At 44.5% G+C, this 57279-nt stretch carries 57 protein-coding genes (1 of these 57 only partly in view); 34 read left to right on the forward strand and 23 right to left on the reverse strand.

Going from position 1 to position 57279, the window contains the following annotated elements:
- Positions 1 to 96: 96 nt before the first annotated feature.
- The 5 genes from ACED53_RS09940 to tsaA all read right to left on the reverse strand — a co-directional run bounded on the left by ACED53_RS09940 (position 97) and on the right by tsaA (position 4090).
- On the reverse strand, positions 97 to 288 hold the full coding sequence (locus ACED53_RS09940; protein ID WP_009847437.1) for a DUF4250 domain-containing protein: 192 nt from the start codon (positions 286 to 288) through the stop codon (positions 97 to 99).
- Between the two features lies 1 nt (position 289).
- A complete protein-coding gene (locus ACED53_RS09945) occupies positions 290 to 493 on the reverse strand; it encodes a YaeP family protein (protein ID WP_009847436.1) in 204 nt (67 codons plus the stop codon).
- Between the two features lie 206 nt (positions 494 to 699).
- Positions 700 to 1389, reverse strand: coding sequence for a tellurite resistance TerB family protein (locus ACED53_RS09950; protein ID WP_017100778.1), 690 nt, complete (start codon positions 1387 to 1389; stop codon positions 700 to 702).
- Positions 1390 to 1577: 188 nt separating this feature from the next.
- On the reverse strand, positions 1578 to 3293 hold the full coding sequence (locus ACED53_RS09955) for a proline--tRNA ligase (protein ID WP_017100779.1): 1716 nt from the start codon (positions 3291 to 3293) through the stop codon (positions 1578 to 1580).
- A 101-nt stretch (positions 3294 to 3394) separates the two neighbouring features.
- Entirely contained in the window at positions 3395 to 4090 is a 696-nt protein-coding gene (gene tsaA / locus ACED53_RS09960; RefSeq protein WP_017100780.1) for a tRNA (N6-threonylcarbamoyladenosine(37)-N6)-methyltransferase TrmO, read from the reverse strand.
- 124 nt (positions 4091 to 4214) lie between these two features.
- Here tsaA and ACED53_RS09965 point away from each other — a divergent pair, with 124 nt between their 5' ends.
- From ACED53_RS09965 to ACED53_RS09975, 3 genes are all read left to right on the forward strand, one after another.
- Positions 4215 to 4475: a type B 50S ribosomal protein L31 gene (locus ACED53_RS09965; RefSeq protein ID WP_009847432.1), complete on the forward strand. Its 261-nt coding sequence runs from the start codon at positions 4215 to 4217 to the stop codon at positions 4473 to 4475.
- A 1-nt stretch (position 4476) separates the two neighbouring features.
- On the forward strand, positions 4477 to 4602 hold the full coding sequence (ykgO, locus tag ACED53_RS09970; protein ID WP_009847431.1) for a type B 50S ribosomal protein L36: 126 nt from the start codon (positions 4477 to 4479) through the stop codon (positions 4600 to 4602).
- A gap of 387 nt (positions 4603 to 4989) precedes the next feature.
- Entirely contained in the window at positions 4990 to 6576 is a 1587-nt protein-coding gene (locus ACED53_RS09975; protein WP_009847430.1) for an AbgT family transporter, read from the forward strand.
- A gap of 277 nt (positions 6577 to 6853) precedes the next feature.
- Here the strand turns inward: ACED53_RS09975 and ACED53_RS09980 are convergent, their stop codons facing one another.
- On the reverse strand, positions 6854 to 7297 hold the full coding sequence (locus tag ACED53_RS09980) for a YaiI/YqxD family protein (RefSeq protein WP_009847429.1): 444 nt from the start codon (positions 7295 to 7297) through the stop codon (positions 6854 to 6856).
- 86 nt (positions 7298 to 7383) lie between these two features.
- Positions 7384 to 7671: a hypothetical protein gene (locus tag ACED53_RS09985; RefSeq protein WP_069591668.1), complete on the reverse strand. Its 288-nt coding sequence runs from the start codon at positions 7669 to 7671 to the stop codon at positions 7384 to 7386.
- A 768-nt stretch (positions 7672 to 8439) separates the two neighbouring features.
- On the opposite strand from ACED53_RS09985, the gene ACED53_RS09990 reads away from it, so the two are divergent.
- Positions 8440 to 8958, forward strand: coding sequence for a GNAT family N-acetyltransferase (locus ACED53_RS09990; protein WP_017100782.1), 519 nt, complete (start codon positions 8440 to 8442; stop codon positions 8956 to 8958).
- Here ACED53_RS09990 and ACED53_RS09995 read toward each other — a convergent pair.
- Positions 8924 to 9232, reverse strand: a complete 309-nt coding sequence (locus tag ACED53_RS09995; protein ID WP_017100783.1) for a DUF3301 domain-containing protein — start codon at positions 9230 to 9232, stop codon at positions 8924 to 8926. The genes ACED53_RS09990 and ACED53_RS09995 overlap by 35 nt on opposite strands.
- Before the next feature lie 113 nt (positions 9233 to 9345).
- Positions 9346 to 10386, reverse strand: a complete 1041-nt coding sequence (locus ACED53_RS10000) for a DUF3549 family protein (RefSeq protein ID WP_017100784.1) — start codon at positions 10384 to 10386, stop codon at positions 9346 to 9348.
- Positions 10387 to 10473: 87 nt separating this feature from the next.
- Between ACED53_RS10000 and ACED53_RS10005 the strand changes: the two genes are divergently transcribed.
- Together ACED53_RS10005 and truC are read left to right on the forward strand one after the other, a co-directional pair.
- Positions 10474 to 10788 carry a YqcC family protein gene (locus ACED53_RS10005; RefSeq protein ID WP_017100785.1) on the forward strand — a complete coding sequence of 105 codons (315 nt, stop codon included), beginning with the start codon at positions 10474 to 10476 and terminating at the stop codon, positions 10786 to 10788.
- Positions 10788 to 11537 (forward strand): tRNA pseudouridine(65) synthase TruC, encoded by a 750-nt coding sequence (gene truC / locus ACED53_RS10010; protein WP_029225463.1) that lies wholly within the window; start codon positions 10788 to 10790, stop codon positions 11535 to 11537. The genes ACED53_RS10005 and truC overlap by 1 nt, the downstream gene beginning before the upstream one ends.
- 161 nt (positions 11538 to 11698) lie before the next feature.
- Here truC and ACED53_RS10015 read toward each other — a convergent pair whose 3' ends face one another.
- The 3 genes from ACED53_RS10015 to map all read right to left on the reverse strand — a co-directional run bounded on the left by ACED53_RS10015 (position 11699) and on the right by map (position 15940).
- Complete coding sequence (locus ACED53_RS10015; RefSeq protein ID WP_004734354.1) at positions 11699 to 12082, reverse strand: DUF3461 family protein; 384 nt, start codon at positions 12080 to 12082, stop codon at positions 11699 to 11701.
- A 218-nt stretch (positions 12083 to 12300) separates the two neighbouring features.
- Positions 12301 to 14922, reverse strand: coding sequence for a bifunctional uridylyltransferase/uridylyl-removing protein GlnD (gene glnD / locus ACED53_RS10020; RefSeq protein WP_017100787.1), 2622 nt, complete (start codon positions 14920 to 14922; stop codon positions 12301 to 12303).
- A gap of 139 nt (positions 14923 to 15061) precedes the next feature.
- The gene (gene map, locus ACED53_RS10025; protein WP_017100788.1) at positions 15062 to 15940 is read right to left on the reverse strand and encodes a type I methionyl aminopeptidase; all 879 of its coding nucleotides are present in this window, start codon (positions 15938 to 15940) and stop codon (positions 15062 to 15064) included.
- A gap of 457 nt (positions 15941 to 16397) precedes the next feature.
- Between map and rpsB the strand changes: the two genes are divergently transcribed.
- The 21 genes from rpsB (at position 16398) to ACED53_RS10130 (ending at position 39148) form a co-directional block, all read left to right on the forward strand.
- A complete protein-coding gene (rpsB, locus tag ACED53_RS10030; protein ID WP_009847420.1) occupies positions 16398 to 17129 on the forward strand; it encodes a 30S ribosomal protein S2 in 732 nt (243 codons plus the stop codon).
- Positions 17130 to 17266: 137 nt separating this feature from the next.
- Positions 17267 to 18112, forward strand: a complete 846-nt coding sequence (tsf, locus tag ACED53_RS10035; RefSeq protein WP_009847419.1) for a translation elongation factor Ts — start codon at positions 17267 to 17269, stop codon at positions 18110 to 18112.
- Between the two features lie 156 nt (positions 18113 to 18268).
- A complete protein-coding gene (gene pyrH, locus ACED53_RS10040; protein ID WP_009847418.1) occupies positions 18269 to 19000 on the forward strand; it encodes a UMP kinase in 732 nt (243 codons plus the stop codon).
- 98 nt (positions 19001 to 19098) lie between these two features.
- The gene (gene frr / locus ACED53_RS10045; RefSeq protein WP_009847417.1) at positions 19099 to 19656 is read left to right on the forward strand and encodes a ribosome recycling factor; all 558 of its coding nucleotides are present in this window, start codon (positions 19099 to 19101) and stop codon (positions 19654 to 19656) included.
- A 97-nt stretch (positions 19657 to 19753) separates the two neighbouring features.
- Positions 19754 to 20506, forward strand: a complete 753-nt coding sequence (locus ACED53_RS10050) for an isoprenyl transferase (protein WP_009847415.1) — start codon at positions 19754 to 19756, stop codon at positions 20504 to 20506.
- A 16-nt stretch (positions 20507 to 20522) separates the two neighbouring features.
- Positions 20523 to 21365 carry a phosphatidate cytidylyltransferase gene (locus ACED53_RS10055; protein ID WP_017100789.1) on the forward strand — a complete coding sequence of 281 codons (843 nt, stop codon included), beginning with the start codon at positions 20523 to 20525 and terminating at the stop codon, positions 21363 to 21365.
- A 51-nt stretch (positions 21366 to 21416) separates the two neighbouring features.
- Positions 21417 to 22625: a 1-deoxy-D-xylulose-5-phosphate reductoisomerase gene (gene ispC / locus ACED53_RS10060; protein ID WP_017100790.1), complete on the forward strand. Its 1209-nt coding sequence runs from the start codon at positions 21417 to 21419 to the stop codon at positions 22623 to 22625.
- Positions 22622 to 23980, forward strand: coding sequence for a sigma E protease regulator RseP (gene rseP, locus ACED53_RS10065; RefSeq protein ID WP_017100791.1), 1359 nt, complete (start codon positions 22622 to 22624; stop codon positions 23978 to 23980). The genes ispC and rseP overlap by 4 nt, the downstream gene beginning before the upstream one ends.
- 48 nt (positions 23981 to 24028) lie before the next feature.
- A complete protein-coding gene (bamA, locus tag ACED53_RS10070; protein ID WP_012604598.1) occupies positions 24029 to 26434 on the forward strand; it encodes an outer membrane protein assembly factor BamA in 2406 nt (801 codons plus the stop codon).
- Between the two features lie 27 nt (positions 26435 to 26461).
- Positions 26462 to 26962, forward strand: coding sequence for an OmpH family outer membrane protein (locus tag ACED53_RS10075; protein WP_009847410.1), 501 nt, complete (start codon positions 26462 to 26464; stop codon positions 26960 to 26962).
- Positions 26963 to 26967: 5 nt separating this feature from the next.
- Positions 26968 to 27999: a UDP-3-O-(3-hydroxymyristoyl)glucosamine N-acyltransferase gene (gene lpxD, locus ACED53_RS10080; RefSeq protein ID WP_017100792.1), complete on the forward strand. Its 1032-nt coding sequence runs from the start codon at positions 26968 to 26970 to the stop codon at positions 27997 to 27999.
- Positions 28000 to 28092: 93 nt separating this feature from the next.
- Positions 28093 to 28545, forward strand: a complete 453-nt coding sequence (gene fabZ / locus ACED53_RS10085) for a 3-hydroxyacyl-ACP dehydratase FabZ (RefSeq protein ID WP_009847408.1) — start codon at positions 28093 to 28095, stop codon at positions 28543 to 28545.
- A gap of 1 nt (position 28546) precedes the next feature.
- A complete protein-coding gene (gene lpxA / locus ACED53_RS10090) occupies positions 28547 to 29335 on the forward strand; it encodes an acyl-ACP--UDP-N-acetylglucosamine O-acyltransferase (protein WP_009847407.1) in 789 nt (262 codons plus the stop codon).
- A 129-nt stretch (positions 29336 to 29464) separates the two neighbouring features.
- The gene (gene lpxB / locus ACED53_RS10095; RefSeq protein ID WP_017100793.1) at positions 29465 to 30661 is read left to right on the forward strand and encodes a lipid-A-disaccharide synthase; all 1197 of its coding nucleotides are present in this window, start codon (positions 29465 to 29467) and stop codon (positions 30659 to 30661) included.
- A 48-nt stretch (positions 30662 to 30709) separates the two neighbouring features.
- A complete protein-coding gene (gene rnhB, locus ACED53_RS10100) occupies positions 30710 to 31330 on the forward strand; it encodes a ribonuclease HII (protein WP_012604594.1) in 621 nt (206 codons plus the stop codon).
- A 113-nt stretch (positions 31331 to 31443) separates the two neighbouring features.
- Positions 31444 to 34923, forward strand: a complete 3480-nt coding sequence (gene dnaE, locus ACED53_RS10105) for a DNA polymerase III subunit alpha (protein ID WP_009847404.1) — start codon at positions 31444 to 31446, stop codon at positions 34921 to 34923.
- A 45-nt stretch (positions 34924 to 34968) separates the two neighbouring features.
- Positions 34969 to 35928: an acetyl-CoA carboxylase carboxyl transferase subunit alpha gene (gene accA / locus ACED53_RS10110; RefSeq protein ID WP_009847403.1), complete on the forward strand. Its 960-nt coding sequence runs from the start codon at positions 34969 to 34971 to the stop codon at positions 35926 to 35928.
- Positions 35929 to 36059: 131 nt separating this feature from the next.
- On the forward strand, positions 36060 to 37406 hold the full coding sequence (tilS, locus tag ACED53_RS10115; protein ID WP_017100794.1) for a tRNA lysidine(34) synthetase TilS: 1347 nt from the start codon (positions 36060 to 36062) through the stop codon (positions 37404 to 37406).
- 46 nt (positions 37407 to 37452) lie between these two features.
- Positions 37453 to 37776 carry a cytochrome c gene (locus ACED53_RS10120; protein ID WP_012604592.1) on the forward strand — a complete coding sequence of 108 codons (324 nt, stop codon included), beginning with the start codon at positions 37453 to 37455 and terminating at the stop codon, positions 37774 to 37776.
- Between the two features lie 130 nt (positions 37777 to 37906).
- Entirely contained in the window at positions 37907 to 38245 is a 339-nt protein-coding gene (glnB, locus tag ACED53_RS10125; RefSeq protein WP_017063373.1) for a nitrogen regulatory protein P-II, read from the forward strand.
- A gap of 60 nt (positions 38246 to 38305) precedes the next feature.
- On the forward strand, positions 38306 to 39148 hold the full coding sequence (locus tag ACED53_RS10130; RefSeq protein ID WP_029225464.1) for an endonuclease/exonuclease/phosphatase family protein: 843 nt from the start codon (positions 38306 to 38308) through the stop codon (positions 39146 to 39148).
- Between the two features lie 130 nt (positions 39149 to 39278).
- Here ACED53_RS10130 and ACED53_RS10135 read toward each other — a convergent pair whose 3' ends face one another.
- From ACED53_RS10135 to gloB, 3 genes are all read right to left on the reverse strand, one after another.
- Positions 39279 to 39965 (reverse strand): YIP1 family protein, encoded by a 687-nt coding sequence (locus tag ACED53_RS10135; protein WP_012604590.1) that lies wholly within the window; start codon positions 39963 to 39965, stop codon positions 39279 to 39281.
- A complete protein-coding gene (locus tag ACED53_RS10140; RefSeq protein WP_017100795.1) occupies positions 39962 to 41533 on the reverse strand; it encodes a LysM peptidoglycan-binding domain-containing protein in 1572 nt (523 codons plus the stop codon). Before ACED53_RS10140 ends, ACED53_RS10135 begins: the two co-directional genes overlap by 4 nt.
- Positions 41534 to 41603: 70 nt before the next feature.
- On the reverse strand, positions 41604 to 42362 hold the full coding sequence (gene gloB / locus ACED53_RS10145; RefSeq protein WP_012604588.1) for a hydroxyacylglutathione hydrolase: 759 nt from the start codon (positions 42360 to 42362) through the stop codon (positions 41604 to 41606).
- Positions 42363 to 42415: 53 nt separating this feature from the next.
- Between gloB and ACED53_RS10150 the strand changes: the two genes are divergently transcribed.
- Positions 42416 to 43201: a class I SAM-dependent methyltransferase gene (locus tag ACED53_RS10150; RefSeq protein ID WP_029225465.1), complete on the forward strand. Its 786-nt coding sequence runs from the start codon at positions 42416 to 42418 to the stop codon at positions 43199 to 43201.
- Between the two features lie 76 nt (positions 43202 to 43277).
- On the opposite strand, the gene rnhA is transcribed toward ACED53_RS10150, so the two are convergent.
- Entirely contained in the window at positions 43278 to 43742 is a 465-nt protein-coding gene (rnhA, locus tag ACED53_RS10155) for a ribonuclease HI (RefSeq protein WP_017100797.1), read from the reverse strand.
- Positions 43743 to 43798: 56 nt separating this feature from the next.
- Here rnhA and dnaQ point away from each other — a divergent pair, with 56 nt between their 5' ends.
- The gene (dnaQ, locus tag ACED53_RS10160) at positions 43799 to 44566 is read left to right on the forward strand and encodes a DNA polymerase III subunit epsilon (protein ID WP_017100798.1); all 768 of its coding nucleotides are present in this window, start codon (positions 43799 to 43801) and stop codon (positions 44564 to 44566) included.
- Between the two features lie 9 nt (positions 44567 to 44575).
- The gene (locus ACED53_RS10165; RefSeq protein ID WP_017100799.1) at positions 44576 to 45823 is read left to right on the forward strand and encodes a TIGR03503 family protein; all 1248 of its coding nucleotides are present in this window, start codon (positions 44576 to 44578) and stop codon (positions 45821 to 45823) included.
- A 189-nt stretch (positions 45824 to 46012) separates the two neighbouring features.
- On the opposite strand, the gene fadE is transcribed toward ACED53_RS10165, so the two are convergent.
- Entirely contained in the window at positions 46013 to 48478 is a 2466-nt protein-coding gene (gene fadE / locus ACED53_RS10170; RefSeq protein WP_017100800.1) for an acyl-CoA dehydrogenase FadE, read from the reverse strand.
- Positions 48479 to 48806: 328 nt separating this feature from the next.
- Between fadE and lpcA the strand changes: the two genes are divergently transcribed.
- The gene (gene lpcA / locus ACED53_RS10175) at positions 48807 to 49382 is read left to right on the forward strand and encodes a D-sedoheptulose 7-phosphate isomerase (protein WP_009847390.1); all 576 of its coding nucleotides are present in this window, start codon (positions 48807 to 48809) and stop codon (positions 49380 to 49382) included.
- Between the two features lie 67 nt (positions 49383 to 49449).
- On the forward strand, positions 49450 to 50295 hold the full coding sequence (locus ACED53_RS10180; RefSeq protein WP_009847389.1) for a class II glutamine amidotransferase: 846 nt from the start codon (positions 49450 to 49452) through the stop codon (positions 50293 to 50295).
- 135 nt (positions 50296 to 50430) lie between these two features.
- Here the strand turns inward: ACED53_RS10180 and purN are convergent, their stop codons facing one another.
- Both purN and purM read right to left on the reverse strand, forming a co-directional pair.
- On the reverse strand, positions 50431 to 51105 hold the full coding sequence (gene purN, locus ACED53_RS10185; RefSeq protein WP_017100801.1) for a phosphoribosylglycinamide formyltransferase: 675 nt from the start codon (positions 51103 to 51105) through the stop codon (positions 50431 to 50433).
- Between the two features lie 132 nt (positions 51106 to 51237).
- Positions 51238 to 52278, reverse strand: coding sequence for a phosphoribosylformylglycinamidine cyclo-ligase (gene purM / locus ACED53_RS10190; protein WP_008222945.1), 1041 nt, complete (start codon positions 52276 to 52278; stop codon positions 51238 to 51240).
- Positions 52279 to 52447: 169 nt separating this feature from the next.
- On the opposite strand from purM, the gene upp reads away from it, so the two are divergent.
- Entirely contained in the window at positions 52448 to 53074 is a 627-nt protein-coding gene (gene upp / locus ACED53_RS10195; RefSeq protein ID WP_009847387.1) for a uracil phosphoribosyltransferase, read from the forward strand.
- 160 nt (positions 53075 to 53234) lie between these two features.
- Here the strand turns inward: upp and ACED53_RS10200 are convergent, their stop codons facing one another.
- On the reverse strand, positions 53235 to 54473 hold the full coding sequence (locus ACED53_RS10200; protein WP_017100802.1) for a uracil-xanthine permease family protein: 1239 nt from the start codon (positions 54471 to 54473) through the stop codon (positions 53235 to 53237).
- Between the two features lie 277 nt (positions 54474 to 54750).
- Between ACED53_RS10200 and ACED53_RS10205 the strand changes: the two genes are divergently transcribed.
- The gene (locus tag ACED53_RS10205; RefSeq protein WP_029225466.1) at positions 54751 to 56010 is read left to right on the forward strand and encodes a DUF2066 domain-containing protein; all 1260 of its coding nucleotides are present in this window, start codon (positions 54751 to 54753) and stop codon (positions 56008 to 56010) included.
- Between the two features lie 115 nt (positions 56011 to 56125).
- Here the strand turns inward: ACED53_RS10205 and ACED53_RS10210 are convergent, their stop codons facing one another.
- The 3 genes in view from ACED53_RS10210 to arsC are tightly spaced (at most 6 nt apart) and all read right to left on the reverse strand, a layout consistent with a single transcriptional unit that may run on beyond the window.
- On the reverse strand, positions 56126 to 56563 hold the full coding sequence (locus tag ACED53_RS10210) for a DUF2069 domain-containing protein (protein WP_009847385.1): 438 nt from the start codon (positions 56561 to 56563) through the stop codon (positions 56126 to 56128).
- Positions 56560 to 57153, reverse strand: coding sequence for an NAD(P)H:quinone oxidoreductase (wrbA, locus tag ACED53_RS10215; RefSeq protein WP_009847384.1), 594 nt, complete (start codon positions 57151 to 57153; stop codon positions 56560 to 56562). The genes ACED53_RS10210 and wrbA overlap by 4 nt, the downstream gene beginning before the upstream one ends.
- Before the next feature lie 6 nt (positions 57154 to 57159).
- Positions 57160 to 57279: the end of an arsenate reductase (glutaredoxin) gene (arsC, locus tag ACED53_RS10220; RefSeq protein WP_009847383.1), read on the reverse strand. 231 nt of this gene lie beyond the right edge of the window; 120 of the gene's 351 nt are visible here — the last part of the coding sequence; its start codon lies off the right edge, out of view; its stop codon occupies positions 57160 to 57162.

Below are 57279 nucleotides of genomic sequence, written 5' to 3' on the forward strand. Positions count from 1 at the left end.
CAGCTCGGAAGGATCCTTCAACCGATCACTTTGGCTTTAACTGATCGGCATTAAACACAGAGGTTGGTCTTTAAAATTTAAGTTTATTCTAAATGATTATCGAAACTGTTTTGCTTCCGGAAGAAACTCAAAACCGGCAGACGCAAGTTTTGCAGTCAATGCCGCTTTGTCGATTTCGTAGAAGTTGACCACTCGATCTAAATCACCGCCGAAGTCGTCACGCAGCTTCATGTTGACGATGCTCATCAACATCACAGGATCCATCTTTTCAAAGTTAGCGAGGTTCATATTAGTCCTCGAAATCTGAGATCAGTAGATTCGCTGCGGCAAATGCAGCACGATCTCTTGCTTCTTTAGGAAGAGATTCATCTGCAGCAAGGTCGTTCAATGTTTTTACCGCGCAGGTGATCGCTTTAGGGATATAGCCTTGGTCGCCACTGCCAATTTGAGAATACAGTTCACGCACCAAATCACAACAATCGTATACTTTCATTTTTATACCTAACCAAATGATAACTGATCTCAATATACACATAGAGATAAGCAAAAACAAAGTGGATCTGACTAAGTTCAGAGTTAGTTTGTTCTTGCTCAATATCTCATTCTGTTGATGCTCAATGTATCACTTTGCTAACTTGTTACTTAGCGTGATACTTGCGGTTTAGCGTGATATTTACTGATGCGCCTGATAATTACCGCTTAACTAGAGATCTGCTGTTCAAGCTGATGAGTGACTTCATCAGCTAAGTTGAGCTGCTTTGCTAACTCTTTGAGGTAAGCCTTCTCCATAAAGTTCTGCTCATCCGCTACAATCAAAGAGGCTAAGTAGATCTCACTCGCTTGTTGAGGTGACGTTGCTAATTGAGCAATTTCGCTTGGGTCGAGTGGCTTGTGCAATTCTTCAGACACCAATTTAGTCAGCTGATAATCTGCGCCCATGTTCTCGACGGCTTGTTCAATCTTAGCCATCTCTTCTTCATCAACATGCCCGTCAGCTTTGGACGCAGCAATCATCGATCTTAGAATCAGCACACTATGGTTTGAGTCGTTCTCATCAAATTGAGCTTGTTCGGAATTCGGTGCTTGGCCTTGTTTCGACTGATAGTCGTTATAGACCTTGTAAGCGAGTGCGCCAAGTGCCGCAGCGCCACCAATACCAGCGGCTTTCTTACCCATTTTATTGGTTTTCTTAGAGCCCATTAACGCACCTAAGAGTCCGCCGCCCACTGCGCCAGCGCCGAAGGCTCCGAGCGTGCTTTTGTTGATATTCTTACCACTGCCGCCTTGAGTTAGGCCACTTAAACTTGAAGAGCCTTGGGAAAGCTTCTGAGTACCTTGTTTAACGAGATCTGACTTAAGTGCTTGGTTAAGTAAGCTTTTGATATCCATCGATACCTCCAATGTAATCGTGTCTAAAGAGTTGATGAACCAATATACGGATTTAAAGATGAACAGGGGATTAACTTACGTTATTTACTCTACTGATAAATAGAAGGGTGTTTGAAGGGAAACGACAGGCACAAAAAAGGCCACCTGATGGCAGCCTTTCAATGTTTATCTAGTCAGTAATCGGATTACTAAGCTAGTTGAGCCTTAAGGTGCTCGATAACCGTGTCCATTGCGATAGCTTCTTTATCACCAGTACGACGGTTTTTGTATTCGAAGTTACCTTCGTCCATACTGCGATCGCCGATAACGATAGTGTGAGGGATACCCACTAGCTCGATATCTTTAAACATAACACCTGGGCGCTCTTTACGGTCATCAAATAGTACTTCGATTCCCATAGCCGTTAATTCAGCGTATAGCTTCTCAGCGGCTTCTTTAACGCGCTCAGATTTGTGCATGTTCATTGGTACGATAGCAACTTGGAATGGTGCTAGTGCGTCTGGCCAAGTGATACCGAATTTATCGTGGTTTTGCTCGATAGCAGATGCAACAACACGTGAAACACCGATACCGTAACAACCCATTTCTAGGATTACGCTCTTACCATCAGGACCAAGCACGTTACAGTTCATTGCTTTAGAGTAAGTATTACCTAGTTGGAAGATGTGACCAACTTCGATACCGCGCTTAAGTTGGATGGTACCTTGACCACATGGGCTTAGGTCGCCTTCAACTACGTTACGTAGGTCTTCAACTTGAGCAAGCTCAACGTCACGACCCCAGTTAATACCGAAGTAGTGCTTACCGTCTACGTTTGCACCAGCACCGAAGTCGCTCATTACAGCAACAGAGCGGTCAACGATGAATGGTAGCTCTAGACCAACAGGGCCAAGTGAACCAGGACCTGCACCAACAAGTGCACGGATTTCTTCTTCAGAAGCCATCTCTAGTGGAGCAGCAACCTGTGGAAGGTTCTCTGCTTTCACTTCGTTAAGCTCGTGGTCGCCACGGATGATTAGCGCGATGATGTCTGCATTTACTTCATCAGAAGCTTTAACGAATAGAGTCTTAACGGTCTTCTCGATTGCTAGACCGTGTTGCTCTACAAGTTCTGCGATTGTTTTTGCGTTTGGCGTATCAACCAGTTCCATCTCTTGAGTTGGCGCTGCCGCTTCAGTCGTTGGAGCTAGTGCTTCTGCTTTCTCGATGTTCGCTGCGTAATCAGATTCTGAAGAGAATGCGATTAGGTCTTCGCCGCTTTCAGCAAGAACGTGGAACTCTTGAGAGCCGCTGCCACCGATTGCGCCAGAGTCTGCTAATACTGGACGGTACTCAAGGCCCATGCGGTCAAATGCTTTACAGTAAGCATCGTGCATCGCTTGGTAAGACTTTTCTAAGCCTTCTTTATCGATATCAAAGCTGTACGCATCCATCATAGAGAATTCACGAGCACGCATTACGCCAAAACGAGGGCGGCGTTCATCACGGAATTTAGTCTGGATTTGGTACAGGTTTAGAGGTAGCTGTTTGTAAGAGCTGATCTCGTTACGTACTAGGCTCGTTACCACTTCTTCTGCTGTTGGGCTAAGAACAAATGGACGAGAATGACGGTCTGTGAAACGAAGTAGCTCAGGACCCATCTTTTCAGAACGGCCAGTCTCTTCCCAAAGCTCAAACGGTTGAACTACGGGCATCAAGATTTCAACGGCACCTGCATTATCGATCTCTTGGCGAACGATATTTTCGACTTTACGCAGTACACGTAGACCAGTAGGTAGCCAAGTATATAAACCTGAAGCTAGCTTACGGATCATACCTGCACGTAGCATCAGCTGGTGGCTGATAACTTCTGCGTCGTTTGGAGTCTCTTTCAGAGTAGAAAGAAGGTAGTTACTGGTACGCATTCTATGGTATCCGTTTCATCATTGATAAAAGAAAACTTGCTGTCGTTCGTAACCACAGCAAATCTGATATAGCCGCATATAATATCAGCCTATTTGGGATCTCAAAAGCGTTCAATGTCAGTTACATTGATGAAAAGCGTTTCAACCACGAATTTCACGTTAAGATCGAACAAATTTACCGCATATTCCTTGTTGTCAGGCTTACCTTTCTTATAGGCAGGGCGAGGATCTTGGCCTAATACTTCTTTGATCACCTGAATGATATGGCGTGCTTGTGGGTGGCTTGCGAGCTTACTTTGCGCTTGTTGCGAGAAGTTCACATCTAGCACTTCAGGTTCATCGGCGGCAAACCCCCCTAGTGCATCGGGAATTGAATCCGAGTAGGGGATATAAGGTTTGATGTCGATGATCGGTGTGCCGTCAACGAGATCAACACTGCCCAAGTCCAACCAAGTTTGTCCCTTTTCTTGAGATACCCCTTTGAGTTCAACTGCAGACATGCCTATTCCATTCGGTCTGAATGTGGCACGAGACGCGAATACACCAATACGTTCGTTCCCGCCAAGGCGAGGTGGCCTCACGGTTGGTTTCCATCCTGCTTCAAGGTTCTTATCGAACAAAAACAACAACCACACATGGCTAAATTGTTCAATATCACGAACAGACTCAAGGCAGTTCGCTGCTTCAACTAGCCTGACTCTTGAGGTAGAAGTGGGTACTAACCTAGGCTGTCTTGGCACAGCGAACTTCTCTTTATAAGGAGACTCAATAAAGCCAACAGGTTCAATGGTGTACATAGCAAGGTGTTCTCTGGTTTCAGTTAAGACGGAAAAATATCATAAAATCACTTGTTTTTCTTTTGATAATAATTATCATTTGATGTGTTATAACATATCAAATTAGTTGTTTAAGGGAAATACAATGAAACCGAATATCCACCCTGATTACCGCCCCGTGGTTTTTCATGACACCAGTGTCGATGAGTACTTCTTAATCGGATCAACATTGAAAACAGATCGCACTATCGAATGGGAAGACGGAAATACTTATCCTTACTTCACGATTGAGGTGTCGTCAAAGTCGCATCCTTTCTATACGGGTAAACAGCGAGTGCTACATAAAGAGGGACGCGTTGCGAACTTCACTCGTCGTTTTGGTCAATTAGGTAAGGGAGCGAAATAGAATGAAAGTTGTGAAATCACTGAAAAGTGCGAAAAGCCGTCACCCAGATTGCCAAATAGTAAAGCGTAGAGGCCGTCTCTATGTCATCTGTAAATCCAACCCGAGATTCAAAGCGGTTCAAAAATAGTCAGTCAATTTGATGTGACATGAGTGTAAAAACGAGGGGAAAGTCAAACTTCATTCATTTGTCTGTTTTTCTTTTCCTTCGAGAGGAACTTTGTAGGAGAATATGTGCTCACTTAGCGTACGTTGTTTCTTATTTGTCACTTTATCAATAGCTTACAAGCGCAAGCATAAACCGAATGAATGCATCCGTACCAATTATAAACCTAACTTTCATACTTTAATTGGAGTTATTTGCTAATTTTTTGTTTTTATTAAGTTAAAAAGAATGGTTTGTTACACACTTTGTAACATTTGCGATTTCTAATTGACCCTTTTGTCGAGTAATCTGCGCGGGCAATTTAAACATCTTTGTCACAATTGCACAGGAATCACTACAAGGAGGGAACTGATGAGTTCATCAGCTTCAATAAAAAACAATTCGCCTAAAAAACCTATTTTTACTCGCTTTTTAGATGGCGTTGAATATTTGGGGAACCTATTACCCCACCCAATCACTCTTTTCGCAATCTTCTGCTTAGCAATCCTCGTTACTTCAGGTATTGCTGGTTACTTCGAAGTGTCTGTTATGGACCCTCGACCAGAAGGTGCTAAAGGTCGTGCTGCTGACGGCATGATCCACGTTGTAAGTCTGCTTAACGCAGAAGGTCTACAACTTATTGTGACTAACTTAGTTAAGAACTTTGTTGGTTTTGCTCCACTAGGTACTGTACTTGTTGCTATGCTTGGTGTAGCGATTGCTGAACACTCAGGTCTACTATCTGCTGCAATGCGTGGCATGGTAATGGGTGCTTCTAAGCGTATGGTTACAGTAACGGTTGTGTTTGCAGGTATTATCTCTAACACAGCATCAGAGCTTGGCTATGTGGTACTTATTCCACTAGCAGCAATGCTTTTCCATTCTTTAGGTCGTCACCCTCTTGCTGGTCTTGCTGCGGCATTCGCTGGTGTGTCAGGTGGTTACTCTGCAAACCTACTTATCGGTACGGTTGACCCACTGCTTTCTGGTATTACAGAAACAGCGGCACAGATGATTGACCCGTCTTACACGGTTGGTCCTGAGTCAAACTGGTACTTCATGTTTGTTTCTACTTTCTTCATCGCGATTACAGGTGCATTTGTAACTGAGAAGATTGTTGAACCTAAGTTGGGTAAATACAACGACGAAGAAGCTTCTGAAGATTTATCAAATGATTCGATGGGCAGACTGACGGATGTTGAGAAGAAAGGTCTAAAACTAGCAGGTATTGCTGTATTGGCTGTTTCTGCACTTCTAGCGTGGACTATCGTTCCAGCTGACGGTGTTCTACGTTCAGCGTCTGGTACGGTTTCGGGTTCTCCATTCCTGAAGAGTATTGTTGCGTTTATCTTTGTATTCTTCGCTATTCCTGGTTTTGTTTACGGTAAAGTTACCGGTTCAATGAAGAACGATCGTGACGTGATCAATGCGATGGCAACGTCTATGTCTTCAATGGGCATGTACATTGTTCTTGTATTCTTTGCTGCACAGTTTGTTGCTTTCTTTAAGTGGACTAACTTTGGTCAAGTAATCGCTGTTGGTGGCGCTAGCTTCTTACAAGATATCGGTCTTACTGGCCCAATGTTGTTCTTTGCATTTATCCTAATGTGTGGCTTCATTAACCTAATGATCGGTTCGGCTTCTGCTCAGTGGGCAGTAACAGCACCTATCTTTGTACCTATGCTAATGCTTGTTGGTTACGCACCAGAAACGATTCAAGCAGCTTACCGTATCGGTGATTCAACGACGAACATCATTACACCAATGATGAGCTACTTCGGTCTTATTCTTGCTGTAGCGACGCGTTACATGAAGAACCTTGGTATCGGTACTCTGATTGCTACAATGCTTCCATACTCAATCTGCTTTATGTTCGGTTGGAGTATCTTGTTCTACCTATGGGTGTTCGTATTTGGTCTTCCAGTAGGCCCAGGTGCAGCAACGTTCTACACGCCGTAGTAACGTTAGTACAAGTCATATTGTTAGATTTTAAAGCCTGCCTCGTGCAGGTTTTTTTTGATCGAAAGTATGGTGTACCAATCACGGAAAGTGATCTGAAAGAGTGTAGAAAATTGGGATGATTTAAAAAGAAGAGATGGTGACAAGATGGATCATCAATACTCCGTTAAAGTAGCACTTAGTATCAAGTGTTAAGTAACAAGAACGGAGTATGTCGACAAACATATCTACAGGTTCACGGTTATGGCTATGAACGAATATCAATGTTTCTTAATGATTAGCGCTTTGCTAGCAGGCGATCAAGGTGATTCGCGAACTCACGACGATCGGTCTGTGAGAGGGCGCTTGGTCCACCCGTTTGGATGCCGCTTGAACGCATGGTATCCATAAAGTCACGAATGTTCAGGCGCGCTTTGATGGTTTCTTTGGTGTAGAGCTCGCCACGAGAGCTAAGTGCTTGACCACCTTTGGTGATCACTTCATCGGCGAGAGGGATATCGGATGTAATCACGAGATCACCGGGTTCAGTGCGTTTTACGATTTCATCATCTGCAATATCAAATCCGCTTGGGACTTGAATTGAGTGAATGTTATTACGCTTGGGAACGGGAACCAAATGGTTCGCGACAAAGGTACATTCGACCCCTGTGCGCTCAGCTGCGCGTACGATTGTTTCTCGGATAACCTTGGGACAAGCGTCCGCATCAACCCATATTTTCATAGTGTTCTATTTCTCTGTTAGCTTATTGCTCAGTTAACTTATTGACCAGTTAATTTATTGCTCAGTTAACTTATTGACCAGTTAATTTATTGATCAGTTAACTTGGCTTCTAGCGTGGCAACGCGGGTGGTAAGTTCAAGGATTTGCTTTTCCAGTTGGCTAACACGATCGAGTGCTGGCTCTTCTTGTGTCGCGACTTCAACTTTAGGAACGCGATTCGCGCTTTTCCAGCTCTTGATGGTTGTGATTAAAGCGGGCATCGGAACCGATGTACTCATACGAGCTTTAACTAAAGCAACTGTAGGCTCTTTCCCTTGTGCTTGCAGTCCTTCAAGCACTGATTTTAACTCTTCAGACACATCTTTTGTCAGCATGTTGACCTCCATTTTTAGTCTTCAGCCATTTTACTCGCTCTGGTGAGTGATAGCGAATCATAAAACCGCCCATAGCTTGTGAGAGATCTCTTACAAAGGTTGTGAGATAACACGAATACATCGCTAGAGAGATTGAGGTGCATATGATTAAGTGATTGATTTTTCGTTGTTTTATATAATTAACAACTTTTATGAATTCAAAGTGTGATGCAAATCTATTGTCCCAAATCGTAAATCGCGTAAATTAAGCCTTGTCGGAAGGATTCTGACACGGAACAGGAAAGCACCAAGGATTTGGTTATCTTCAGGATGAAGATTTGGTTACTTAGGATTGAGTAGTCAAGCATGGAGCGTAAGGACATTGTAGGGATACAGTCAGTTAACAGGAAGTTAGCTGCAACGGAATGACAATGGACACCTTTAGGATTTAAAGGGTTGGATTAGCATCAGGACGATGTAAAGGACACCGCTCACGGAACAAGTGATGTGCGCTAACTAGGATTGTTAGCTTTCAGGATGATTGGACACCGCTAGGACGGCGAAGTAAAGGAAAGAGCTGAAGGATTACAGCCACTATTATGGATGATGCATGGAGCATTTATTAGTAGCCGGACTGCTGCGAGTAAGACCCTAGCCCTGACACTTCGGTGTCGGGGCTTTTCTTTATCTGAGACTTTTCTTCTCTCTAGGGGGCTCTTTAATTCAGGAGCTTTTATCTAAGATCGCGACATCTGCTTTTCTGCTAATGGTCAACACAAGGAGTGTTTTATGACGATAGCAACCTCAAGAACGCTGTTGGTACCTTATACCGAACAGCTACAACACGACTTTATCAAGTTGAATTGCTGCCCCGTTAATCGTTCTGAAATGAATGGGCCGCACTCTATTGCCTCTGCGAAGTTCTTATTTCAAGAGATACTGCAAGACAACGTCGGCTTCTGCCGCGCTATCATCCACAACCAAACCCGTGAATATCTTGGGCATGTCTTTATTTCATCAGAAGAGGGTAGGCATGCGCTTGGCTTTATTTTGGATAAAGAGTATTGGAATCGCGGCTTTGCTAGTGAGGTGCTAAAACCATTTTTAAGTTTGGTGTGTTTTGAAGAGCGCCTAACGAATGTTGTTGCGACTGTGAATGTCGGCCACAACCCATCGATTAAGTTATTAGAAAAACTAGGATTTGAATTTAAGGAAACCAAACAAGATTCGTTTGGCCCTTATCATGAATATAGCTATAACGCGCACTGCGACGTTACATTCTATGAGGCTGTAGCTCGAACCGCATAGAGCGGAAGCCGACCATGGTCAGTTTTCCTTGGTACAGGTCATCACCTAATGCCGAAAATTCAAAATGGTACACAGTATGCCAGCGCCAAATGGTCGTGAGTTCATGGCGCATCTTAAGTTTATGACCGTTGAAGGCAACGCTTAATAGCTGCAAGTCGAGCTCTTTACACTTTCTCGCAATGGCAGCTTTCGCAAGCTCGGATTGCCTGCGCTGCTGCCAAAACAGAAAACAAAAGAAGCACAGCATCAAAATAGCCAATAAGTTATCTATCATTTAATCCATACTTCCTTTTAATCACTCTATTCCAATCGTAATTTCCAATCGTAATTTGAGCTTGTGTTAACGAGCTACAGATCTAGCTCGCTTTTGAGTTAGTCGTCAGTCAATTATTGAGACTTAGCCGCTTGTTGTAACTCAATCAATGCATTTGCGAGTTCTGGTGATGGGTTCGAATTCAACAACGGCAAAAATACCATTCTTAGTGTCGGAATCATCACTAAATCTGCAAATAACTGATTGAACAGGTTTTGGTTGCCTGTTTGTGCGAGACGTAACAAGAATTGCTCGGCAATCGCTGGATCTTGTAGTGCGTGCCAGCTGCGACCAGCCAAACCAATCAATACTTCTTGGTGGCTTAAGCGCGGGCTAGCCAGAACTTGGTTAATTACGGCGTTGGTTGTGCTTTGCTCTGCGCCAGAAAGGGCACGTACCAGTGCCGACAGTAAGAACAGATCTGGCTCTTGACTGTTGATCTCATTTTCAGCCATCTCTTGTAAGCGTTGAGCGAGCTTGTCATTGATTTGCGTATGCTCAAGCGCCCCGAGAGTCGCGTATAGAGGTTCTGAAGGCAGCTTATTCAATGCTTTGCGAATCGCGACACCATTTTGTTGGCTGCCTGAGCGAGCGCACATATCAGTGATGCCTTGTAGGCCAACGGTTTTCCAGTTGTCCCAACCGAGTTCGCCAGTGAAGTAGTGTTGAGCGTGTTCGTAGTATTGGCTCGTCGCAAGGTCTAAACCTGCTCTTACTTGGCTATGGAACACGGCCATTTTGTCTTCTGAAGGCTTGAAGGTATATGGGTTGTTAGACAGCTTTTGTTGTTGCTCTTCGCTGATCTCACCGTTCAAACGTGTGCCCATCGCTTCGATAACAAACTTAAGGAAATTGCCGACATCACCTTGATGTAATAGGCCTCTTTCGTCCAGTTTGAATTTTAGGAACCAGATCCACGGTTGCTTGTGTTCGTTCCAGTAACTAATCGCTAAGTGAGCTTGTTTCTGAAGTGGAAATGGGTACGGCTGTTTCCCTTGCTCAACATCAGAGAATAAGGTGTTGTCGATCTTCTGAATACGACGACCTAGGTCGTAGATATCGTATTGGCAACCGCTATTCTTTAGTAACTGAGTGAGCGTGTGAATCGTTTCCATAGTAATAAAGCTCCTAACTTTCTTTCCTAAATAGATGGTACTCTATGCCCCAATTTCAAGGTCACTAGATAAATAACTTGGTGAAAAATGACAGCAGCCACAAAGTTACCTCTTTTACTTCAACAATTAGAACAACAAATGCGTCTATGTTCCCTATGGAGCACGCTTCCGCCTTCGGATGAAGCTCTGGCGAGCGTTGAACCTTTTGCTATTGATTCTCTACAGCCAGAAGAGTGGTTGCAGTGGATCTTTATCGTTAAGATCAACGCAATGATGGATGCCCAAATGAGCCTACCGAAAGGCTTTGCGATTCATCCTTATTTTGGTGAAGTGTGGAAAAATGAGGCAGACAAAGCTGAGCTGCTAGTGACGATTCAGAGCATTGATGAGGTATGCGCGTAATGTTAGAGATCATTTATCAAGATGAGTATTTTGTCGCGGTGAATAAGCCTGCGGGTATGCTAGTGCATCGCTCATGGTTGGATAAACACGAGACTCAGTTTGTGATGCAGACTCTGCGCGACCAAATTGGTCAGCACGTATTTCCTCTGCATCGCTTAGACCGTCCAACGTCTGGCGTATTGGTGTTTGCTCTGTCGAGTGAAGTTGCCTCTGAGGTGATGCCGATGTTCGCCAACCACGAGATGCAAAAAACCTATCATGCGATTGTGCGTGGTTGGATAGAAGAGGGCGATACGCTCGATTATGCGCTTAAGGTTGAGCTGGATAAGATCGCCGATAAGTTCGCGAAAGAAGATAAAGAACCACAAGAGGCCGTCACCATTTACGAGCCGTTAGCGAAAGTCGAAGTGCCGTATTCAACAGGCCGTTTTCCTACCAGTCGTTATTGCTTAGTTGAGATGATGCCAAAGACAGGACGTAAACATCAGCTGCGTCGTCACATGGCTCATCTAAGACATCCGATTGTAGGCGATACTTCACATGGTGATGGTAAGCATAACCGACTGTTCCGTGATGATTTAGACTCACACCGTCTGTTGCTGCATGCTTCTGAATTGCGCTTCATTCATCCTTTCACTAAAGAAGAATTGGTGATGAAGGCGAACTTAGATGAAACGTGGTTAAGGTTGTTTGAAACTTTTGAGTGGGATGCCCACTTAATCGATGCTCAAACTTGCTTGTCGAAGTAAGTCACGCGTGTTTAAGCAATCACGAGTCCAATTGAATAGAGAAAATAGAATAAAAACAAAGGGCTTATAGTGATATCAGCCCTTTTTGATGTCTGTGCGACCTTAACGACATAACTAATGTAGGTTAGTTATTAGTTATTAGCTAACAGTTAATCGCGGGATCATTTAAGTTTTTCTAGATCGGCTTCGATCTCTGCGATCTTGCTTGATACCACTTTTTCTAGATGGCGCAAGTCAGTAAGGATCTTCTGCTTCACATCCACCTCAGCCGTTGGCGTCGGTTTGGTGATCTTGTTGAGTTCATCAATCACAAGAGTGAGGTTGCGGTTAATCTCGGTCACTTCTTTGTATTGATTATTGCCGCCGCTAACAAGCACACTTTTTACTTGTCGCGGGTACTTAAACTTAACGCTTTTCGCGAACAGTTCACCTTTCTGCTTACGAAAGTAAATCTTCAGGATATCTTTGTGCGCTTCTTGGCGAAGGGAGTAACGTTCAATCTGTTTAGGTTCGTGGATACCTAAGCCAGTGAGGTTTGGATACATAAGCGACCTCTAGGTTATGAATGTAATACTTTTATGTAATTGACTTGATCAATGTAGCAGCCTAACGACGAGCTAGATAGTTGATATCTGTGAATTGATTGTAAGTTGTGGGCAAGATCGCTCTCTATCTTTGCCCACGCGTATTTGGCTATTAAAGCAGCTCCAAGAGCTAAACTTGTTTCCTAGTCACAACTTACTTCTAGCTCTAAATTAGCTTTCTAAGGTGCGAGTTCTGAAACGTGTTCGGTTAATCTTTCTCTTAAGGCTTGTTCTTGTTCTTCAGACAACCTTCCTCCCGCGTCACTGGTCAGAATAAACAAATCTTCTGCACGTTCGCCGATGGTGGTAATTTTAGCGCCGTGCAAATTGATGTCTAACTCAGCAAAGGTTGCGCCGACTTGAGCCAACAACCCCGGTGTATCAAGAGCTCTCAACTCCATCAAGGTGCGCTTCTTGCTCTTAGTTGGTAGGAACTCAACCCGAGTTTTTACCTTGAAATGCTGCAAGTTTCGAGGCGTGCGACGTGTCTTAATCTTAGTTGGACGGCCATCAGCTAGAACATGAGTTAGATGTTTCGCAACGGCTTTGTGTCTTGCTTCATCAATCGCTTCACCATGCTGATCAAGTACGATAAAGGTATCCAAAACGTGACCATCTTTACTGACCATGACCTGTGCGTCGTGAACGTTAAAGTTGCGTCTGTCGAGCTCGGCAACCACGGTCGCAAAAAGTGCCGCTTGGTCTTTACAGTAAACGAATACCTCTGTGCCGCCACGTGTCGCTTTTTGGCTGATAAGCACTAAAGGTTGACTCGGATCTTCTAAGCGAAGTAAGTGCTCACAGTGCCATGCGATTTGAGTGTGTGTATGACGCAAGAAATAGTCAGCTTTGAAACGCTGCCACAACACCTCAATCTCACGAGCCGTGAATCCTTCTTTACGCAGCAGTGCAGATGCCATTTGCTGGTTATGACGAATACGGTCTCTGACATCGACCGGGTTTTCTAAGCCGCGGCGCAGTGCGCGCTGCGTAGAATGGAACAGTTCTGCGAGTAGGGTACGTTTCCAGCTGTTCCATAGTTCTGGGTTGGTTGCACAGATATCGGCTACCGTTAGGCACACCAGCAGTTCTAACGACTCTTCGTCGCGTACTTTCTTGGCGAACTCTGTGATTACGTCCGGATCGTAGATATCACGGCGTTGAGCGGTCACTGACATTAACAGGTGGTTTTGTACTAGCCACGCGACTTGTTTGGCTTCCGGCTTTGATAGCCCGTGCTCAATACAGAAAGAGTAAGCTTCAACAGCGCCAATTTCTGAGTGGTCTCCGCCGCGGCCTTTACCGATGTCGTGGAAGATAGCCGCCAGAATCAACAGCTCTTTCTTTTGAACTCGTGGATACACTTCACAACAGATAGGGTGCTTATCGTGGTTCTCGATTTGGCCAAAGCGGTTGATGTGTTTGAGTAGGCGAATACTGTGTTCATCTACGGTGTAAACGTGAAAAAGATCAAACTGCATTTGACCAACAATTTGGCTCCACTGTGGCAAATAGGCCGATAGCACGCCCAATTTGTGCATCAAACTAAAGGCTTTGTGCAGTGCATTTGGGTGGCGAACCAAATCCATGAACTTGTCACGAGCTTCAGGAATGGTATGCAAAAAGCGATTCAATCGGCGACGTGCGGTTCGCAGTTGTCGCAATGTTGGTGGGCTTACCCCTTCGATAGAAGAGTCATTCGCGATATGGATAAACATATCGAGAATCGTTTCTGGTCTCGCTTGGAATAGAGCCGGCTTACGCGCTTCGATCAATGAACCTCGACGTTGGAAGTCGTTGTCGAGAATCTCGGCTTCTTGTGTTTGACCGCCATTGATGATCGCTTGATCGAACAACTTAAGCAGCATCTTATTGAGCTCAGCTACGCGGCGAAGTGTTCGATAGAACTCTTTCATCATCATCTCGACGCCACGGTTGCCTTCACCACTGTAACCTAGGTGTTCCGCTACCTGAGCTTGATGGGCAAATGTGAGACGGTTGTCGTAACGGCGCAGTTCAATGTGCAGTGCAAAGCGAACACGCCACAAGAAATCTTGGCACTCGACCAACTCACGATATTCAGCATCGGTTAGAAAGCCGTATTTGCTCATCTCCAATAAAGACGTTGCACCAAAATGTCGACGCGCAACCCAGCTCAGGGTGTGGATGTCTCTGAGCCCTCCCGGAGTCGATTTGATGTCCGGTTCTAAATTATAGGTGGTGTCGTGGTAGCGAGCATGACGCTCTCTCTGTTCTTGAATCTTGGCTTTGTAAAACGTCTCACTTGGCCAAAATGAATCGGAATGAATCTTTAGCTTCAGCTCTTGGAAGGTGTCTTCACTGCCACACAGTAAGCGCGACTCTTGCAGGTTAGTGGCAACGGTTAAATCATCGGTGCCGATCTCAAGACACTCTGCAATGGTACGCACCGCGTGGCCGACTTCGAGTTTCAAGTCCCAGAGTAGTGTAATGAATTGACTGACTTTTTCACCCAGTGCGGGTGGCAGTGTTTTTTGCGAGACAATGAGGATATCAATATCGGACAAAGGGTGTAGTTCACCACGGCCATAGCCTCCCACCGCAACAAGTGAAATATGAGGCAGTTTGTTGAATCCAAAATGCTCCCATAAACGATTGAGAAGCAAATCCATGTATTCGGAACGAAGCAGCACCAAATCGGTGACTGGATGATGATTCAGAAATTCATTTTTTTGATACTGCGTGAAGATTTCGAGCTGATTTTTTATTTCGCAGATTTCAATTTGTTCTTCATTGAACGTAAGGGGACATTGATAAGGCATAGTCTGCTATCCGTGCAAGCAAATGAGAATAGTAAACAATTTAACAGAAGCTGATGGAAAATCGAAATTGAGCGGATAAAAAAAATATCCTCGACAGGCGAGGATATTTTTAAAAGTCTGAGGTATTCAGCTTGTTGAACTAAGCATTCTTCATGATACGTGGGATCGTATCGTCGCTGCGTAGTGTTAGTACCTCACAACCAGTATCCGTTACAACCAGAGTGTGTTCCCACTGAGCTGAGTTCTTGCTGTCTGCTGTGTACACTGTCCAGCTATCTTCGTCATCTAGACGACAGCCAAACTTACCCGCATTGATCATTGGCTCGATTGTGAAACACATGCCTGCTTTCAGTACGGTACGGTCACTGTTTTTGTAGTGAACGACTTGTGGATCTTCGTGGAACTCAGAACCAATACCGTGGCCACAGTAATCTTTTACAATAGAGAATTTAGCGCGTGGATTGTTCTTGTTGTTTGTTTTGATGTACTTCTCAATAGCAGTACCGATTTGGCCAAGTTGAACACCTGGTTTAACCTGACGCATGCCTTCGTAAAGTGCTTCTTGAGCAACCATGCATAGACGTTTGTTTGCTGGTGAAACTTCACCCACAAGGAACATTTTAGATGTGTCACCATGGTAACCCTGCGGACGAGTGCTTAGGTCTGCATTTTCGTCATCAGGAACAATCACAGTGATGTCAACGTTTAGAATATCGCCATCTTTCAATACTGCAGGTTTGAATTGACCTGTGCTACCAGTCTCATCTTGTGATGCTGGAATACCATGACACACGATATGGTTGATAGACGTACAGATAGACTTAGGGAAACCGTGGTAATCAAGTGGTGCTGAGTATGCGCCTCTCTCTAGAGCGTACTCGTGACAGATTTGGTTAAGCTCTTCTGTCGTTGTACCTACTTGGATGTGAGGTTCAATCATCTCTAAAATTTCAGAAGCCAGCTTGCCGGCGACGCGCATTTTTTCAATTTCTTCAGCAGTTTTAATTTTTACAGCCATTGCATATCTCTTAATTTGGTAGCACCTAAGTGTGCATATTGGGGCTATTCTATCAGTGCAGCATTTTAGCGCAACATTCCCATATCCATACAATGCTGGTGGATACTACTTAACTTAAGCCGATATTGCGCTGTAAGACGATGCTGAATCGATTTGATTAGGCCGCGATTTATCGGTGAAATCCGCTAATAGGCTACAGTATAGCAGTCGCCATTTTTGGATTTTTTTCTAGCCATAGATAGACAAAATATGGTATAAAGCGCGCCGGACATCAGGACTGTTTTCTCCAATTGGCGAAACAAGCTTTGTGTCCACTAACTTATTTCTTTAAATCACACACATTCCGACACATGTTCCGGGGTGCCTCAACAACACAGATAACGGCTGAAAAGTGGTTAGTTGTTAGGGGTCGGATTCATGGGGGATGTGGAGGCCTAACCCCATAGAGGATTTTAAAATGGCAACTGTATCAATGCGCGATATGCTTAAAGCTGGTGTTCACTTCGGTCACCAAACTCGTTACTGGAACCCAAAAATGAAGCCATTCATCTTTGGTGCTCGTAACAAAGTACATATCATCAACCTAGAAAAAACTGTACCAATGTTCAACGACGCTCTAGCTGAAATCGCTAAAGTTGGCGAGAAGAAAGGTAAAGTTCTTTTTGTTGGTACTAAGCGCGCTGCATCTGAAGCTGTTAAAGAAGCTGCTATCAACAGCAACCAGTTCTACGTTAACAACCGCTGGTTAGGCGGTATGCTAACGAACTACAAAACTGTTCGTCAGTCTATCAAGCGTCTGAAAGAACTTGAAGCGCAAGCTCAAGACGGTACTTTCGACAAGCTTACTAAGAAAGAAGCTCTAATGCGCACTCGTGAAATGGAGAAGCTAGAGAAGTCTCTTGGTGGTATCAAGAACATGGGCGGCCTTCCAGACGCTCTATTCGTTATCGATGCTGATCACGAACACATCGCAGTTAAAGAAGCAAACAACCTAGGTATCCCAGTTTACGCTGTAGTTGATACTAACTCTAACCCAGACGGTGTTGACTTCGTTATCCCTGGTAACGATGATGCAATCCGTGCAGTACAGCTTTACCTAAACGCTGCTGCAGACGCGGTTAAAGAAGGTCGTAACAAAGATGTTGCTGCTGTAGCTGCTGAAAAAGACGGTTTTGTAGAAGCTGAATAATAGCGGCTCTGAGCCATATTTAGTTCATATTAAGCGGTCATAATCGATGGCTTAAGAACTGAATACAGTCAATATCAGGGGCCAATTAATTAGGCCCCTGTTTTTTATCTTTTTTAGAATTTACTGAGGAATAGAGAATGGCAACTGTAACTGCAGCTCTAGTTAAAGAACTTCGTGAACGCACAGCTGCGGGCATGATGGAATGTAAAAAAGCGCTTGTTGCTGCTGAAGGCGACATCGAGCTAGCAATTGAAAACATGCGTAAATCTGGCGCAGCGAAAGCAGCTAAAAAAGCTGGTAACGTTGCTGCTGAAGGCGCAATCATCATTAAAGAAGAAGCTGGCGTTGCTGCTCTTCTTGAAGTGAACTGCCAAACTGATTTCGTAGCTAAAGATGCAGGTTTCCTTGCATTCGCTAACGAAGTTGCTGAAGTTGCTCTAGCTGAACGTCTAGACATCGTTGCACTTCAAGCTAAGTTTGAAGACGCACGTATCGCTCTAGTAACTAAGATCGGTGAGAACATCAGCATCCGTCGTGTTGAGCTTGTTGAAGGTGTTGCACTAGCTTCTTACCGTCACGGCGAGAAAATCGGTGTTGTTGTTGCTGGTGAAGGCGAAGCTGAAACGCTTAAGCACATCGCTATGCACGTTGCTGCTTCTAAGCCTGAGTACGTTAACCCATCTGACGTACCTGCTGACGTAGTAGAAAAAGAAAAAGCTGTTCAAGTTGAAATCGCTATGAACGAAGGCAAACCACAAGAGATCGCTGAGAAAATGGTTATCGGCCGTATGAAGAAATTCACGGGCGAAGTATCTCTTACTGGTCAAGCTTTCATCATGGAACCTAAGAAAACTGTTGCTGACATTCTTAAAGAGAAAGGCGCATCAGTTACTACCTTCGTTCGTTTAGAAGTTGGTGAAGGTATCGAGAAAGCAGCTGAAATGAGCTTCGCAGACGAAGTTGCAGCGGTACAAAAAGGTTAATCCTTAGCGTATTGTTTGAAAAGAGACCGTGGCAAATGCTGCGGTCTTTTTATGAATAATGAATTATTTCCGGCTTTTAGCTGTTATGAATGCAAACTGAGCTCTTCAGTTTTTATCCATGACTGTTAATCATCAACTCTTTGGAAGGTAAGCTCCATGACTACGAACCCTAAACCAGCGTATCAACGTATTCTGTTAAAACTTAGCGGTGAAGCGCTACAAGGCGAAGAAGGTTTTGGTATTGACCCAACGATCCTTGATCGTATGGCTCAAGAAGTAAAAGAATTAGTTGAACTAGGCGTTCAAGTTGGTGTTGTTATCGGTGGTGGTAACCTTTTCCGTGGCGCAGGCCTAGCAGAAGCGGGTATGAACCGTGTTGTTGGTGACCATATGGGGATGCTTGCAACGGTAATGAACGGCCTTGCTATGCGTGACGCACTACACCGTGCTTACGTAAACGCACGTGTAATGTCAGCAATTCCTCTTAAAGGTGTATGTGACGACTACAACTGGGCAGATGCAATCAGCCAACTACGTCAAGGTCGTGTTGTGATCTTCTCTGCTGGTACTGGTAACCCATTCTTTACTACAGACTCTGCTGCATGTTTACGCGGTATCGAAATCGAAGCTGACGTAGTTCTAAAAGCAACAAAAGTAGATGGTGTATTTACTGCTGACCCAGTAGCAAACCCAGACGCAGAGTTGTATGATACGTTGTCTTACAACACAATTCTTGAGAAAGAATTGAAAGTAATGGACTTGGCCGCATTTACGCTAGCACGTGACCACAAAATGCCAATCCGTGTATTTAACATGAATAAGCCAGGCGCACTACGTCGCGTGGTTATGGGTGAAACTGAAGGTACATTAATCAGCGACGCTGACTAATTTTTCGGGCTTACTGAAGTATAATGCTTCGGTAAGCTTATCCTTATCACTCCAAATAAAAAGCTTTCTTGAAGAAAGAACATAATCAAGGTGAAATTGTGATTAACGAAATCAAAAAAGACGCTCAAGAGCGCATGGTAAAAAGTGTTGATGCACTAAAAAACAGCCTACAAAAAATCCGTACAGGCCGTGCTCACCCGAGCCTACTTTCTGGTCTTACTGTTGAGTACTACGGTGCACCAACGCCTTTGACTCAAGTAGCTAACGTTATTGCTGAAGACGCACGTACACTAGCAATTACAGTGTTTGATAAAACACTGACTCCTCTTGTTGAAAAAGCAATCATGACTTCTGACCTAGGCTTAAACCCTATGTCTGCAGGTACGGTTATTCGCGTTCCACTTCCACCGCTTACGGAAGAGCGTCGTAAAGACCTAGTTAAAATCGTTCGTGGCGAAGCTGAAGGTGGCCGTGTTGCTATTCGTAACATCCGTCGTGACGCGAATGGCGATCTAAAAGCGCTTCTTAAAGACAAAGAAATTTCAGAAGATGAAGATCGTAAAGCACAAGACGAAATTCAAAAGCTAACTGACGCTGCGGTTAAGAACGTAGACGAAGTTCTAGCAGTTAAAGAAAAAGAGTTGATGGAAGTTTAATTTTCCATATTCTTTCTTTCAGGAAAAACGCTGTACTCACGGTGCAGCGTTTTTTTATGCTATTCTGTTCGACTATTAGAATTTGATTCACTCTTTTATGCATAATTCTCAAGCGTTCACAGACTCTCTTCCTAAACACATTGCTATCATTATGGATGGTAATGGTCGCTGGGCAAAAGCTCAGGGTAAGCCTCGTGTCTTTGGTCATAAAAATGGCGTTCAAGCTGTTCGAAAAACCATATCTTCAGCAGCCAGACTTGGCATCAAAGCCGTAACTCTTTTTGCTTTTAGTAGTGAAAATTGGCGTCGTCCTGAAGAAGAAGTGGGTCTCTTGATGGAACTGTTTATTTCAGTGCTATCGAGTGAAGTAAAAAAGCTTCATAAAAATAATCTACAACTTCGTGTCATTGGTGATAAAAGTCGTTTTAATGAGCGACTACAAAAGAAAATAGAAGAAGCGGAAGCTTTGACTAGCACCAATACGGGTATGGTTATTAATATTGCGGCTAACTACGGCGGTAAGTGGGATATCCAGCAAGCGATGACTTCGATTGCTCAACAGGTTAAGTCTGGCGATATTAATGTAGAAGACATTGATGAAGCTATGATTACACAACACCTGACGATGGCAGATATTCCAGAAGTCGATCTACTTATCCGCACCAGTGGCGAGTGCCGCATTAGTAACTTTATGCTTTGGCAATTAGCTTACGCCGAAATGTATTTCACTGAACAATTCTGGCCAGACTTTAATGAAGATAGCTTAGTAGAAGCTGTGACTTGGTTTGTAAACCGCGAGCGTCGTTTTGGATGCACCGGTGAGCAAATTAAAGCTCTGATGGACAGTTAATAAGGATTTTTTTGGTTTGAAACAACGAATTATTACGGCGTTGATTTTAGCTCCCCTAGTTATTCTAGGTATTTTCGAGTTATCACTTCCCACGTTTATTCTTTCACTAGCAGTAATCTCGCTATTGGGTTTTTGGGAGTGGACTCAGTTTGTTGAAAGCAAATCACGTTATTTAGCGTTGATTCCAACAGTTGTGGTAAGTGCTGCAAGTTTTGCTTTTATACCTTTTGATGCATTTAGCCTTAATAACTTATCGGGTGCTCACTACGCCATTCTAACGATTGGTTCAATTTGGTGGGTAATCGCGAGTGGTATGGCAGTGACTTATCCTAAGTCTATGCCAGCATGGAAAGACTCATCCATTCTTCGTCACGCATTTGGCGTGCTGACTTTGCTACCATTCTTCTGGAGTGTGGTTATCCTGCGTGCTAACGGTATCGATGTTGATCCTTACCACGGCGCAAAATTGGTGATGTTCGTTTGCTTGCTTGTTTGGGCTGCGGACAGTGGTGCTTACTTTTCAGGAAAGAGCTTTGGCAAGCGCAAAATGGCCCCTGCGGTGAGTCCTAATAAAACGATTGAAGGTCTTATTGGTGGCATCATTACAGCAGTGTTCGTGGCCTGGATCTTTGCTGACTTGTTTGATATCCAATTCACAAGCCCTCTCCACATGATTGTTATTACTCTTGTGACCGTCGTTATTTCTGTTCTTGGTGATCTTGTTGAAAGCATGTTTAAACGTGTTTCTGGGGTGAAAGACAGCAGTAATCTGATTCCTGGTCATGGTGGTATACTTGATAGAATAGATAGCTTAACGGCTGCGTTCCCTGTCTTTGCTCTGCTTTATTTAGCATTCTAATAAAAAAGGGCAGTGATTCTGCCCTTTATTACATTTCTACGGTCATATGTGATGCGAAATCTAACTATCCTTGGCGCTACCGGCTCAATTGGTGCAAGTACACTAAAAGTCGTTGAACAAAACCCAGAACTCTATTCGGTTGTAGCAATGGCTGCAGGCTCGAATGTTGAAAAGATGCTGGCGTTAGTTGAAAAGTGGCAACCAAGCTATGTTGCTATGGCTTGCCCTGATGCAGCATCTAAGCTGACTGAAGTGGTGTCTGCGAATCACCCAAACATCAAAGTTCTTTCTGGCTCTGAAGGCATGTGTCAGGTCGCTTCTCTAGATGAAGTGGACACGGTAATGGCTGCTATTGTGGGTGCGGCAGGTTTGCTTCCTACGATGTCAGCGGTTAAGGCTGGTAAGCGCATCTTGCTGGCTAACAAAGAAGCGTTGGTGATGTCAGGGCAGTTATTTATCGACGCCGTAGAGAAGTACGGCGCTGAACTACTTCCTGTTGATAGTGAACACAATGCTATCTTTCAATGCTTGCCTCAAAACGTACAAACTAACCTAGGCCGTTGTGATTTAGAAGAGAACGGTATCAACCATATTCTTTTGACTGGTTCGGGTGGTCCTTTCCGTTATACGGACGTTGCAGAGCTAGAGTCGGTAACACCAGAACGAGCTATCGCACACCCAAACTGGTCAATGGGCCCTAAGATCTCTGTCGATTCAGCAACTATGATGAATAAAGGCTTAGAGTACATTGAGGCGAAATGGCTATTTAATGCCTCTCAAGAGCAACTCAAAGTTATTATCCACCCTCAGTCTGTGATTCATTCTATGGTTCAGTACAAGGATGGCTCGGTGCTCGCTCAAATGGGCGAACCCGATATGGCAACGCCAATCGCTTTGACGATGTCTTATCCTGAACGCACAGAAGCGGGTGTTAAGCCTCTGGATTTCACCAAAGTGGGCGAGCTTACCTTCTTAGAGCCCGATTTAACTCGTTACCCATGTTTGAGATTAGCCATTGAGGCGTGCTATTTGGGTCAGCATGCAACAACAGCGATTAATGCGGCAAACGAAATTGCAGTCGATGCTTTCTTGAACAATCAAGTGAAGTTTACCGATATTGCTATCATTAACGAGCATGTTATGAACAAAGTATGTGAACAACATAACTCTGAGGGCTTAGATAGCTTGGAAAGCCTTCTTGAGCTAGATAATATGTCTCGTCAAATAGCCATTCAATTTATTAAAGAGCAGCTAGCATGAGTGGAATTCTGTGGAACTTCGCATCTTTTATTGTAGCGCTTGGTATTCTGGTTGCTGTTCATGAGTTTGGACACTTCTGGGTTGCTCGTCGTTGTGGTGTGAAAGTAGAAAAATTCTCGATTGGTTTTGGTAAATCAATCTGGAGCAAGATCGGCCGTGATGGTACTGAATACAGCTTGTCAGTGATTCCGCTAGGCGGCTACGTTAAGATGCTCGATGGGCGTGTTGATGACCTTTCTGAAGACGAACAGCAATACGCTTTTGATAAGAAACCGTTGTGGAAACGAACGGCGATTGTGGGTGCAGGTCCAGCATTCAACTTTATATTTGCCGTGTTCGCATATTGGCTGGTTTTTTTGATTGGTGTTCCAGCGGTTAAGCCTGTGATTGGAGAGGTCACCCCGCAATCTATTGTTGCACAAGCCGGAATTGAAAGTGGAATGGAACTTAAATCTATTTCAGGAATCAAAACCGCAGATTGGGAATCAGTAAACTTGGGTTTGATATCACATATTGGTGATGAGTCCATGACTGTAACGGTTTCTTCTCAAGACGACATCGGCCTTGAACAACAGATAACATTGGATATTTCTGACTGGTCGTTCAACCCAGAAACTGAGTCAGCAATGACAACGCTTGGTTTTAGACCGTATTCTCCAGAGATATCGACAGTGCTCGCTCAAGTTATTGATGACGGTGCTGCCTATTCTGCAGGGCTAGAGTCTGGCGACAAAATTGTCGAAATTAATGGTCAGCCTATTGAACAGTGGAAGTCGGTTGTTGAATTAATCCGTTCACACCCAATGATGCCCTTGGACCTTGTCGTATTACGAAATGGTGTTGAGCGGTCATTGGTTATGACGCCGAATAGTCGCGAATTTTCTGATGGTTCTACAATCGGCTATGCGGGTATTGCTCCCGAAGTCGCAGAATGGCCAGAAGATTATCGCTTTGAGTTACAATTTGGTGTAATTGAGTCTGTAGGAAAAGCATTTGATAAAACAGGTCAAATCATAGGTTTGACGCTGACAATGCTTAAGAAGCTCATCGTTGGTGATGTTGGTTTAAACAACTTGAGTGGCCCAATTTCAATTGCTAAAGGCGCAGGGGCAACCGCCGATTACGGTTTGGTTTACTTCTTAGGTTTTTTAGCTCTGATTAGTGTTAACTTGGGTATTATTAATTTGGTTCCGCTGCCTATGCTTGATGGCGGACATTTGCTCTTTTTCGCTATTGAGGCCGTTACTCGTAAACCTGTACCTGAAAAAGTTCAAGAAATGGGATACAGAGTGGGAGGCGCAATCCTCTTCTCTTTGATGGCTCTGGCAATATTTAATGATTTTACTCGTCTGTGAATGGTTTCTCACAGGCATTGGTAGTAGCAAGGAATAATTAGAATAAGTATGGCGATTAAGCAAATTCTGTTCGCAAGTCTATTGGCCACTAGTGTGGCTGCGAACGGAGCACAAAACTTTGTAGTTCAAGATATCAAGATCGAAGGTTTACAGCGTGTTGCACTTGGTGCAGCTCTACTGAAAATGCCAGTACGTATTGGCGATGAAGTGGATGACGGCGATGTATCTGAGATCATTCGTGCACTGTATGCTTCAGGCAACTTTGAGGACGTTAAAGTCCTTCGCGATGATGATGTTTTAGTTGTTCAAGTCAAAGAACGACCGACCATCGCAAGCATCTCATTCTCAGGTAACAAGGCGATCAAAGAAGAACAACTTCAGCAGAACCTAGATGCATCTGGTGTTCGTGAAGGTGAAGCCCTTGACCGTACTACACTGAGTAACATTGAGAAGGGCCTTGAAGATTTTTACTACAGTGTTGGTAAGTACAACGCGACAGTGAAAGCCGTAGTGACGCCTCTGCCTCGTAACCGTTCTGACCTTAAGTTTGTGTTTACTGAGGGCGTGTCCGCTAAGATTCAGCAAATTAACTTTATCGGTAACGAAGTTTTCTCTGACGCTGATCTACTTAGTCGTTTCAACTTGAACGTTGATGTTGCATGGTGGAATTTCCTTGCGGATGAAAAATACCAGAAGCAAGTACTGGCTGGTGATATCGAAGCGTTGAAGTCTTACTACCTTGACCGTGGTTACCTTAAGTTTAAGGTAGATTCGACTCAGGTTGCGATCTCTCCTGATAAGAAAGGTGTTTACATCACGCTAGGCCTAGACGAAGGCGAAGCTTATACCGTTAAAGATGTCTCTTTCCGTGGTGAGCTTATCGGCCGCGAGGCTGACTTCGAAGCGTTAGTGCCATTCGAAGATGGCGATACATATAACGGTTCTTCTGTAACGTCTTTAGAAGAGAGCGTGAAACGAATTCTAGGCGAATCTGGCTATGCATACCCACAAGTTCGTACTATTCCTGAATTTGACGATGAGACCAAAGAAGTGTCGTTGGTTATCAATGTAGAAGCGGGCAGCCGTATCTACGTTCGTGATATTCGATTCACGGGTAACAACTCAACGAAAGATGAAGTACTGCGTCGTGAAATGCGTCAAATGGAAGGAAGCTGGCTGAACTCCAAGTCGATTGATACAGGTAAGAGCCGTCTTAACCGTTTAGGTTTTTTTGAAACGGTTGATGTGCAAACGGTACGTGTCCCTGGCAGTGAAGACCAAGTGGATCTGGTTTACAACGTTAAGGAAGCGAACTCGGGTAGCGTCAACTTCGGTGTTGGCTACGGTACTGAATCGGGTGTCAGCTTCCAGGTTGGTTTACAGCAAGATAACTTTGCAGGTTCTGGTAACCGTGTTGGCGTAAGCGCCATGATGAACGATTACCAAAAGAATGTGAGCTTAGACTACCGCGACCCATACTGGAACCTTGATGGCGTGAGTATGGGCGGCAAAATCTTCTACAACGAATTTGAAGCCTCTGAAGCGGGTATTGTCGATTATACCAACCAAAGTTATGGTACGAGCTTAACATGGGGTTTCCCTATGGATGAGCTGAACCGTCTCGAGTTTGGTTTTGGTTATACGCACAACAAGATCGGTAACGTTCCTACCTATATTCAAGTTGAACAGTTTGCGAGAAGTATTGACCAATACGGTGATGAGCATATCTTAACCGATGACTTCGATATCAATATCTCTTGGACGCGCAACAACCTTAACCGTGGCTTCTTCCCTACTGAAGGTAACCACCAACGTGCTTTCGCGAAAATGACAGTACCTGGTTCGGATGCTAAATACTTCAAAGCGCAATACGATGTAAAACATTACATTCCGTTGACTAAAAAGCATGAGTTCACACTATTGATGCGTGGTCGATTAGGCTATGGTAACGGTTATGGTCAAACGGATGGTAATGATAACTTGTTCCCATTCTACGAAAACTACTACGCGGGTGGTTTTACAACACTACGTGGTTTTGGTTCTAACTCAGCTGGTCCAAAAGCTGTTTACGGAAATAGCACGGGCAACAACCCGACGTACAATTCTGCGACCGATGATTCGGTTGGTGGTAATGCGGTTGCTTTGGCTAGCGTAGAGTTAATCGTACCAACACCGTTTGCTTCTGATGAAGCGCGCAGTCAGATTCGAACTAGCGTGTTCTTCGATATGGCAAGTGTATGGGATACCGAATTCGTAGACCGTGGCGCACCGAATAGCGGTCAACAGTACTACTACGATTACTCTGACCCAACAAATTACCGTTCATCTTATGGTGCCGCTCTTCAGTGGATGTCACCGATGGGACCATTGGTTTTCTCTCTAGCGAAACCAATCAAAATCTACGAAGGCGATGACGAAGAATTCTTCACATTCACCATTGGTAGAACTTTCTAATCTTTAAAGGACAATATTTTGAAAAATATGATTAAAGCAGCAGGTTTAGGCCTTGTAGTTCTTAGCTCTTCTTTCTTTGCAACAGCGGCTGAAGCTGCGCAAAAAGTGGGCTATGTAAATACTGCACAAGTATTCCAGGCTCTACCTCAGCGTGAAGTTGTTCTTCAAAAAATGCAGGAAGAGTTCAAAGATAAAGCTGCTGAGCTTCAAAGTATCCAAGCTGAAGCTAAGACTAAGATTGAAAAGCTTAAGCGTGATGGTGAGCTATTAGGGCCTGATGAAGTAGAGAAACTTCGTATTGAAGTCGGCCAACTAGACAGCAAATACAAAATCAAAGCTCAAGCACTAGAAAAAGCAAGCCAACGTCGTGAAGCACAAGAGAAGCAGAAGCTATTCAAAGTAATTCAAGATGCTGTAACTAAAGTTGCAGAGAAAGAAGGCTATGACATGATCGTTGATATTCAAGCTCTGCAGTACGGCAAACCAGAATACAACATCTCTGAAAAAGTAATTAAATCACTGAAATAAGTTTTATGAAGAATCTGACCTTAGCCGAATTGGCAACGATTACCGGTGGAGAGCTACACGGAGACGGTACAGTTACCGTTTCAGCAGTCGCTCCTATGGATAAAGCGCAAGAAGGAAATATTACGTTCCTTTCGAACGTGAAGTACAGCAAGCACCTTGGTGACTGTAAAGCATCCGCTATTATGGTTAAAGAGAGCGAGCGTGAACTGTGTAAGACCAACGTTATTGTGGTCAACGACCCTTATGTTGCTTTTGCTAAGGTTGCTCAAGCGCTTGATACCACGCCAGCGCCAGCTGTGGGTATTGCTGATTCTGCTTCAATTTCAGGCGACGCGACCATTGGACAAAATGTGTCTATTGGTGCCAATGCTGTGATTGAAACTGGCGTAGTGCTTGGTGATGACGTCGTTATCGGTGCTGGTTGCTTTATTGGTCAAAATGCAAAAATTGGCGCAGGTACTAAGCTTTGGGCTAACGTAAGTGTTTACCATGAAGTGGTGATCGGCGAAGCATGTTTGATTCAATCTAGTACAGTGATTGGATCCGATGGTTTTGGTTATGCGAATGAGAAAGGCGAGTGGGTTAAGATCCCACAAGTCGGTTCAGTTCGTGTTGGTAACCGCGTAGAAATCGGCGCGTGTACTACCGTTGACCGTGGCGCATTAGATGACACTATTATTGAAGATAACGTTATCTTAGATAACCAACTTCAGATAGCTCATAATGTTCACATCGGATATGGTTCTGCTATTGCAGGTGGTACTATCATTGCCGGCAGCACAACGATAGGTAAGTACTGTATTATTGGTGGCGGTTGTGTGATTAATGGTCATATAGAAATCGTTGACGGCGTTACAATCACCGGTATGGGGATGGTAATGCGCAGTATCACCGAAAAAGGCATGTACTCTTCAGGTATTCCTTTGCAGCCAAATAAAGATTGGCGTAAAACAGCAACGCGAGTTCATCGTATTGATGAAATGAACAAGCGTTTGAAAACCGTTGAAAAACTTATCGAGAACAGCGCGGAATCATAATTCCAGCATTTCTAATAAAAGGCTCGCGTACAGCGAGTCTTTTTCGTTTATAATCCTTCTCATTAAATAAAGAATATACATAGGAATACGACTTTGACTACTGAACAGACAACGATGAACATTACTGAAATTCAGGAACTATTACCTCATCGCTACCCATTCTTAATGGTTGATCGTGTGACTAGCTTTGAAAAAGAAAAAACACTGACTGCGATTAAGAATGTTTCTGTTAACGAACCTCAGTTCACAGGCCACTTCCCACAACTTCCTGTATTCCCAGGTGTGTTGATCTTAGAAGCAATGGCGCAAGCAACAGGTCTTCTAGCATTTAAATCTTTTGGTGCTCCTTCTGGTAATGAGCTTTACTACTTTGCTAGCGTAGATAAAGCGAAGTTCCGCAAGCCAGTAGTGCCAGGTGACCAATTGGTTATCGAAGTTGAGTTCTTAAAAGAACGTCGTGGCATTGCATCGTTTAACGGCGTTGCTAAAGTAGACGGCGTAGTTGTATGTTCAGCTGAACTTAAATGTGCTCGTAGAGAGTTTTAATATGATTCATGAAACAGCGAAAATTCACCCGGCAGCAGTAATCGAAGGTGATGTAACTATCGGTGCTAACGTGACGGTTGGTCCTTTCACTTACATTGCTGGTAACGTGACAATTGGTGATGACACTGAAGTGATGTCGCATGTTGTGATCAAAGGTCACACGACAATTGGTAAGCAAAACCGAATCTTCCCACACGCAGTGATTGGAGAAGAAAACCAAGATAAGAAATACGGTGGTGAAGACACGACTGTTGTGATCGGTGACCGTAATGTGATTCGTGAAGCAGTTCAGATCCACCGTGGTACAACTCAAGACAAAGCGACCACTGTGATTGGCGATGACAACTTACTTTGTGTAAATGCTCACGTAGCGCACGATGTTATTGTTGGTAACCACACTCACATTGGTAACAATGCTATCCTTGGCGGTCACGTGACGGTTGGCGATTACGCTGGTGTAATGGCATTGTCTGCGATTCACCCGTTCTGTTCAATTGGCGCTTATGCGTACATTGGCGGCTGTTCTGCGGTTGTTCAAGATGTACTGCCGTACGTGCTTGCACAGGGTAATCATGCCGCTCCATTCGGCCTCAACCTAGTGGGCTTGAAGCGTAACGGATTTGAAAAACCAGAAATTCGAGCATTACAGAAAGCGTACAAAGAGTTATACCGTTCAGGCAAAACACTTGAAGAAGCGAAAGCCGCTTTAGTTGAAATGGCGAAAGAGTTTGCTTCGGTAACTCCTATGTTAGAAATGCTAGAGAGTTCTGAGCGCGGTATTATTCGTTAATACTTGATGTGGTTATGTACCAATCAATATGAGTATGACAATAGTTACCTCGTTAGATTGGTATAACAAAAAGATCGCTACTCGTTAGGCGATCTTTTTTGTTTTAGGCAAGAAGGGAATTAGAAAACTATGGCACAGCAAGAAGCAGCAACCAATAGCTTGGACTTTGTTTCGAATGAACCTCTGCGTGTAGGTATCGTTGTCGGAGAACTCTCTGGTGACACGCTTGGCGAAGGCTTTATTAAAGCGATCAAATCACAATATCCGAATGCTGAGTTCGTGGGTATTGGCGGACCAAAAATGAAGGCGCTTGGTTGTGAGTCTCTTTTCGAAATGGAAGAGCTTGCCGTGATGGGGCTTGTAGAAGTGCTTGGTCGTTTACCTCGCTTGCTAAAAGTGAAAGCGGAGCTAGTTAAGTACTTTACTCAAAACCCGCCAGATGTCTTCGTCGGTATCGATGCGCCAGACTTTAATCTAAGACTTGAATTAGATCTTAAGAACGCGGGCATTAAGACTGTTCATTATGTCAGCCCTTCAGTCTGGGCATGGCGTCCAAAGCGTATCTTTAAAATCGACAAAGCAACCGATTTGGTACTGGCTTTCTTACCATTCGAAAAAGCGTTTTATGATAAATATAACGTTGCTTGTGAATTCGTTGGCCACACGTTGGCTGATACCATTCCACTGGAACCGAATAAGAAAGAGGCTCGCGATCTTTTAGGTTTAGATCAAGATAAGCCGTGGTTAGCGGTATTGCCAGGTAGCCGTGGTGGTGAAATGAGTTTGATTGCTCAACCATTTATCGAAACTTGTCAGTGCATTAAGCAAAAGTACCCTGATATCAATTTTGTTGTTGCATTGGTTAATGAACAGCGCAAGAAACAGTTTACAGAGATCTGGCAATCGACGGCACCTGAACTTGAATTTACTTTGGTAGAAGATACGGCTACCAATGTGATTACTGCTGCTGATTCTGTTTTGTTAGCTTCTGGTACTGTTGCTCTTGAGTGTATGTTGCTGAAACGACCGATGGTCGTTGGCTACAAGGTCAATAAGCTCACTGGCTATATCGTTAAGAAATTGTCGATCACAAAATTTGTCTCGTTACCGAATATCCTAGCGGGTGAAGAAATCGTAAACGAACACATTCTTGAGGAGTGTCACCCAGATTACCTTTTCCCATCGGTCGATAAGATGCTTTCAACTGACAACGCGCCACTTATTGAACGCTTTACTGAAATGCATCACTGGATTCGTAAAGATGCTGACAAACAGGCAGCTAACGCAGTTCTGAAATTGATCGGTCGAGAGTTTGTTGAATCATAAAGTGCTTCTTTCAAAAGCATTTGCTTAAAAGTTACAAAGAGAATTGTCATGGCAGTAAAAGAGAAAAAAGAATTTCCTCCTTTTGAGTATCCTCAAGGCTACCAGTTATTTGCTGGTGTTGATGAAGTGGGGCGTGGGCCGTTAGTTGGTGATGTAGTTACCGCCGCGGTTATCCTCGATCCGAATAACCCAATCGAAGGCTTGAACGATTCAAAAAAACTGTCTGAGAAAAAGCGCCTTGCTCTGCTTCCTGAAATTAAGGAGAAAGCCTTGGCATGGTCTGTGGGTCGTTGTTCCCCACAAGAAATTGATGAGTTGAATATCTTACAAGCGACTATGGTAGCTATGCAGCGTGCTATTGCCGGGCTGAGTGTTCAACCTGATATGGCGCTAATAGATGGAAACCGAGTCCCTGAGCTACCGATGGCCGGTCTGGCTATTGTGAAAGGGGATTTACGGGTGGCTGAAATCAGCGCAGCGTCTATCATCGCTAAAGTGGTTCGTGACCAAGAGATGGAAGAACTTGATAAGCTTCATCCAGAGTTTGGTTTTGCTAAACATAAAGGTTACCCGACAAAAGCGCATTTTGAAGCGATTGAAAAACATGGCGTAACCGAGCATTACCGTAAAAGCTTTAAGCCAGTAAAACGTATTCTTGGCATAGATTAGAGCTTTACGTAAACTAGAGCTTAGCATCGAATAAAGTTGCTTAGTGGCGCTAGAAAAAAATAGAATACACACAGTTGTAATCCTAGGCTCAAACCTAGAACTCAGGAAAAATAATGTCAGATCCAAAATTTGTTCACCTACGCGTACACAGTGACTTTTCGATGGTGGATGGCCTATCCAAGGTGCCACCATTAGTTAAAAAAGTCGCTGAAATGGGTATGCCTGCTCTAGCATTGACCGACTTTACCAACCTGTGCGGTTTGGTGAAATTCTACGGTACTGCTCATGGGTGTGGGGTTAAACCAATTATTGGTGCTGACTTCTTGATGCAGTCTCCTGATTTTGGCGATGAATTGACAAAACTCACCGTTATTGCAACGAGTAATAAAGGCTACAACAACCTAACGTTATTAATATCAAAAGCTTACCTTCGTGGCCATGTGCAGCATCAGCCTGTTATTGATAAAGAGTGGCTGATTGAACATGCGGAAGGCCTGATTCTTTTATCGGGTGCAAAAGAAGGTGAGATTGGTAAAGCGTTGCTGAAAGGCAATAGAGAGTTGGTTGCAAGTAGCGTTGAGTTTTACAAAACACATTTCGCAGACCGTTTTTATCTGGAGCTCATTCGAACTGGACGTACGGACGAAGAGTCTTATCTGCACTTTGCGCTGGAATTAGCCGAGCAAGAAGACCTGCCAGTTGTCGCGACTAATGAAGTGGTCTTCATTTCTGAAGACTTGTTTGACGCTCATGAAATCCGTGTGGCGATTCACGACGGCTTTACCATGGTTGATCCACGTCGACCGAAAAACTACAGTCCACAACAGTACCTCCGTAGCGAAGAAGAGATGTGTGAGTTGTTCTCAGATATCCCTGAAGCATTAGAGAACAGTGTTGAGATCGCTAAGCGTTGTAACGTGACTGTACGTTTAGGTGAATACTTCTTGCCGAACTTCCCGACGGAAGGTTTGGCGATTGAAGACTTCCTGATTAAGAAATCAGAAGAAGGTCTTGAACGACGTTTAGCATTCCTATTTCCTGACGAAAAAGTCAGAGCTGAACGCAGGCCTGAATACGATGAGCGACTTAAAATCGAGCTAGAAGTAGTTAATAACATGGGTTTCCCTGGCTACTTCTTGATCGTAATGGAGTTCATCCAGTGGTCAAAAGATAACGATGTACCAGTAGGCCCAGGTCGTGGTTCTGGTGCTGGTTCTTTGGTGGCTTACGCGCTTGATATCACCGATCTTGATCCACTTGAATATGACTTGCTGTTCGAACGTTTCTTGAACCCAGAACGTGTATCCATGCCCGATTTCGATATCGATTTCTGTATGGATAAACGTGACCAAGTTATTGACCACGTAGCTGAAATGTACGGCCGTGATGCCGTTTCTCAGATCATCACCTTCGGTACTATGGCGGCAAAAGCGGTAATCCGCGACGTTGGCCGTGTATTAGGCCACCCATTTGGCTTCGTTGACCGTATTTCTAAGCTGGTTCCGCCTGATCCGGGTATGACGCTAGAGAAAGCATTCCTCGCTGAGCCTGCATTGCCTGAACTCTACGACGGCGATGAAGAAGTTCGTGAGCTGATTGATAAATGTCGAATTCTAGAAGGTTGTACGCGAAACGCAGGTAAACACGCAGGTGGTGTTGTAATCTCACCGACCACGATTACTGATTTTGCACCTATCTATGCCGATGCGGAAGGTAACTTCCCAGTAACGCAATTCGATAAGAATGACGTAGAAACTGCTGGCTTGGTTAAGTTTGACTTCTTGGGGCTGCGTACACTGACGATCATTGACTGGGCACTAGGCCTAGTAAACCCTCGCTTAGCGAAAGAGGGGAAAGATCCGGTTCGTATCGAGTCGATTCCTTTGGATGATCAAGCGTCATTTAACCTATTACAGAATTCAGAAACGACGGCGGTATTCCAACTGGAATCTCGTGGTATGAAAGACCTGATCAAGCGTCTGCAACCCGACTGTTTTGAAGATATCATCGCATTGGTGGCCTTGTTCCGTCCGGGCCCTCTGCAATCAGGCATGGTAGATAACTTTATCGACCGTAAACACGGACGAGAGGCGGTATCTTACCCTGATGAAACATGGCAACACGAATCGCTTAAAGAAACACTAGAACCGACTTACGGCATCATCTTGTATCAAGAACAGGTAATGCAAATCGCTCAGATCCTTGCGGGTTATACGCTTGGTGGAGCCGATATGCTGCGTCGTGCGATGGGTAAGAAAAAGCCAGAAGAGATGGCAAAGCAGCGCGGTACCTTTAAAGAAGGTGCTGAAGCCAATGGTGTTGATGGCGAACTGTCCATGAAGATCTTTGACTTGGTAGAGAAGTTTGCGGGCTACGGCTTTAACAAATCTCACTCGGCTGCATACGCACTGGTTTCTTATCAAACACTGTGGTTGAAAACACACTACCCTGCGGAATTCATGGCGGCAGTAATGACCGCGGATATGGATAACACCGAGAAGGTTATTGGCCTTGTCGATGAGTGTTTCCGTATGAAACTCAAGCTCCTTCCACCTGACATCAACTCGGGCCTATACCGCTTTAATGTGGATGAAGATGGCGCAATTGTTTATGGAATCGGTGCGATTAAAGGGGTTGGTGAAGGCCCAATTGAAGCCATCATCGAAGCGCGTAACAAAGGTGGTTACTTTAAAGACTTATTCGACTTCTGTGCACGTCTTGATCTGAAGAAGGTCAACAAACGTGTTATCGAAAAGTTGATTCTATCCGGAGCCTTAGATAGATTAGGTCCTCACCGAGCGGCGATGATGGCATCTTTGAAAGATGCGGTTAAGGCAGCAAGCCAACATCACCATGCTGAGTCGTTCGGTCAATCTGATATGTTTGGTGTGTTGACCGACGCTCCGGAAGAGGTTGAACACAAGTATACTCAAGTGCCTAAATGGCCTGAAAAGGTTTGGCTAGAAGGTGAACGCGAAACGCTTGGTTTGTATTTAACGGGTCACCCGGTGAATGCTTACATTAAAGAACTTGCGAAATACACCAGCTGTCGCTTGAAAGATGCGACGCCGACTCGTCGTGACCAATCCTTAACGATTGCAGGTTTGGTCATTGCGGCTAGGGTCATGACCACGAAGCGCGGTACTCGAATCGGTTTGATGACTCTTGATGACCGATCGGGTCGGATGGAAGTGATGTTGTTCTCTGATGCGCTCGATCGCTACGCAGAATTGCTCGAAAAAGATAAAATTGTGGTTGTTTCTGGACAGGTCAGCTTTGATGATTTCAATGGTGGGCTTAAAATGTCCGCGCGCGAGGTCATGGACTTAGGAAGCGCCCGTGAGAAATATGCTCGTGGGGTGTCGATATCTATCGAGCAATCCCAAATTAACGGTCAATTTTTTGAACGCTTTGGTCAAATCTTAGAACCTTATAGAGCCGGAACGGTCCCAGTCAATGTATACTACCAACGTGCCGACGCTAGAGCGCGGTTAACATTGGGCACAGAATGGCGTGTGACGCCAAGTGATACATTACTAGACGAATTAAAACAGCTGCTTGGAAATAGCCAAGTAGAACTCGAATTTAACTAAAATTTAGCTCCGTAACTGCGGAGCTGAATCAACAAGGATTCATAGATGAGCCTGAACTTTCTAGAATTTGAAAAGCCTATCGCTGAACTTGAAGCAAAAATCGAAGCGCTACGTGACGTTTCGCGTCACGGTGGTGACACAGCGGTAGATCTAGACAAAGAAATTGAACAACTAGAGAAAAAAAGCTTAGAGCTTAAACAGAAAATCTTTAGTGACTTAGGTGCATGGCAGGTAGCTCAACTTGCTCGTCACCCTCAACGTCCTTACACCAAAGATTACCTGGAGCATGCCTTCACAGAGTTTGAAGAGATGGCGGGCGATCGCGCTTACGCTGACGACAAAGCAATTGTGGGTGGTATGGCTCGTCTAAATGGTCGTCCTGTTATGGTTATTGGTCACCAGAAAGGTCGTGAGACTAAAGAGAAAGTGATCCGTAACTTTGGTATGCCAAAGCCAGAAGGTTACCGTAAGGCACTTCGCCTAATGGAAACGGCTGAGCGTTTCAACATGCCAATCATTACTTTCATCGACACAGCGGGTGCTTACCCAGGTGTTGGTGCTGAAGAACGTGGCCAATCTGAAGCGATCGCAAAGAACCTTAAAGTAATGGCCGGCCTTTCAGTTCCGGTTATCTGTAACGTTGTAGGTGAAGGCGGTTCAGGCGGTGCACTAGCGATTGGTGTTGGTGATTACGTGAACATGCTTCAGTACTCTACATACTCAGTAATCTCTCCAGAAGGTTGTGCTTCAATCCTGTGGCGTGATTCAGATAAAGCACCACAAGCTGCTGAAGCGATGGGCCTAGTAGCTCCTCGCCTTAAAGAGCTTGAGCTTATCGATGAAATCATCCCTGAGCCTCTAGGTGGCGCGCACCGCGATCCAATACAGACAGCTCAGAACATGAAAGACATGTTAGTTAAACAGTTAGAAGAGCTAGAGCAATTTGATAACGAAGCACTTCTAGAGCGTCGTTACCAGCGTCTAATGAGCTACGGTTACTGCTGATAAGCGACCTTAGCAAGGTATAAGACCTGCTTTCCGTAACAAGTTGATGAAAGGGTTGGACTCAGTGCCAACCCTTTTTTATTATTAAAACATTCTCCTTTCTCATTAGTACACACGGCTCACTTAACCCCATGACTCACTTAATCGAAACTTTTACCTCTGCATTTCAACAAAGCGATCTAAAACCTCGTCGGTTAGTCGTTGCTTTCAGTGGTGGTGTCGATTCGCGAGTGTTATTGGAATTGGCTGCGCAATACGCTAAGTCCCATCACATTGAGTGCTGTGCGGTGCACGTTCATCACGGTCTCAGTAAGAATGCTGATCTTTGGGCTGAGCAATGCCAAACATGGTGTGATGCGTCGTCGGTTCCTTTAGCCATCGAGCGAGTATCTCTAGATATTAACAGCGGAGAAAGTGTTGAAAAGCTGGCTCGAGATGCTCGTTATGATTCGCTTCAGAAGCACCTTAGTTTTGGTGATGTTCTAATTACAGGCCAACATATTGATGACCAACTTGAAACTTTCTTGCTGGCGTTAAAACGTGGCAGTGGTCCGAAAGGACTCTCTTCAATGGCGAAAGTGATGTCGTTTGGCGAAGCGTTTATTGTGAGACCTCTGCTGTCAGTGACTCGATTAGACATCGAAGCGTCGGCTCACGACATGGGGTTAACTTGGGTCGAAGATGAGAGTAATCAGGATCTGCGTTTTGACCGTAACTTTATTCGCCATCAAGTAACGCCAACGCTGACTGAGCGCTGGCCTAGTTTTCGCGAGTCGGTAAGCCGTAGTGCTCAGCTTTGCGCAGAGCAAGAGTTACTGCTCGATGAGTTGCTTGAATCACACTTACAGCAAGCTTTAGGAGGCAGTAACAGTAAGAGCCAAAACTTAAGCATTGATTCGTTATCTCAGCATTCTGATTTGTTACGAGCACGTTTGATCAGAATGTGGATCAGCCATTGTAATCAACCGATGCCAAGCCAAAAGCAGCTAAAACTTATTTGGGATGAGGTGGCTTGTGCTCAGGCAGACGCCAATCCTAAGCTGGTGTTGAATGATGTTGAGATTAGGCGCTTTAATCATCAGCTCTATTTGGTACAAGACACCAAAGATTTGTCGAACTGGGAAAGTGAAATCTTGATTGATGAGAATTTATTATTGCCTGATGGTTTAGGTGAGATCCATTTGAAAGCGGTGTCGAGTGCTAGTGCATCTAATAACCGAGAGGTACAACGGTTTTCCCTTACTAAAGCCAACGGAACCTTACGAGTGATCTTTAACCCTGAAGGAGTGTCGGCTCACCCAGTTGGTCGTGGTCATAGTCGAAAACTCAAGAAGCTTTTTCAGGAATACCAAGTACCCAGCTGGTTAAGACGTAGAACGCCGATATTAATGGATGGCGAGCGAGTGATCGCTGTTTTAGGCTTATTCGTAGATAAAAACTACGAAGGTCAAGATTGTGAAGCGCTTTGGAGCAAGTAGAAAAAGTTTGTGTCACAATTCACCGTCACTTTAATAAAAATAATTAATGGAATATGCAATGAAGAAAATTACACTAGGATTAGTTCTTGGATTTGGACTATTGAGTGGTAACGCTCTGGCGGGTGATGTTGCTGCGGGTCAAGCTAAAGCGGCAATCTGTGCGGCTTGTCATGGCGCAGACGGTATCGCAATGATCCCAGGATATCCAAACCTTAAAGGTCAAAACGAGCAATACATCGCTTCATCAATTAAGGCATATAAGAACGGCCAGCGCACCGGCGGTTTGGCGGCTGTCATGCAGGCTCAGGCCTCAATGCTGAGTGATGAAGATATTGCTAATCTAGCTGCTTACTACTCAAGCCTTAAGTAAAACCTTCTTAAAGCGCTGATTAAACAAGATGATAAATTTCGAGCCAGAGCTTTAATGCTCTGGCTTTTTTCATTGAATGTTTACTATAGCTAACCGATAATGAGCTATTCGCACAGTTTAAGGGATGAACATGAAAAAGATTGAAGCCATTATCAAGCCATTCAAACTTGATGATGTACGTGAAGCACTTGCAGAAGTGGGTATTACGGGTATGACAGTATCTGAAGTTAAAGGCTTTGGACGTCAAAAAGGTCATACTGAGCTATACCGTGGCGCAGAGTACATGGTCGATTTTTTACCTAAAGTGAAATTGGAAATTGTTGTGACCGACGAAGTGGCTGACCAATGTGTTGATACCATTATCGAAACGGCTCAAACAGGTAAAATTGGTGACGGTAAGATCTTCATTACTGAAGTTGAACGTGTGGTACGTATTCGTACTGGCGAAGAAGACGAAGACGCCGTATAAAAAACTATTACCTTAAAAGGAGCGTTTATCGCTCCTTTTTCATTTCTGGTAGGGTGCTGTATGTTTAAGAAAACCATCATTGTTATCACGTTATTGATAACGCTTGCTGTTGTTAGCTTTCATATTATCTTCGTGATCCCGAATAAACCCAATTTGATCACTTCTTCTCAAAATACTAGCAACGATATCTATAGCTGCTACCAAAACTCAGCCCCGAAAGCGATTGATGTGTCTGATGGCCTAGACATTACCGTGTGGAATATCTATAAGCAAAACCGAAATAATTGGCAAAGTGAGTTAAATAAGCTGTCAGCCGGTAGCGATTTAGTTTTGCTGCAAGAAGCGAGTATGACAGAAGGGCTTCGCCAATGGGTAACGAGTGGTCAATGGGGAAGTACTCGAGTGAATGCATTTGAAGCTTTTGAACAAAGTGCAGGCGTACTCAACCTAGCGACGCATCTACCGATCGAAGCTTGTGCTTATACTCATGAGGAACCTTGGCTTCAATTGCCCAAATCGGCACTCTGGTCTCGCTATCTGCTAAGTAATGGCGAAGAACTGGCTGTGATTAATATCCATGCGGTGAACTTTACCTTTGGTACGGAAGATTATGAGGCTCAGATCAAGAGCTTAACCGACAATCTCCAAAAGTATCGAGGGCCTGTTATTTTTGCTGGGGATTTTAACAGTTGGAGTGAAGCTCGCTTTGCTGTATTGAAAGATGCGTTGGAACAGGTAGGTTTGACGGAAGTTGCTTTTGAACCAGATAACCGTACACAGTTTATGACAGGGTTGGTGCTCGATCATGTGTTCTATCGAGGGTTAGAAGTAGACAAAGCAAAGGCGCCCATTACGGACGCCTCTGATCATAACCCTATGCGAGTGACCTTTAAGGTTAAATAGTAATAAGCTATTAGCTTATTAGTCATTGGATCTTAGCTATTCACCATTCACACTGTGGTTACTTTGGGGAATAAGCAGGGGAATAAATAGGCTAGTGAATTTTCGCTAGCCTTGTTTTTATCTATTCAGCTTAAAAGATTAAAATGTAGAGAGCCCAGATTAGGTAATAGCCAACCCATGGCAAACCAGAGATGGCCAGTGCCTGACCACGCTCAAACTCCGTCCAAGTTAATACTGCTGCATAACCCAATACAATGTACCAAGGCAACAAGAGTGGTAATGAGCTGGCAAATTGCGACCAATCATTGGTTAGTGGCAACTTGATTAAGCCGTTTAAGCTGTTCAAGTCGGCCGCGTAGCTCATCACATGCCCGTGCTTGAGTATCAGGCTTGCGTAGCTTGCCACATCGCCTAGAACGGCAGGGAATATCACTACCGATGCGGCTGCAAACCATCGCCAAAAGCTATGTTGGTGTTGGCTTGGCTTTGTTGCTAGGTTAAACCAAAATGCCAACAGAATGATGGTTAACGTACGGCCGAATACATCACTGATGATTTCACTCGCGAGTAGAGTATTACTGTCAAGTAACGCCAATTGGTCAGGGTTTGTTTGAGCCAGTTGCTGTGACAACTCAGCGCTTAACCATGCAAAATCTACATTCGAAAAATAGGCTCCCCAAAATAAGAATGGGCTGAGCATTAATACGACGTAGGGTTGCCATCCCCAAGCACTTCTTTGATAAAGCGCTAAGAAACAAGCTGTTGGTGAACGGAATATATCCAACAGCATGACGAGTGGGTTACTTGACGGGTTCATACACTTACCTTAGTTACATCAACATACAGCTTCAGTTTTTGTCCTGGCTGTAGGTATTTCTTGTTCTGCAAAGCGTTCCATTTTACAACATCTGCGCTTTTTACTTTGAACTTTGATGCAATACCGCTGACTGTGTCACCTGATCTTACGTTATAAAAGACAGTACGGATGATGGCACCGTCTGAACTATTCTTCCAAATGACCAGTTCTTGACCAATTCTAAGTGTGTCACGTGGTCCCATGCCATTCCACTTAGCCAGTGATTGGTGAGATACCTTATTTGCGCGCGCAATCGTCCATAGGCTATCACCACTTTTTACGGTATGGCTAAGCTTATATTGACCACGACTCTTTGACTGTGTGCTTGCTAGGCGATTTGAAGCGCTTAGTGCGTATGTCTTATCGTCTTTGGTTGATGTTGGAATAAATAGGTGCTGACCAACACGAATATTATTGTTGCTCAAACCGTTTGCAGAGCGGATCACTTTGCTGGTGGTGTTGTATTTACTCGCCAGTACGCTGATGCTATCGCCAGATTGCACTTTATAGCGCACCAACTTCATGCCTTTGCCTTTATTGGCTGCCACTTCTTTGTTGAACTTCTCAACAGAGCTTAGAGGAAGCAATAATTGTTGGTGTTTCTCTGGTGCCGTTGCCCACTGGTTATAAGCCGGGTTGTAGCCTTGCAGCTCTTTGACAGGAATGTCGGCGTAGCTTGCGGCAATGGCTAAATCAAGTTGCTCGTCTGGGTTAACCAGAGTCAGTACTGCCTTGTTCGGGATCGCAGGGATATCGATGCCATACTTTTCTTGGTTGGCAATCACGTCGGCCAGTGCAAGTAGCTTAGGTACATAGCTGCTGGTCTCTTTTGGTAAGTCTAGAGAGAAGAAGTCGATTGGCTTACCCAGCTTCTTGTTCTTACGGATTGCGCTGTTCACACGACCACCGCCACTGTTGTAGGCAGCGATTGCGTGTTGCCAGTTCCCATCAAAACGTTTGTTCAGGTCGGTTAAGAAATCCAATGCAGCGTCGGTTGAAGCGGCTACGTCACGGCGGCCATCGTACCAGAAGTTTTGTTCTAGTCCGTAAGCTTTGCCAGTACCCGAAATGAACTGCCATAGTCCAGCAGCGCTACCGTGAGAATAAGCAAATGCATCAAACGAGCTTTCAACGACGGGCAACAGGGCCAGCTCTAAAGGCAAGTCTCTTTCTTCAATCTTAGTTGTGATCAAGTAAAGGAAAGGTTCAGCGCGTTTTGATACAGTTTTTAGATGACCAGGGTGCTTGAGGTACCAAGTGCGGTAGTAGTCGACTTTCTTTTGGTCCGGCACTTCCATTTCAAGTTGCATCGCAATACGTTTCCAAACATCTTGCTGTGTTTGTGGAGTAACGACGGGTGTTTCAACTTTTGGTTGTTCTTGGATCGCTCCCGATGAAACGTTCGCTTGAGAAACTTCTTTAGTAGGGGAGGTGTTGGTTTGCTCGGAAGCTTGGTCTGGATTCTCTGACTGAGTTAATTGGCAACCAGAAAGTAGTAGTACCAAAGCCCAGCTGTACTTAACTCGCATGTTACAGCCTTTTTAATAAACGGCCGATGATAATACTTGCCACTCCCTATGAGTGACAAGCCTGTATTTGTTAAAATTCGTTCTTCCACGCACGTAAAGCGGTAAAAACCGATAAAGGATCGGTCTGCTCGGTACGATTAGATACTGATTTCACTACACTTGGTTCTGTGTAGCGTAAGAAGGGGTTAATAAACTTTTCTTGTCTTAAATTTGTGGGGATGGTCGACTTATTTTGGGCTCGAAGCCGATTCACTTGGTCGCGGTATTGTTGCAAATGTTGGTTGTCAGGCTCAACAGCCAGTGCAAAAGCGATATTGGCTGCCGTGTATTCATGAGCACAGTAAACCTCGGTTTCTTGTGGGAGTGCTGTGATCTTGTTCAATGCATCAAACATCTGCTGTGGTGTGCCTTCCATGATTCGCCCACAACCAGCTGAAAACAGTACATCGCCACAAAACAGTTTGGCATCACCAACATAACCAATGTGCCCAGCGGTGTGCCCACTGAGCCCTAGCACGAGGAATACTTCGCCAAACAGCTCTAATTGGTCACCGTCATCAACGGGATGCGTTAAGGTCGGGATAGGTTCATTTTTGGGGCCAACGACATCCACGCCAGGGAATTGTCTTACCAGCTCTGGCACGCCACCAATGTGATCGTGGTGGTGGTGCGTAATCAAGATTGCATCTAAAGTTAGCTCATGGTGTGCTAAGTACTCTAATACTGGAGCTGCATCACCAGGGTCGACGACAGCACAACGGCGATCGCTATTTTGAATCAGCCAGATGTAATTGTCGTTAAATGCAGGTATGCTTTTGATATGTAACATTATTGGTTCTCCAGTCACTTTTAGTGAGACAGAATAAGTGAGACAGATTATTGATGAAGCCAGCACGTAGCAGAAAGAAGTTTGAGCGTCCTTATACTTGGGCACAATTGCACAATGGGGACTGGTTGAGAGAATCTATTCAAACTCGACTTGATGAGTGGTGCCCAAAACTATTTGGTTACCATATGCTCAAACTTGGTGGCCTCAGCAGTGAGATTTCTAGCTGCACATGCAACATTCAACATCAAGTAAACCTAGATATCCAGAACCCATTACATAATGTGATAGCAGATGGTTATAATTTACCCTTTTTAGAGAAAAGCTTTGATGTTGTGGTGCTGAGTCATCAGTTAGATTATAGCAGCGACCCACACCGGCTATTGAGGGAAGTCGACCGAGTAATGATGGACGATGGCTATATTATTATCACCGGCTTTAACCCTTTTAGTGTGACTGGGCTTGCCAGTTTGATGCCTTGGCGAAAGAACAGCTTGCCATGGAGTGGACGTATGTACACGCCAAACCGAATTAAAGATTGGCTAGGCGTACTTAATTATGAAGTGATTCATTGTGACACCTACGCGTTGTTCCCTATGAGTAAATACCAAGCGATGTGGACGTGGTTGGAGAACAGCTTAGGCAGTTGCGCATCGTTCGCTGGTAGCCAATACTTTATTGTTGCCCGTAAACGTACTTATCCACTTAAGCCTATCAAGCCACATTGGCACCTTAAGCGACGCTTCTCTCCTGTAGGAGCCAGTTTTAGAACCAATACGCGTCGCACCTTGGACTCCGCTAAAACTTCGTATCCGTTAAAAACTGAAAAAGCCGACTCATAGTCGGCTTTTCATCTATCTATCAGTTTCAGAAACTATAAATCTGTTTCTGAAATCTACATCTCATTTACAAAGGTGATCAGCTTGGTTGATAGCCCGTATCTTCTTGGGTCGGGTTTTCTGCTGCACTTCGTGCTAAATCATCACACATTTCATTTTCTCGGTGCCCCGCGTGCCCCTTAACCCAGCGCCAATCAACGCTATGGAGCGCCGTCTCTTTATCTAGCCTTTGCCACAGGTCTGCGTTTTTAACAGGCTTTTTATCGGCTGTTTTCCAATCGCGCTTTTTCCAGTTGTGAATCCACTGGGTGATACCTTGACGCACGTATTGGCTATCTGTGGTCAGAATGACAGAGCAAGGCTCTTTGAGGGCTTGGAGAGCCACAACAGCGGCGAGCATTTCCATGCGGTTATTGGTGGTTAAGGTGAAACCTTCGGCTAACGTCTTCTCTACTTTTTTGTAGCGAAGTACGATGCCGTAGCCGCCAGGACCTGGGTTGCCTAAACAAGAACCATCAGTGAAAATTTCAACTTGTTTCGTCATGATTTGATACTATTACCTCAAGCACATTATCGGCATAGTCTGACACAGTTATCCTTATGAATACCAGTAGCACTCCAGAACAAAGCACGAACGAAAAAAACAGTTCGAATGAAAACAAACGCATCGTTGTACTCGATACCGAAACCACCGGTATGAATACCGAGGGTGGCCCCCACTATATGGGACATCGCATCGTTGAAATTGGTGCAGTAGAGATCATCAACCGTAGGCTGACTGGGCGTCACTTTCACGTCTATATCAAGCCCGATCGTGCGATTCAAGAAGAGGCAATTGGCGTTCACGGTATTACCGATGAATTCTTGATTGATAAACCAGAATACCAAGACATACATAAAGAGTTTCTCGACTTTATTAAAGGTGCGGAGCTGGTGGCTCATAACGCGCCCTTCGATACGGGCTTTATGGATTATGAGTTTGAGAAACTTAACCCTGCGATAGGTAAAACGGATGACTACTGTAAAGTTACCGATACCTTGGCGATGGCGAAGAAGATATTCCCAGGGAAAAGAAACAATCTAGATATCTTATGTGACCGTTATGGTATTGATAACTCACACCGTACTCTTCACGGCGCATTGCTCGATGCGGAGATTCTAGCTGACGTCTACTTATTGATGACAGGTGGGCAAACTTCGCTGCAATTTAGCGCTGGCCAACAAGAAGGCGAAGGCGAAAGCATACGAAGAGCAGAAAGTGGTCGAAAATCCCTAAAGGTTTTGCGAGCTACGGCCGATGAAGTAGAAGCGCATCAAAGTCGTTTAGACCTCGTCGAGAAAAGCGGAAGCTGCCTCTGGCGTCAGTAGGGAGAAAGTATGTTAAGGGTATTGGCTACCGGTTGTTTATTGCTCTTGAGCTTTGGCTTACACGCAGCAACAGAATCTGTAATGAGTTTATTGGATAATCGCTTTCGAGTTGATCCCAGCATCGAGCAAGTTACTTTTGTAATCTATCGAGCCGATAATTCTAAACCCGTCGTCTTGGTTCGTCCTGATGGCAAGAAGTATCACGCTTTGCGTCATGCTGATAATGTCCGTTGGTACCAAGAATCGTCAATGGATATTATCTCTATCGACAATCCGATGCCGGGTCCCTGGCAAGCGGTAGGTAAAGTCTCACCTAAAAATAATATCAAACTTTTATCTCATCTGGTTTTAGACGCCAATGAATTTCCAGACAAGTTGTATCAAACCGAACACATTAAATTTACCGCTCGTTTGACATCCGATGGCAAGCCGCTTGTGCTGCGTGACTTTCTTGACCGTGTGAAGCTTAAAGTAACATTCACTAAGTTCGTCGAAAACGAAGAGTCCTTAGTGAGAGAAGCGCGGCCAATTCCGGTTGTCATGGGTGAATTTGCCGATGATGGCGTTGATCTTGACGAAAAAGCTGGAGATGGTGTGTTCACCGTGTCGTTACCAATGGACATTGAGCCTGGTAAATATCGAGCTCGAATTACTTCTGGTAATGGTGTGTTCCTGCGAGCGCAAGAGCAAGAGGTCTTGGTTTACCCAACGCCAATCACCACCACCTTCATTCAGTCTCGCAAAGAAGGCTTATCTCATACCGTCGTGGCATCTGGCGAGCCAGGTATGATTGCACCGAGCTCGTTAGCGGCTCACGTTGAGTATAAAGCCCCTGATGGGTATGTGATGTATAAGCAAGGCCAAGCCGAAGCGGATGCGATGAAAGTATCTTTATCGTTGCCTTATAATGATGATTTGGGAATTTACACTTGGTCGGGGATAGTTTATGCCACCGATGCGTCAAGCCAGCGTCCACTGATCTTCCCGATTACCGAGCAGTCGTACAGCGTTGTTCAAGAGATAGATCTAGCAGAATCTCGACGTCTTCAAGAAGAAGCTCTTGCTGAGCAGAAGCGTATTGCTGAAAAATTAATGATTCTTCAAAAAAGAGAAGATGACAGGCAGCGCAGCATAATGATTATAGCGGTAGGTAATGTGGCTGCGATTTTATTGGGCTTACTGATTTGGTTTGTAATACGTAAAATCACAGCGAAGAAGAGGGCACTACCTGAGATGCAGCTCAAGGCGCCTAAGTAACTCGTCTGCATCCCTAGAGTTGTCTTGAGATTGTTGTCTTGAGTGAGTAAACGTCGGGACAACAAACTTCGATAGACTAAACTTAGATAGAACAAGCCTCGATAGAGAAGCCTTAAAATTTGTGACAATGAAGTGATGAATAAAAAAACGGGACTCATAGGAGTCCCGTTTTTGTTTCTTTCTCTGACCTTAAGCGACGTTATCAATCGATTGGTCTGGGTACTGAGTCTTTGCTGCAAGCTCCTCTGGTGAGAAATCATCAACGTTAATTGTGTACAGTCTGTGTTCCTCAGCGCTAATCAGAAGATTTGCTTCTTCTTGCGTTAAAATACCTTTCTCAAGTCCCAACTGAGCGACAAGGTCGAGTCGTAAGAAAGCACGTTTTTGATGTGTTTCTTTACAAACCTTATCGAACAGAGGTTCAGCTTGAAGAATCACCTCTAGCGCTTTTTCAATCTTGCCTACAGGGTTGTATTCCGTTGCTTCCAAGTATTGGCCACGGCCGATACGAGAGCGTGTTTCGCTTGGTGTTTGTAGGATTTGCGCGACTTGGCTATCCAGTTTATCGTTTGGTGCACGACGGATACGGCCAAATGGCATTAACACAACGCGAAGTAGTCGACCAATCACAGGGTTAGGGAAATTCGCCAAGAACTCATCAATCGCGACTTCAGTTTGACGCAAGCTGTCTTGCATACCCCAATGGACTAATGGGAGATCTTCAGCATGGCTACCTTCGCTTTCAAAGCGCTTAAGTGTTGCTGAACCTAGGTAGAGTTGACTCAGGATATCCCCTAGTCTTGCTGATAGGCGCTCTCTGCGTTTTAGTGAGCCGCCTAATACAGCCATTGAAATATCAGACAGTAGCGCTAGGTTAGCACTGTAGCGGTTCAGCTGTTGGTAGTAACGCTGTGTCTGCTTATCCGTTTTATTGGATGGTGTTGGAGCATCTGAACCACGACCGTCGGTTAAACCAAACCACAAGCTGCGGACTAGGTTACTCATAGTAAAGCTAACGTGTCCTGCTAATGCTGAATCAAACTTATCAAGTGCATCGCTGCTTTCCGAATAAGCCGCTTCCATTTCGTTCAGAACATAAGGGTGGCAGCGAATCGCGCCTTGACCATAGATGATCATTGAACGAGTCAGGATGTTTGCGCCTTCAACCGTAATTGCAATTGGTGAGCCTTGGTAACCACGAGCGAGGAAGTTCGATGGGCCTAAGCAAATACCTTTACCTCCGACGATATCCATCGCATCGATGATGCTGCGTTGGCCACGGTGAGTACAGTGGTACTTCACGATTGCTGAGATAACCGAAGGCTTTTCACCAAGATCGATACCCGCAACCGTCAGGTTACTTGCTGCATCCATTACATAGGCGTTACCAGCTAGACGTGCCAGTGGCTCTTCAACCCCTTCCATGCGACCAATGGGTTGTTTGAATTGACGACGAATACGAGCGTAAGCACCGGTTGCTAATGCTGCAGATTTAATACCACCGGTTGAGTTTGAAGGCAGTGTGATACCACGACCAACCGACAGACATTCAACCAACATACGCCAGCCTTGTCCTGCCATTTTCTGGCCGCCGATGATGAAATCGATAGGCACGAAGATGTCATCACCTTGAGTCGGACCATTTTGGAAAGGCACGTTGAGTGGGAAGTGACGGTTACCAATCTCTACGCCTTTTAAATCGGTAGGGATAAGGGCACAGGTGATGCCAAGGTCTTGCTTGTCACCAAGCAGACCTTCTGGGTCTCTCAGTTTAAAGGCTAAGCCTAAAACGGTCGCAACAGGCGCTAGAGTGATGTAACGTTTGTTCCAAGTTAGGCGCATGCCCAATACTTCTTCGCCTTGCCATTCACCCTTACACACCACGCCGTAATCTGGAATTGAGCCAGCATCTGAGCCGGCTTCTGGGCTAGTTAAGGCAAAACAAGGGATCTCTTTACCTTCGGCTAGGCGAGGTAGGTAGTGGTTTCTTTGTTCTTCTGTACCATAGTGTTGCAATAGCTCACCGGGACCTAACGAATTAGGGACGCCAACGGTTGAGGATAATACGCTAGAAACACCCGTTAGCTTCTGTAGAACTAACGACTGAGCGTAAGCTGAGAATTCTAAACCGCCGTATTTTTTCTTGATGATCATGGCGAAGAATTTATGGTCTTTTAGGTACTGCCAAACTTCTGGTGGTAAATCAGCAAGCTCATGTGTTACTTGGTAATCATTGACCATTTCACACACTGTATTGACTGGGCCATCTAAAAACGCTTGTTCCGCCTCAGAAAGTTTCGGATCCGCAATGTTTTGAAGCTTCTTCCACTCAGGCTTGCCTTTGAACAGCTCTGCTTCCCACCATACTGTGCCTGCTTCCAATGCCTCTTTTTCCGTCTGAGACATTGCTGGTAGAACCTTCTTAAACAAAGAAAGTGCTTTTTGGCTAATGAGGGTCTGGCGAATTGCTGGTACAGCAAAGATTGCAATGGCCAATAGATAACAAAGCCAGCCAGTGACTGCCACGCTGCCAAACAGGGTTAATGCGACCATTGCGCCAGTTAACACAATTAACGCACGGACCAGACTAACTCTATGGTAAAGACAGACGCCTAAGATGGCTGTCATGCCGAGTAGGGAGAGCAATATGTTCATGATCGATTTCCTTTTCAGAGATCACTTATTGTTATTAAGTTTAGGTAAGAGGTCTAACCAGTTAAGTGTAAACAAAATATTAAATATTTGTAAAACTCCAAAGTGAATAAAAAGTGATCTCAATAGAGTTAAAGTTCTAATTGTGAGAGGTTGGTGGTGAATATTTGGGCGGATCGACAGTGAGAGGTTAATTAAGATGGCAATCTTTGGGCTTAAGTGTCGACACTATTTCATGTTTGTGGGTAAACTCAGTGATAAAGAGGGGAAAACCCTCAATTCTCATTTCACGCACTTTAAGTTGCGTCAAAAAACATAAGAGATAAGCCAAATGTATCAAGACCTAATCAAAAGTGAATTGAACGAAGCTGCTGACGTTCTGAACAAGTTCTTGAGTGATGACCATAACATTGCTCAAATTGAAGCTGCTGCAAAAATGATTGCAGATTCATTCAAGCAAGAAGGCAAAGTGCTTTCTTGTGGTAACGGTGGTTCACACTGTGATGCAATGCATTTCGCGGAAGAGCTAACAGGCCGATACCGTGAAAATCGTCCAGGTTTTGCTGGTATTGCGATTTCAGATCCGAGTCACCTGTCTTGCGTGAGTAACGACTTTGGCTACGACCACGTATTTTCTCGTTATGTAGAAGCCGTCGGTCGTAAAGGCGATGTGTTGTTTGGTTTGTCGACTTCAGGTAACTCTGGCAACATCCTAAAAGCGATTGAAGCTGCTCAAGCTAAAGGGATGAAAACCATTGCGCTGACCGGTAAAGATGGCGGTAAAATGGCAGGTTGTGCTGATATCGAAATCCGAGTCCCACACTTTGGCTACGCTGATCGCATCCAAGAGATTCACATTAAGATCATCCACATTGTGATTCAGCTTGTTGAAAAAGAAATGGAATAATAGTTTTACAGATATTTGGAGCCTAGGTTTGTGGCTCCATTGGTTTAAATAGGGAGTAGATTAAACCATGTGTGAATTGCTCGGTATGAGCGCGAATGTGCCAACTGATATTTGTTTTAGCTTTACTGGCCTTATGCAGCGTGGAGGCAACACTGGTCCACATCGTGATGGCTGGGGTATTACTTTCTATGAGGGAAAGGGTTTTCGTACATTTAAAGACCCTAATCCTAGTTGTGAATCAAAGATCGCTGAGTTGGTTCAAAACTACCCAATTAAGAGCCAAGCTGTTGTCAGTCATATCCGTCAAGCCAATCGTGGTGGTGTTAATCTAGAAAATACTCACCCTTTTACTCGTGAGCTTTGGGGACGATACTGGACCTTTGCTCACAATGGTCAACTAACGGATTATGATGATCTGATTAGTGGTCGATTCAGACCTGTCGGTGAGACGGACAGCGAACTCTCTTTCTGTTGGTTGTTGAAACAACTTGAAGACCGTTTTCCTGAACCTCCTCAAGATATGGAAGGTATGTTTCGCTTTGTCGCTGAGTGCTGTGACCAGTTACGAGAGAAAGGTGTTTTCAATATGTTGCTCAGTGACGGTGAGTACGTGATGAACTATTGTACGAACCATTTATACTGGATAACAAGACGCGCTCCTTTTGGTAACGCGAGCCTGATTGATGAAGATGTTGAGATTAACTTCCAAGAAGAAACTACGCCCAACGATGTGGTAACCGTCGTCGCAACTCAGCCTCTAACAGATAATGAAGAGTGGTTTAGAATGAAACCGGGTGAGTACGCACTGTTTCATTTTGGTGAGCTGATCGGCAACAACCACCAAGCGTTGGAAGATGTCGCTTATGCTCCGAAGAAGGTGGCAAGCCAAGCGCCTACTGAACCATTGAGCTAATCTAGTCGATACTATTATTTGTCCTGATTAAAAAAGGCCGCTTACTGTACTAATAAGTCAGTGAGCGGCCTTTTTGTTTTCTGTTTTTTAAGGCTTATTCTTCCGTGATTTACTCTGGGAGAACAACCTTATTAATTACTCTTCTGCGTAACCGTGTGTACCTAATGTTTCACCGTCTAAGACAGCCTTCCCGTTTACCATCGATAAACGATCTTCAGCAAACCATTTACAAACCATCGGGTAAATACAGTGCTCTTGAGTCAGTACTCGGCTTGCTAACATGTCAGCATCATCATCTTCAAATACCGGCACCTTGGCTTGCAAGATTACAGGGCCACCATCAAGTTCTTCGGTAACAAAGTGGACGCTTGTACCGTGCTCTTTGTCTTGTGCATCAATGGCACGCTGGTGGGTGTGTAGGCCTGGGTATTTAGGTAACAGGGAAGGGTGGATGTTGACCATTTTACCAGCATAGTGACGAACAAATTCTGAACTCAAGATACGCATGTATCCCGCAAGTACGATTAAATCGGGTTGGTAAGCATCGATCTGAATCATCAATTCATGATCGAACTCTTCACGTGAACCATAGTTTTTTGGGTTCACAGAATGTGCGTCAACACCCGCGGTTTTCGCTCGCTCTAAACCAAAAGCTTCTGCTTTATTTGAGAAGACAGCTTTAACTGAAGCATCAATCATATTGCTATCGCAGGCGTCCAAAATTGCTTGCAAGTTACTTCCGCTTCCTGAAACTAACACAACGATGTTTTTACTAGAGATACTGGTTTTATTTGAGAGATTGTTTTTCATAGAGTGGGTCATACGATTGATTAACAGGGGTGCTTACAATTTACCTACATAAACTAAGGTTTTCTGCGGGCTAAATAGCAAAATGAGGACCATTAGGTCCTCATCTATTAACTAAATAAGCGAATGTATCACTTATTTGATTTCAACTTGCTCTTCGCCAGCTTCAGCGTTTGCGATCTCACCGATAACCCAAGCGTTTTCGCCTTCGGCTTTCAGCAGTTCAACAGCTGCGTCTGCTTGATCTTTAGGTAGAGCAACAACTAGGCCTACACCACAGTTGAAAGTGCGGTACATTTCAAATGTCTCCACGTTACCTTTCTCTTGTAGCCAGTTGAAGATAGCAGGCCATTCCCAGCTCTTGCCATCAATCACTGCTTTAGTACCTTCAGGAAGTACGCGTGGGATGTTTTCCCAGAAACCACCACCTGTGATGTGCGAGATAGCATGAATGTCATGCTCTGCAATCATCTTAAGTGCCGATTTGATGTAAATCTTAGTCGGTTCTAGTAGGTGTTCACCGATAGTGCGACCTTCTAGCTCTTCACTCTTATCAGCACCAGAAACTTCTAGAACTTTACGAATCAAAGAGTAACCATTTGAGTGTGGACCACTTGAGCCAACAGCGATAAGTGCGTCGCCTGCAGCTACTTTAGTACCGTCGATGATGTCAGCTTTTTCTACAACACCAACACAGAAGCCGGCTACATCGTAGTCGTCGCCTTCGTACATACCTGGCATTTCAGCAGTTTCACCGCCGATGAGTGCACAACCTGCTTGAACACAGCCTTCAGCAATACCAGAAACAACATCTGCTGCTGTATCTACATCTAGCTTACCTGTTGCGTAGTAGTCTAGGAAGAATAGCGGCTCACCACCTTGAACGATTAAGTCGTTCACACACATTGCCACTAGGTCGATACCAATGGTGTCGTGTTTTTTCAGATCCAAAGCAAGGCGAAGTTTAGTACCAACACCATCAGTACCTGAAACAAGTACCGGCTCTTTGTATTTCGTTGGAAGTTCACATAGGGCGCCAAAGCCACCAATACCGCCCATTACTTCAGGGCGACGAGTGCGTTTAACAGCACCTTTAATACGGTCTACTAGTGCATTACCTGCGTCGATATCAACACCAGCGTCTTTGTAGCTTAGAGAAGAAGTATTACCACTCACGGGATAGTCCTCGAACTTAAGTTGGATGTGAAAACGGCGCTATTCTAACAGGGCTTGATTACGAAGAGCAAACGTTTGCGCGGTTTTTTTTATTAGAATAAAGATTCTGAAATAACCCCACAGTTCGTGTATAATCTACAGGTTTGTTTAAATATTGCCGGAGTTGGAAATGAAAGTTGTTGAAGTGAAACACCCGCTAGTAAAACATAAAATTGGCCTGATGCGTGAAGGTGACATTAGTACTAAGCGTTTTCGTGAGCTAGCGACAGAAGTGGGTAGCCTTCTAACATACGAAGCGACATCAGACTTTGAAACTGAACGTGTAACTATTGATGGTTGGAACGGCCCAGTAGAAGTTGACCAAATTAAAGGTAAAAAGGTAACAGTAGTGCCAATCCTACGTGCAGGTCTAGGCATGATGGATGGTGTTTTAGAGCATATGCCAAGTGCTCGAATCAGTGTCGTGGGTATCTACCGTGACGAAGAAACATTAGAGCCTGTACCATACTTCAACAAGCTAGCATCTAACATTGATGAGCGTATTGCTCTAGTGGTTGATCCAATGTTAGCAACTGGCGGTTCTATGATTGCAACTCTTGACCTTCTAAAAGAGCAAGGCTGTAAAGTATTTAAAGTACTGGTACTTGTTGCTGCCCCTGAAGGTATCGCTGCACTAGAAAAAGCGCACCCAGATGTTGAGCTTTACACTGCTGCAATCGATGAGAAGCTAAACGACAAGGGCTACATTGTTCCTGGTCTTGGTGATGCTGGTGATAAGATCTTCGGTACTAAGTAATTCGGTTTCAGCTTAAGTTACGCTAAACCGTTTCTAAACTCGCTGAATTAGCCGTATTAATAAAAAGGGAGAGCATTCGATGCTCTCCCTTTTTTGATCTTGCTAGCTTGTGATGCTCTTAATTGAGGATCACAAGCCTCAACAGTTTGTTGACTTGCAGTCAGTCGATTTGGGCTTTGTCTACTACGGTGTTATCGCCTAACTCTTCTGGAAGCACTAGGTTAAGCAGAATTGCCACGATACCGCATAAGCTTACGCCTTGCAGGCTAAAGTCGCCGATGCCAAATGCCATGCCGCCAATGCCGAAGACCAAAGTAATGCCGACAATCACAAGGTTGCGTGATTTGTGTAGGTCAACTTTGTTCTGAATTAGAGTATTCAAGCCTACGGTTGCGATAGAACCAAACAGAAGAATCATGATGCCGCCCATCACAGGAACTGGGATTGTTTGTAATAGAGCGCCTAGCTTACCTACTAATGCTAGAACAATCGCTGTTACTGCAGCCCAAGTCATGATCACTGGGTTGAATGCTTTGGTCAGCATTACAGCCCCCGTTACTTCACTGTAGGTTGTATTTGGTGGAGCGCCCAACATAGAAGCAGCAATCGTTGCCACGCCGTCACCAGTTATTGTGCGGTGTAAACCTGGCTTCTTAAGGTAGTCTTTACCGGTTACATTCGAAATAGCAAGCATGTCGCCTACGTGTTCAACAGCAGGTGCAATTGCTACAAATACCATAAAGAAGATAGCGTTGATGTTGAACTCTGGCGCTGTGAAGTTAGGTAGAGCCAACCAAGCGGCCTGAGCGACAGGGGTAAAATCAACAACACCATATACTAAGCTCGTAATATAACCCGCAACAATACCGCCGAAGATCGGCAGCAGCTTAAGAAAGCCTTTCGAGAAAACACTGATGACAATCGTTACCAGTAATGAGATAGAAGAAATCCATAACGCTGCGTCTGCATCGATAAGCTGAACCGCACCATCGCCTGTTTTACCTAGCGCCATGTTTACCGCAACAGGCGCAAGACCTAAGCCGATCACCATGATTACAGGGCCAACTACGACTGGTGGAAGTAGTTTGTGGATAAAGGCTACACCACGTACCTTGATTAAGGCACCCATTAATACATACACAACACCTGCCGCCATAAGGCCGCCCATGGTTGCACCTACCCCCCAAGTTTGAATGCCAAACATGATAGGTGCGATGAATGCAAAAGAAGACGCAAGGAAAATAGGTACTGAACGGCGTGTAATAAGTTGGAATAAAAGGGTACCGATACCTGCACCAAAGAGCGCTACGTTGGGATCAAGGCCTGTCAGCAGGGGCACCAGTACAAGTGCACCAAAAGCGACAAATAGCATTTGCGCACCTTGCAGAGCATTTTTCATGTTATGTCCTTAAAAATGGTCGTTATATGAAAAGCGAAAAATAAAATTCGCGGGATTCTATCACTTGGCAATCGGTTGCTATGTCAGATAGATCAAATTTATTTATATTAGTTATGTTTATCTCTATCAAAATAAAAACAATTCAGTTTACAAGTGAACGATTTATCATGGTCAGGTGATATTTTGTGGTTATTAAACACAGTGGGTGCTAACGACCTTGCCCCTCAATCCATAGTTGCTTATCATCAAGGCACAAGCTTTGAATATTAGGATCAATATGCGCTACATAGCATTGTTGTTGATGGGACTATTAGCCTCTCCGAGTTATGCCTTAACTCAAGTAGATATCTTTAGTGCTGAAGTTGCGATTAACGCCGAAGACAAACAACCAGAACAAGTGGCAAGAAATACTGGCATGGAGCAGGTATTGATACGTGCTACTGGCCAAACTGATGTCGCGTCGAATGAGACGATTAAAAAGGCGATGCGTAAGAGTGCGCAGTACATGTCTCAAATGAGTTTTGGCGAAAGCAATGACCAATCAACATTGCGTATGCGTTTTAACGGTGCTCAAATTCGTTCACTACTGACTCAAGCGCAATTACCGTATTGGCCTGATACTCGCTCAAATATTCTTGTTTGGCTGGTAGAAGAGAGTAACTACGACAAGAACATTGTCTGGGAACACTCCAACTCACTGTTAGCTGCAGGCTTACAAGCCAATGCAAAAGAGCGCGGTTTGCCTTTGATGTTTCCTGTTGGTGATTTTGATGATGTTACGGGAGTGGCCACCTCGGATTTGTGGGGCAGCTTTGTCACACCGATTAGCAACGCGAGTCAACGTTACCCTGTTGATGCTGTTTTGGTGATTAAGGCACAGTCTTCTGGATTACGCTGGACTTTGTATGATCAAAAACCAAACCAACTGACGAGCGCGCCAAAATCGCCTGTGAGTGGTTCGGTATCGGGCAACAGCGCGACGACTTCTAAGAAGCTTGTTGACCAAATCAGTAACTACTACGCGAGTAAGAGTGCAGTAACGGTTGCGAGTGAATCTTCGGAATCAATCTTAACGCAGTTTATCAGCCTGAATAACGCGCAAGACTTCTTCCAATTGGAGAATGCACTGAAGCGTCTAAACTCGGTGGCAAGCTTAGATATTCTACAAATTCAAAACAATGAAGTGACGTTCCGAATTCATTTGTTATCGACCCAACAAGAGTTTGAACAAGAAGTTGAAAGCATTCGCCAAGTCGCGAAGGTTGAAGAGTCTTATATCGAACCTGAAGTGAGCCCAGAATTTGAAGCGCAAGATAACATTATGTCTGTAGGCGATGACTCTGCTGTTGTTACTGATGCGATGGGCAATGAAACTACCCCAAGCGTTCAAGTGATGAAAGGCAGTGAGTTATCTACAGGTGCTGAGCTAACAAATACAACTGAGGTGACGCTAGGTGAATCTGATGAGGAAGCGCTACCAGTCACAGCGCCAGTGCACGCTAAGCCAAGCTTAGTATACGAATGGGTTCGCTCGTAATCGTCTACCGACATGACAGATTGATATGAAATCACGAAAAAAGCCCTGCAAGAGAAATCTCGCAGGGCTTTTTGTTTATCTGTTGCCATGTCAGATCTAGAGCATCGAATCAATATTATTGCTCGAATTTAGCTTTCTCTTTCTTTTCTACTTCGGAAAGGCGCTTCAACTTGATGCCTAACTCTTTGGCTCTAAAACGGGTAAATAATATATTGCCTGCGAAGCCTAGAGTCGTCAAAAGCAGTTCTACAGCGGCTAACAAGCGCTCTCCACCGTCTACATACATAATAGTTAACGCGTGTAGGAAGTAGAGCATTAAGACGAAATTCGCCCAAGCATGCGTATAAGGTTTGCCCGATAATATTCCCGGTAATGGTAGTAACAGCGGTATAGCCCAAGCAATCGCCAGTGTTACATTACTGAGGTGAGGGTGCGGTGAAAGTGTCATCTGCCAAGCAACCACCCAGAATAAAAGCGACAAATTGCCCGTTAAAGCAAGGTAGCGAAATAGCTTGGTTTTGGGAGACATCGGTCTCTCTGACATATACATCATTGAGGCATTCCCTTCTGGTTAATAGCGATGCGCGCTACGCGTTTGCCTAGGTTTTTCGCCAACTCAATTTCTTCTTTGCTTAATGAAGCGCTCTCTCCAGTGCTGCTTGCACCGTAAGGTGTGCCACCGGTTTGAGTGGTGTGCAGCGCAGGTTCTGAATAGGGGATGCCCACGACTAACATGCCATGATGAAGTAGAGGCAGCATCATGCTTTGCTGTGTCGTCTCTTGACCACCATGTAGTGATGAAGAGGAAGTAAATACACAAGCTGGTTTATCGATGAGATCGCCATTAATCCATAACGATGTTGTGCTATCCCAAAAGTGCTTCATTGGCCCAGCCATATTGCCAAACCATACTGGGCTGCCGAGTGCTAAACCATCGCAAGAACGGAGATCTTGTAAGGTCGCAATAGGATCTGTTGGTTGATAGCGCGAATCCGGCTGCTCTTCTACCGTATACACGTTGTTCACCGTTCTTAGCATGGCTTCGCAGTTCGGGATGGATTCCACCCCTCGAGCGATTTGCCTTGCTAGCGCTTGGGTGTTGCCGTGTCGACTATAGTAGAGAACAAGAATGTTGATGCTCATATTGGATTACAGAATCTCTAGTACTTGTTCTGGTGGACGACCAATTTTTGCTTTGTTGTTCGCGACAACCACTGGACGTTCAAACAGTTTTGGATTCGTTGCCATTGCAGCGAAAAGATCTTCATC

This window comes from Vibrio sp. 1F169, assembly GCF_041439605.1.
Lineage (GTDB): Bacteria > Pseudomonadota > Gammaproteobacteria > Enterobacterales > Vibrionaceae > Vibrio > Vibrio tasmaniensis_A.

Excerpts from the sequence above, each read along its gene's own strand:
- ACED53_RS09940 (WP_009847437.1), bottom strand. The coding sequence starts at position 288 with ATGAACCTCGCTAACTTTGAAAAGATGGATCCTGTGATGTTGATGAGC.
- ACED53_RS09945 (WP_009847436.1), bottom strand. The coding sequence starts at position 493 with ATGAAAGTATACGATTGTTGTGATTTGGTGCGTGAACTGTATTCTCAA.
- ACED53_RS09950 (WP_017100778.1), bottom strand. The coding sequence starts at position 1,389 with ATGGATATCAAAAGCTTACTTAACCAAGCACTTAAGTCAGATCTCGTT.
- ACED53_RS09955 (WP_017100779.1), bottom strand. The coding sequence starts at position 3,293 with ATGCGTACCAGTAACTACCTTCTTTCTACTCTGAAAGAGACTCCAAAC.
- tsaA (WP_017100780.1), bottom strand. The coding sequence starts at position 4,090 with ATGTACACCATTGAACCTGTTGGCTTTATTGAGTCTCCTTATAAAGAG.
- ACED53_RS09965 (WP_009847432.1), top strand. The coding sequence starts at position 4,215 with ATGAAACCGAATATCCACCCTGATTACCGCCCCGTGGTTTTTCATGAC.
- ykgO (WP_009847431.1), top strand. The coding sequence starts at position 4,477 with ATGAAAGTTGTGAAATCACTGAAAAGTGCGAAAAGCCGTCACCCAGAT.
- ACED53_RS09975 (WP_009847430.1), top strand. The coding sequence starts at position 4,990 with ATGAGTTCATCAGCTTCAATAAAAAACAATTCGCCTAAAAAACCTATT.
- ACED53_RS09980 (WP_009847429.1), bottom strand. The coding sequence starts at position 7,297 with ATGAAAATATGGGTTGATGCGGACGCTTGTCCCAAGGTTATCCGAGAA.
- ACED53_RS09985 (WP_069591668.1), bottom strand. The coding sequence starts at position 7,671 with ATGCTGACAAAAGATGTGTCTGAAGAGTTAAAATCAGTGCTTGAAGGA.
- ACED53_RS09990 (WP_017100782.1), top strand. The coding sequence starts at position 8,440 with ATGACGATAGCAACCTCAAGAACGCTGTTGGTACCTTATACCGAACAG.
- ACED53_RS09995 (WP_017100783.1), bottom strand. The coding sequence starts at position 9,232 with ATGATAGATAACTTATTGGCTATTTTGATGCTGTGCTTCTTTTGTTTT.
- ACED53_RS10000 (WP_017100784.1), bottom strand. The coding sequence starts at position 10,386 with ATGGAAACGATTCACACGCTCACTCAGTTACTAAAGAATAGCGGTTGC.
- ACED53_RS10005 (WP_017100785.1), top strand. The coding sequence starts at position 10,474 with ATGACAGCAGCCACAAAGTTACCTCTTTTACTTCAACAATTAGAACAA.
- truC (WP_029225463.1), top strand. The coding sequence starts at position 10,788 with ATGTTAGAGATCATTTATCAAGATGAGTATTTTGTCGCGGTGAATAAG.
- ACED53_RS10015 (WP_004734354.1), bottom strand. The coding sequence starts at position 12,082 with ATGTATCCAAACCTCACTGGCTTAGGTATCCACGAACCTAAACAGATT.
- glnD (WP_017100787.1), bottom strand. The coding sequence starts at position 14,922 with ATGCCTTATCAATGTCCCCTTACGTTCAATGAAGAACAAATTGAAATC.
- map (WP_017100788.1), bottom strand. The coding sequence starts at position 15,940 with ATGGCTGTAAAAATTAAAACTGCTGAAGAAATTGAAAAAATGCGCGTC.
- rpsB (WP_009847420.1), top strand. The coding sequence starts at position 16,398 with ATGGCAACTGTATCAATGCGCGATATGCTTAAAGCTGGTGTTCACTTC.
- tsf (WP_009847419.1), top strand. The coding sequence starts at position 17,267 with ATGGCAACTGTAACTGCAGCTCTAGTTAAAGAACTTCGTGAACGCACA.
- pyrH (WP_009847418.1), top strand. The coding sequence starts at position 18,269 with ATGACTACGAACCCTAAACCAGCGTATCAACGTATTCTGTTAAAACTT.
- ACED53_RS10050 (WP_009847415.1), top strand. The coding sequence starts at position 19,754 with ATGCATAATTCTCAAGCGTTCACAGACTCTCTTCCTAAACACATTGCT.
- ispC (WP_017100790.1), top strand. The coding sequence starts at position 21,417 with ATGCGAAATCTAACTATCCTTGGCGCTACCGGCTCAATTGGTGCAAGT.
- rseP (WP_017100791.1), top strand. The coding sequence starts at position 22,622 with ATGAGTGGAATTCTGTGGAACTTCGCATCTTTTATTGTAGCGCTTGGT.
- bamA (WP_012604598.1), top strand. The coding sequence starts at position 24,029 with ATGGCGATTAAGCAAATTCTGTTCGCAAGTCTATTGGCCACTAGTGTG.
- ACED53_RS10075 (WP_009847410.1), top strand. The coding sequence starts at position 26,462 with ATGATTAAAGCAGCAGGTTTAGGCCTTGTAGTTCTTAGCTCTTCTTTC.
- lpxD (WP_017100792.1), top strand. The coding sequence starts at position 26,968 with ATGAAGAATCTGACCTTAGCCGAATTGGCAACGATTACCGGTGGAGAG.
- lpxA (WP_009847407.1), top strand. The coding sequence starts at position 28,547 with ATGATTCATGAAACAGCGAAAATTCACCCGGCAGCAGTAATCGAAGGT.
- lpxB (WP_017100793.1), top strand. The coding sequence starts at position 29,465 with ATGGCACAGCAAGAAGCAGCAACCAATAGCTTGGACTTTGTTTCGAAT.
- rnhB (WP_012604594.1), top strand. The coding sequence starts at position 30,710 with ATGGCAGTAAAAGAGAAAAAAGAATTTCCTCCTTTTGAGTATCCTCAA.
- dnaE (WP_009847404.1), top strand. The coding sequence starts at position 31,444 with ATGTCAGATCCAAAATTTGTTCACCTACGCGTACACAGTGACTTTTCG.
- accA (WP_009847403.1), top strand. The coding sequence starts at position 34,969 with ATGAGCCTGAACTTTCTAGAATTTGAAAAGCCTATCGCTGAACTTGAA.
- tilS (WP_017100794.1), top strand. The coding sequence starts at position 36,060 with ATGACTCACTTAATCGAAACTTTTACCTCTGCATTTCAACAAAGCGAT.
- ACED53_RS10120 (WP_012604592.1), top strand. The coding sequence starts at position 37,453 with ATGGAATATGCAATGAAGAAAATTACACTAGGATTAGTTCTTGGATTT.
- glnB (WP_017063373.1), top strand. The coding sequence starts at position 37,907 with ATGAAAAAGATTGAAGCCATTATCAAGCCATTCAAACTTGATGATGTA.
- ACED53_RS10130 (WP_029225464.1), top strand. The coding sequence starts at position 38,306 with ATGTTTAAGAAAACCATCATTGTTATCACGTTATTGATAACGCTTGCT.
- ACED53_RS10135 (WP_012604590.1), bottom strand. The coding sequence starts at position 39,965 with ATGAACCCGTCAAGTAACCCACTCGTCATGCTGTTGGATATATTCCGT.
- ACED53_RS10140 (WP_017100795.1), bottom strand. The coding sequence starts at position 41,533 with ATGCGAGTTAAGTACAGCTGGGCTTTGGTACTACTACTTTCTGGTTGC.
- gloB (WP_012604588.1), bottom strand. The coding sequence starts at position 42,362 with ATGTTACATATCAAAAGCATACCTGCATTTAACGACAATTACATCTGG.
- ACED53_RS10150 (WP_029225465.1), top strand. The coding sequence starts at position 42,416 with ATGAAGCCAGCACGTAGCAGAAAGAAGTTTGAGCGTCCTTATACTTGG.
- rnhA (WP_017100797.1), bottom strand. The coding sequence starts at position 43,742 with ATGACGAAACAAGTTGAAATTTTCACTGATGGTTCTTGTTTAGGCAAC.
- dnaQ (WP_017100798.1), top strand. The coding sequence starts at position 43,799 with ATGAATACCAGTAGCACTCCAGAACAAAGCACGAACGAAAAAAACAGT.
- ACED53_RS10165 (WP_017100799.1), top strand. The coding sequence starts at position 44,576 with ATGTTAAGGGTATTGGCTACCGGTTGTTTATTGCTCTTGAGCTTTGGC.
- fadE (WP_017100800.1), bottom strand. The coding sequence starts at position 48,478 with ATGAACATATTGCTCTCCCTACTCGGCATGACAGCCATCTTAGGCGTC.
- lpcA (WP_009847390.1), top strand. The coding sequence starts at position 48,807 with ATGTATCAAGACCTAATCAAAAGTGAATTGAACGAAGCTGCTGACGTT.
- ACED53_RS10180 (WP_009847389.1), top strand. The coding sequence starts at position 49,450 with ATGTGTGAATTGCTCGGTATGAGCGCGAATGTGCCAACTGATATTTGT.
- purN (WP_017100801.1), bottom strand. The coding sequence starts at position 51,105 with ATGAAAAACAATCTCTCAAATAAAACCAGTATCTCTAGTAAAAACATC.
- upp (WP_009847387.1), top strand. The coding sequence starts at position 52,448 with ATGAAAGTTGTTGAAGTGAAACACCCGCTAGTAAAACATAAAATTGGC.
- ACED53_RS10200 (WP_017100802.1), bottom strand. The coding sequence starts at position 54,473 with ATGAAAAATGCTCTGCAAGGTGCGCAAATGCTATTTGTCGCTTTTGGT.
- ACED53_RS10205 (WP_029225466.1), top strand. The coding sequence starts at position 54,751 with ATGCGCTACATAGCATTGTTGTTGATGGGACTATTAGCCTCTCCGAGT.
- ACED53_RS10210 (WP_009847385.1), bottom strand. The coding sequence starts at position 56,563 with ATGATGTATATGTCAGAGAGACCGATGTCTCCCAAAACCAAGCTATTT.
- wrbA (WP_009847384.1), bottom strand. The coding sequence starts at position 57,153 with ATGAGCATCAACATTCTTGTTCTCTACTATAGTCGACACGGCAACACC.